General features: G+C 33.6%; 64 protein-coding genes and 1 pseudogene (1 of these 65 running past the window's edge). 9 read left to right on the top strand and 56 right to left on the bottom strand.

Annotation, left to right across the window (positions count from 1 at the left end):
• Nucleotides 1-1,069, top strand: the 3' end of a protein-coding gene (locus tag B2S90_RS02425) for a U32 family peptidase (protein WP_286696496.1). The gene continues 1,241 nt to the left of window position 1, outside the view; the window shows 1,069 of its 2,310 coding nt (coding positions 1,242-2,310); its start codon lies off the left edge, out of view; the stop codon is at nucleotides 1,067-1,069.
• Between the two features lie 99 nt (nucleotides 1,070-1,168).
• Nucleotides 1,169-1,495 carry a helix-turn-helix domain-containing protein gene (locus tag B2S90_RS02420; protein ID WP_006506644.1) on the top strand — a complete coding sequence of 109 codons (327 nt, stop codon included), beginning with the start codon at nucleotides 1,169-1,171 and terminating at the stop codon, nucleotides 1,493-1,495.
• 30 nt (nucleotides 1,496-1,525) lie between these two features.
• On the opposite strand, the gene B2S90_RS02415 is transcribed toward B2S90_RS02420, so the two are convergent.
• On the bottom strand, nucleotides 1,526-2,065 hold the full coding sequence (locus B2S90_RS02415) for a metallophosphoesterase family protein (RefSeq protein ID WP_278779953.1): 540 nt from the start codon (nucleotides 2,063-2,065) through the stop codon (nucleotides 1,526-1,528).
• 152 nt (nucleotides 2,066-2,217) lie between these two features.
• Here B2S90_RS02415 and B2S90_RS02410 point away from each other — a divergent pair, with 152 nt between their 5' ends.
• The 7 genes from B2S90_RS02410 to B2S90_RS02380 all read left to right on the top strand — a co-directional run bounded on the left by B2S90_RS02410 (nucleotide 2,218) and on the right by B2S90_RS02380 (nucleotide 9,373).
• A complete protein-coding gene (locus B2S90_RS02410) occupies nucleotides 2,218-2,535 on the top strand; it encodes a PTS sugar transporter subunit IIB (RefSeq protein ID WP_055234226.1) in 318 nt (105 codons plus the stop codon).
• A 180-nt stretch (nucleotides 2,536-2,715) separates the two neighbouring features.
• A complete protein-coding gene (locus B2S90_RS02405; RefSeq protein ID WP_279147464.1) occupies nucleotides 2,716-2,988 on the top strand; it encodes an ACT domain-containing protein in 273 nt (90 codons plus the stop codon).
• 12 nt (nucleotides 2,989-3,000) lie between these two features.
• The gene (locus tag B2S90_RS02400) at nucleotides 3,001-4,365 is read left to right on the top strand and encodes a PFL family protein (RefSeq protein WP_055289391.1); all 1,365 of its coding nucleotides are present in this window, start codon (nucleotides 3,001-3,003) and stop codon (nucleotides 4,363-4,365) included.
• Nucleotides 4,366-4,383: 18 nt separating this feature from the next.
• Nucleotides 4,384-5,607 (top strand): ATP-binding protein, encoded by a 1,224-nt coding sequence (locus B2S90_RS02395; protein ID WP_279147465.1) that lies wholly within the window; start codon nucleotides 4,384-4,386, stop codon nucleotides 5,605-5,607.
• Between the two features lies 1 nt (nucleotide 5,608).
• On the top strand, nucleotides 5,609-7,318 hold the full coding sequence (locus B2S90_RS02390; protein ID WP_278861093.1) for a GNAT family N-acetyltransferase: 1,710 nt from the start codon (nucleotides 5,609-5,611) through the stop codon (nucleotides 7,316-7,318).
• Between the two features lie 14 nt (nucleotides 7,319-7,332).
• Complete coding sequence (gene purF, locus B2S90_RS02385; RefSeq protein WP_286696495.1) at nucleotides 7,333-8,754, top strand: amidophosphoribosyltransferase; 1,422 nt, start codon at nucleotides 7,333-7,335, stop codon at nucleotides 8,752-8,754.
• Nucleotides 8,755-8,914: 160 nt separating this feature from the next.
• Nucleotides 8,915-9,373: a DUF6465 family protein gene (locus B2S90_RS02380; RefSeq protein WP_055235143.1), complete on the top strand. Its 459-nt coding sequence runs from the start codon at nucleotides 8,915-8,917 to the stop codon at nucleotides 9,371-9,373.
• An 84-nt stretch (nucleotides 9,374-9,457) separates the two neighbouring features.
• On the opposite strand, the gene B2S90_RS02375 is transcribed toward B2S90_RS02380, so the two are convergent.
• From B2S90_RS02375 to radC, 55 genes and pseudogenes are all read right to left on the bottom strand, one after another.
• Complete coding sequence (locus tag B2S90_RS02375; protein ID WP_055235145.1) at nucleotides 9,458-9,718, bottom strand: hypothetical protein; 261 nt, start codon at nucleotides 9,716-9,718, stop codon at nucleotides 9,458-9,460.
• A complete protein-coding gene (locus B2S90_RS02370) occupies nucleotides 9,718-10,917 on the bottom strand; it encodes a phosphopentomutase (protein WP_279068124.1) in 1,200 nt (399 codons plus the stop codon). The genes B2S90_RS02375 and B2S90_RS02370 overlap by 1 nt, the downstream gene beginning before the upstream one ends.
• The gene (gene xerA, locus B2S90_RS02365) at nucleotides 10,910-11,803 is read right to left on the bottom strand and encodes a site-specific tyrosine recombinase/integron integrase (protein WP_055235149.1); all 894 of its coding nucleotides are present in this window, start codon (nucleotides 11,801-11,803) and stop codon (nucleotides 10,910-10,912) included. Before xerA ends, B2S90_RS02370 begins: the two co-directional genes overlap by 8 nt.
• 34 nt (nucleotides 11,804-11,837) lie before the next feature.
• Nucleotides 11,838-13,028, bottom strand: coding sequence for a DNA polymerase IV (locus B2S90_RS02360; protein WP_278779171.1), 1,191 nt, complete (start codon nucleotides 13,026-13,028; stop codon nucleotides 11,838-11,840).
• Nucleotides 13,029-13,066: 38 nt separating this feature from the next.
• Nucleotides 13,067-14,710, bottom strand: a complete 1,644-nt coding sequence (recN, locus tag B2S90_RS02355) for a DNA repair protein RecN (RefSeq protein ID WP_278779169.1) — start codon at nucleotides 14,708-14,710, stop codon at nucleotides 13,067-13,069.
• A 6-nt stretch (nucleotides 14,711-14,716) separates the two neighbouring features.
• The gene (locus B2S90_RS02350; RefSeq protein WP_055234361.1) at nucleotides 14,717-15,526 is read right to left on the bottom strand and encodes a TlyA family RNA methyltransferase; all 810 of its coding nucleotides are present in this window, start codon (nucleotides 15,524-15,526) and stop codon (nucleotides 14,717-14,719) included.
• Entirely contained in the window at nucleotides 15,507-17,378 is a 1,872-nt protein-coding gene (gene dxs, locus B2S90_RS02345; protein ID WP_147556556.1) for a 1-deoxy-D-xylulose-5-phosphate synthase, read from the bottom strand. Before dxs ends, B2S90_RS02350 begins: the two co-directional genes overlap by 20 nt.
• Nucleotides 17,379-18,227: a polyprenyl synthetase family protein gene (locus B2S90_RS02340; RefSeq protein ID WP_279079016.1), complete on the bottom strand. Its 849-nt coding sequence runs from the start codon at nucleotides 18,225-18,227 to the stop codon at nucleotides 17,379-17,381. It abuts the gene before it with no gap.
• A complete protein-coding gene (xseB, locus tag B2S90_RS02335) occupies nucleotides 18,220-18,441 on the bottom strand; it encodes an exodeoxyribonuclease VII small subunit (protein ID WP_070101851.1) in 222 nt (73 codons plus the stop codon). Before xseB ends, B2S90_RS02340 begins: the two co-directional genes overlap by 8 nt.
• Before the next feature lie 9 nt (nucleotides 18,442-18,450).
• The gene (xseA, locus tag B2S90_RS02330; RefSeq protein ID WP_278860556.1) at nucleotides 18,451-19,773 is read right to left on the bottom strand and encodes an exodeoxyribonuclease VII large subunit; all 1,323 of its coding nucleotides are present in this window, start codon (nucleotides 19,771-19,773) and stop codon (nucleotides 18,451-18,453) included.
• The gene (gene nusB / locus B2S90_RS02325; RefSeq protein ID WP_055234356.1) at nucleotides 19,773-20,177 is read right to left on the bottom strand and encodes a transcription antitermination factor NusB; all 405 of its coding nucleotides are present in this window, start codon (nucleotides 20,175-20,177) and stop codon (nucleotides 19,773-19,775) included. The genes xseA and nusB overlap by 1 nt, the downstream gene beginning before the upstream one ends.
• A 110-nt stretch (nucleotides 20,178-20,287) precedes the next feature.
• Entirely contained in the window at nucleotides 20,288-20,632 is a 345-nt protein-coding gene (locus B2S90_RS02320) for an Asp23/Gls24 family envelope stress response protein (RefSeq protein WP_006506667.1), read from the bottom strand.
• A 104-nt stretch (nucleotides 20,633-20,736) separates the two neighbouring features.
• Nucleotides 20,737-20,844, bottom strand: a complete 108-nt coding sequence (locus tag B2S90_RS10875) for a helix-turn-helix domain-containing protein (protein WP_376814506.1) — start codon at nucleotides 20,842-20,844, stop codon at nucleotides 20,737-20,739.
• Nucleotides 20,828-21,267, bottom strand: a pseudogene (tnpA, locus tag B2S90_RS02315) (IS200/IS605 family transposase). Before tnpA ends, B2S90_RS10875 begins: the two are co-directional and overlap by 17 nt.
• A 157-nt stretch (nucleotides 21,268-21,424) precedes the next feature.
• Complete coding sequence (efp, locus tag B2S90_RS02310; protein ID WP_055289439.1) at nucleotides 21,425-21,982, bottom strand: elongation factor P; 558 nt, start codon at nucleotides 21,980-21,982, stop codon at nucleotides 21,425-21,427.
• Nucleotides 21,983-22,053: 71 nt separating this feature from the next.
• Nucleotides 22,054-22,422, bottom strand: coding sequence for a hypothetical protein (locus B2S90_RS02305; protein WP_286696494.1), 369 nt, complete (start codon nucleotides 22,420-22,422; stop codon nucleotides 22,054-22,056).
• Complete coding sequence (locus tag B2S90_RS02300; RefSeq protein WP_286696493.1) at nucleotides 22,409-22,759, bottom strand: ComGF family competence protein; 351 nt, start codon at nucleotides 22,757-22,759, stop codon at nucleotides 22,409-22,411. The genes B2S90_RS02305 and B2S90_RS02300 overlap by 14 nt, the downstream gene beginning before the upstream one ends.
• Before the next feature lie 41 nt (nucleotides 22,760-22,800).
• Nucleotides 22,801-23,016 (bottom strand): hypothetical protein, encoded by a 216-nt coding sequence (locus B2S90_RS02295; protein ID WP_147556411.1) that lies wholly within the window; start codon nucleotides 23,014-23,016, stop codon nucleotides 22,801-22,803.
• Nucleotides 23,006-23,398, bottom strand: a complete 393-nt coding sequence (gene comGD / locus B2S90_RS02290) for a competence type IV pilus minor pilin ComGD (RefSeq protein WP_055234353.1) — start codon at nucleotides 23,396-23,398, stop codon at nucleotides 23,006-23,008. Before comGD ends, B2S90_RS02295 begins: the two co-directional genes overlap by 11 nt.
• A complete protein-coding gene (gene comGC / locus B2S90_RS02285; RefSeq protein ID WP_055234352.1) occupies nucleotides 23,391-23,696 on the bottom strand; it encodes a competence type IV pilus major pilin ComGC in 306 nt (101 codons plus the stop codon). Before comGC ends, comGD begins: the two co-directional genes overlap by 8 nt.
• 8 nt (nucleotides 23,697-23,704) lie before the next feature.
• Nucleotides 23,705-24,703 (bottom strand): type II secretion system F family protein, encoded by a 999-nt coding sequence (locus B2S90_RS02280; protein ID WP_055289434.1) that lies wholly within the window; start codon nucleotides 24,701-24,703, stop codon nucleotides 23,705-23,707.
• On the bottom strand, nucleotides 24,693-25,682 hold the full coding sequence (locus B2S90_RS02275; RefSeq protein ID WP_055289433.1) for an ATPase, T2SS/T4P/T4SS family: 990 nt from the start codon (nucleotides 25,680-25,682) through the stop codon (nucleotides 24,693-24,695). Before B2S90_RS02275 ends, B2S90_RS02280 begins: the two co-directional genes overlap by 11 nt.
• Before the next feature lie 75 nt (nucleotides 25,683-25,757).
• Nucleotides 25,758-26,240: a peptidylprolyl isomerase gene (locus B2S90_RS02270; protein ID WP_238703641.1), complete on the bottom strand. Its 483-nt coding sequence runs from the start codon at nucleotides 26,238-26,240 to the stop codon at nucleotides 25,758-25,760.
• A 617-nt stretch (nucleotides 26,241-26,857) separates the two neighbouring features.
• Nucleotides 26,858-27,469 (bottom strand): MBL fold metallo-hydrolase, encoded by a 612-nt coding sequence (locus B2S90_RS02265; RefSeq protein ID WP_055233912.1) that lies wholly within the window; start codon nucleotides 27,467-27,469, stop codon nucleotides 26,858-26,860.
• Between the two features lie 35 nt (nucleotides 27,470-27,504).
• Nucleotides 27,505-27,654, bottom strand: a complete 150-nt coding sequence (rpmG, locus tag B2S90_RS02260; protein WP_006506678.1) for a 50S ribosomal protein L33 — start codon at nucleotides 27,652-27,654, stop codon at nucleotides 27,505-27,507.
• A gap of 68 nt (nucleotides 27,655-27,722) precedes the next feature.
• The gene (locus B2S90_RS02255; RefSeq protein WP_055289431.1) at nucleotides 27,723-29,795 is read right to left on the bottom strand and encodes a peptidoglycan D,D-transpeptidase FtsI family protein; all 2,073 of its coding nucleotides are present in this window, start codon (nucleotides 29,793-29,795) and stop codon (nucleotides 27,723-27,725) included.
• Nucleotides 29,796-29,905: 110 nt separating this feature from the next.
• The gene (gene lepA / locus B2S90_RS02250) at nucleotides 29,906-31,711 is read right to left on the bottom strand and encodes a translation elongation factor 4 (protein ID WP_055289429.1); all 1,806 of its coding nucleotides are present in this window, start codon (nucleotides 31,709-31,711) and stop codon (nucleotides 29,906-29,908) included.
• 12 nt (nucleotides 31,712-31,723) lie between these two features.
• A complete protein-coding gene (locus B2S90_RS02245; protein WP_055233913.1) occupies nucleotides 31,724-32,077 on the bottom strand; it encodes a single-stranded DNA-binding protein in 354 nt (117 codons plus the stop codon).
• 62 nt (nucleotides 32,078-32,139) lie between these two features.
• Entirely contained in the window at nucleotides 32,140-32,463 is a 324-nt protein-coding gene (gene acpS, locus B2S90_RS02240; protein WP_006506682.1) for a holo-ACP synthase, read from the bottom strand.
• Nucleotides 32,463-33,110: a hypothetical protein gene (locus B2S90_RS02235; protein WP_006506683.1), complete on the bottom strand. Its 648-nt coding sequence runs from the start codon at nucleotides 33,108-33,110 to the stop codon at nucleotides 32,463-32,465. The genes acpS and B2S90_RS02235 overlap by 1 nt, the downstream gene beginning before the upstream one ends.
• 22 nt (nucleotides 33,111-33,132) lie before the next feature.
• Nucleotides 33,133-33,450, bottom strand: a complete 318-nt coding sequence (locus B2S90_RS02230; protein WP_270398133.1) for a thioredoxin family protein — start codon at nucleotides 33,448-33,450, stop codon at nucleotides 33,133-33,135.
• A complete protein-coding gene (gene trmB, locus B2S90_RS02225; RefSeq protein WP_055233915.1) occupies nucleotides 33,443-34,096 on the bottom strand; it encodes a tRNA (guanosine(46)-N7)-methyltransferase TrmB in 654 nt (217 codons plus the stop codon). The genes B2S90_RS02230 and trmB overlap by 8 nt, the downstream gene beginning before the upstream one ends.
• A gap of 36 nt (nucleotides 34,097-34,132) precedes the next feature.
• The gene (locus B2S90_RS02220; protein ID WP_055233916.1) at nucleotides 34,133-34,828 is read right to left on the bottom strand and encodes a pseudouridine synthase; all 696 of its coding nucleotides are present in this window, start codon (nucleotides 34,826-34,828) and stop codon (nucleotides 34,133-34,135) included.
• Nucleotides 34,818-35,309 (bottom strand): hypothetical protein, encoded by a 492-nt coding sequence (locus tag B2S90_RS02215; protein WP_278779149.1) that lies wholly within the window; start codon nucleotides 35,307-35,309, stop codon nucleotides 34,818-34,820. Before B2S90_RS02215 ends, B2S90_RS02220 begins: the two co-directional genes overlap by 11 nt.
• Before the next feature lie 90 nt (nucleotides 35,310-35,399).
• Nucleotides 35,400-36,278 carry an aldose 1-epimerase family protein gene (locus B2S90_RS02210; RefSeq protein ID WP_055289423.1) on the bottom strand — a complete coding sequence of 293 codons (879 nt, stop codon included), beginning with the start codon at nucleotides 36,276-36,278 and terminating at the stop codon, nucleotides 35,400-35,402.
• 2 nt (nucleotides 36,279-36,280) lie between these two features.
• Nucleotides 36,281-37,420 (bottom strand): N-acetylglucosamine-6-phosphate deacetylase, encoded by a 1,140-nt coding sequence (gene nagA / locus B2S90_RS02205; RefSeq protein WP_286696492.1) that lies wholly within the window; start codon nucleotides 37,418-37,420, stop codon nucleotides 36,281-36,283.
• Between the two features lie 123 nt (nucleotides 37,421-37,543).
• On the bottom strand, nucleotides 37,544-37,873 hold the full coding sequence (gene rbfA / locus B2S90_RS02200) for a 30S ribosome-binding factor RbfA (protein WP_006506690.1): 330 nt from the start codon (nucleotides 37,871-37,873) through the stop codon (nucleotides 37,544-37,546).
• Between the two features lie 3 nt (nucleotides 37,874-37,876).
• Entirely contained in the window at nucleotides 37,877-39,721 is a 1,845-nt protein-coding gene (gene infB, locus B2S90_RS02195) for a translation initiation factor IF-2 (RefSeq protein WP_055289678.1), read from the bottom strand.
• 3 nt (nucleotides 39,722-39,724) lie between these two features.
• Nucleotides 39,725-40,027 (bottom strand): L7Ae/L30e/S12e/Gadd45 family ribosomal protein, encoded by a 303-nt coding sequence (locus B2S90_RS02190; RefSeq protein WP_055233921.1) that lies wholly within the window; start codon nucleotides 40,025-40,027, stop codon nucleotides 39,725-39,727.
• The gene (rnpM, locus tag B2S90_RS02185) at nucleotides 40,017-40,271 is read right to left on the bottom strand and encodes an RNase P modulator RnpM (protein WP_006506693.1); all 255 of its coding nucleotides are present in this window, start codon (nucleotides 40,269-40,271) and stop codon (nucleotides 40,017-40,019) included. The genes B2S90_RS02190 and rnpM overlap by 11 nt, the downstream gene beginning before the upstream one ends.
• Nucleotides 40,272-40,283: 12 nt before the next feature.
• Complete coding sequence (nusA, locus tag B2S90_RS02180; RefSeq protein WP_278861195.1) at nucleotides 40,284-41,591, bottom strand: transcription termination factor NusA; 1,308 nt, start codon at nucleotides 41,589-41,591, stop codon at nucleotides 40,284-40,286.
• 12 nt (nucleotides 41,592-41,603) lie between these two features.
• Entirely contained in the window at nucleotides 41,604-42,065 is a 462-nt protein-coding gene (rimP, locus tag B2S90_RS02175) for a ribosome maturation factor RimP (protein WP_055233922.1), read from the bottom strand.
• A 113-nt stretch (nucleotides 42,066-42,178) separates the two neighbouring features.
• Nucleotides 42,179-46,513, bottom strand: a complete 4,335-nt coding sequence (locus B2S90_RS02170; RefSeq protein ID WP_286696491.1) for a PolC-type DNA polymerase III — start codon at nucleotides 46,511-46,513, stop codon at nucleotides 42,179-42,181.
• A gap of 33 nt (nucleotides 46,514-46,546) precedes the next feature.
• The gene (locus B2S90_RS02165; protein ID WP_286696490.1) at nucleotides 46,547-47,638 is read right to left on the bottom strand and encodes a M50 family metallopeptidase; all 1,092 of its coding nucleotides are present in this window, start codon (nucleotides 47,636-47,638) and stop codon (nucleotides 46,547-46,549) included.
• A 1-nt stretch (nucleotide 47,639) separates the two neighbouring features.
• Nucleotides 47,640-48,788 carry a 1-deoxy-D-xylulose-5-phosphate reductoisomerase gene (locus B2S90_RS02160; protein WP_286696489.1) on the bottom strand — a complete coding sequence of 383 codons (1,149 nt, stop codon included), beginning with the start codon at nucleotides 48,786-48,788 and terminating at the stop codon, nucleotides 47,640-47,642.
• A 15-nt stretch (nucleotides 48,789-48,803) separates the two neighbouring features.
• The gene (locus B2S90_RS02155; RefSeq protein WP_278779140.1) at nucleotides 48,804-49,577 is read right to left on the bottom strand and encodes a phosphatidate cytidylyltransferase; all 774 of its coding nucleotides are present in this window, start codon (nucleotides 49,575-49,577) and stop codon (nucleotides 48,804-48,806) included.
• Nucleotides 49,577-50,317 carry an isoprenyl transferase gene (locus B2S90_RS02150; RefSeq protein ID WP_278779138.1) on the bottom strand — a complete coding sequence of 247 codons (741 nt, stop codon included), beginning with the start codon at nucleotides 50,315-50,317 and terminating at the stop codon, nucleotides 49,577-49,579. The genes B2S90_RS02155 and B2S90_RS02150 overlap by 1 nt, the downstream gene beginning before the upstream one ends.
• Nucleotides 50,318-50,410: 93 nt before the next feature.
• A complete protein-coding gene (frr, locus tag B2S90_RS02145) occupies nucleotides 50,411-50,956 on the bottom strand; it encodes a ribosome recycling factor (RefSeq protein WP_055235044.1) in 546 nt (181 codons plus the stop codon).
• 2 nt (nucleotides 50,957-50,958) lie between these two features.
• The gene (gene pyrH, locus B2S90_RS02140; RefSeq protein WP_006504335.1) at nucleotides 50,959-51,675 is read right to left on the bottom strand and encodes a UMP kinase; all 717 of its coding nucleotides are present in this window, start codon (nucleotides 51,673-51,675) and stop codon (nucleotides 50,959-50,961) included.
• A 134-nt stretch (nucleotides 51,676-51,809) separates the two neighbouring features.
• Nucleotides 51,810-53,141: a uracil-xanthine permease family protein gene (locus B2S90_RS02135; RefSeq protein WP_286696488.1), complete on the bottom strand. Its 1,332-nt coding sequence runs from the start codon at nucleotides 53,139-53,141 to the stop codon at nucleotides 51,810-51,812.
• A gap of 133 nt (nucleotides 53,142-53,274) precedes the next feature.
• Nucleotides 53,275-54,171 (bottom strand): translation elongation factor Ts, encoded by an 897-nt coding sequence (gene tsf, locus B2S90_RS02130; RefSeq protein ID WP_055235277.1) that lies wholly within the window; start codon nucleotides 54,169-54,171, stop codon nucleotides 53,275-53,277.
• 58 nt (nucleotides 54,172-54,229) lie between these two features.
• Nucleotides 54,230-55,069 (bottom strand): 30S ribosomal protein S2, encoded by an 840-nt coding sequence (gene rpsB / locus B2S90_RS02125; protein WP_055289668.1) that lies wholly within the window; start codon nucleotides 55,067-55,069, stop codon nucleotides 54,230-54,232.
• Nucleotides 55,070-55,234: 165 nt separating this feature from the next.
• Nucleotides 55,235-55,774, bottom strand: a complete 540-nt coding sequence (locus B2S90_RS02120) for a hypothetical protein (protein WP_055235190.1) — start codon at nucleotides 55,772-55,774, stop codon at nucleotides 55,235-55,237.
• Nucleotide 55,775: 1 nt separating this feature from the next.
• Nucleotides 55,776-56,627: a rod shape-determining protein MreC gene (gene mreC, locus B2S90_RS02115; protein ID WP_238703639.1), complete on the bottom strand. Its 852-nt coding sequence runs from the start codon at nucleotides 56,625-56,627 to the stop codon at nucleotides 55,776-55,778.
• A gap of 60 nt (nucleotides 56,628-56,687) precedes the next feature.
• A complete protein-coding gene (gene radC / locus B2S90_RS02110; RefSeq protein ID WP_055288722.1) occupies nucleotides 56,688-57,368 on the bottom strand; it encodes a RadC family protein in 681 nt (226 codons plus the stop codon).
• Nucleotides 57,369-57,671: the final 303 nt, after the last annotated feature.

Here is a 57,671-nt window from a genome sequence, read left to right as displayed (position 1 = left end):
TAAGCCATGTTCTCTTATCGTAAAGTGTGATGGAGAAGAGATTACTGTAGTTAGTGAACAGATTATTGAAGCCGCCTCTAAACGTGCAGCAACTAAAGAGAATATTACTGACCATTTAAATAAGCTGGGGCATACTGTATATGAAGCAAATTCTATTGATGTTTCTTTAGATGATGCATTATTTATACCTATCACTATTGTCAATAATATGCGTCGTGAGGCACTTTCTAAGCTCGATGAATTATTTGCCTTTAAGAAGTTACATAAAGCTCCTATAAAGGAATTTCAGCCTCTTAAAGTTATTCCACAGGTTGTATCAGAATATCATGTAGTAGTTTCTAATATAAAACAGTTAGAAATTGCTCTTAAATATTATGATCATGTTTATTATTACTATGATGACCATTTAAAAGAAGCATTATCTTGCTTTAATGAATATGGTAAAGTACCTAATCTTTATCTGCCTCGTATTATGCATGATAAAGATATAGATGAAGTCATTCACAATCCGTTATTGAAAGAATTCAATACCCTTATTGTCAATGACTTTGGTAGTTATAGATTATTAAAAGATCATCCTCTTATTATTGGTCAAGGATTTAATATTTATAACCATTATGATGCTTATGCATTTAAAGAACCTGTTATTGCATCATTTGAATGTACAAGAAAACAGATCAGACAGATGAAGGATTACAATGCAGATCTTATTTTACCTATTTATGGTAAAACTGAGAATATGATTAGTGAACACTGTGTTATTTCACAATCTTATTTCCATAAAAAAGTGCCTCATTGTGGTATGTGTAAAAAGCATAGTTATAAGATTGTAGATAGAAAAGGAATATCTTTTGATATTTTTACAGACTCATCATGTCGTAATCATATTCTTCATAATGAGCCGATCTATGTTGAAAATCATCAATCTATGAACATTTCATATTTTATTATGATAACTACAGAAACAGAAAATGAGACTGTAACCGTTTTAGAAGACATCAAAAAACGTACTTCTAAAGGGAAAAAAAGTAATTTAAAACAGTCTTATGTAATAGGATATTTCAAATAACATTTTAGATAAAATCTATATTTTTCATAATTCCTAAATTGCCACCACAATTTTTTTGTGTTATAATAAACCACAGATAGAAATGGGGAGGTAAACTTTATGGCATTAGATATGGATCTCGCTAAACGTCTAAAAACTTATAGAACTTTTAAAAACCTTACACAAAAAGAGGTAGCCGCACATCTTAATGTACCTCATTCTGCAATTTCAGATATTGAAAATGGCAAAAGAGATGTGACAGTTGGAGAATTAAAAGTTCTTTCACGCTTATATGGACGTAGTGTTGAAGAAATCATGAGTGGTAAGAAATATGACTACTATAATATTGCGAATATTGCACGATTATTATCTGAGTTACCAGATGAAGATCTTAAAGAAGTCATGTTCATCATTGAATATAAGAGAAAAAGATTAGAAGAAAAATAGTTTTAAAGGGAGATAGTGTACTATCTCCCTTTATTTCATATTCTTTACAAGCTTCTTAAATTCTTTTAGTAACTGCATACCTTCATCAAGTACTTCCTGATTACAAATATGATGATCTAGATTATCATAAAAAATAATATTAAAAGGTTGAGTATCAACAATTGCATAAGTCCCATAACCATAACTTCCACGATTGATCATAGCACTGCCTGGATTCACAAAAGTAATACCTTCATGAACCTGAATAGTAGGGACATGTGTATGTCCATGAAAGCATATATGACATTTATTTTCTTTACATGCTTCTATTAGTTCATCATAGCCACTATAAACGTGATAATCATTACCATGCGTCACAAATATATCTTCATAGACTACATAGTGAGGAAAAACCTCTTCATCATGATTTCCATGTACAACTATATTATAATCCTTAAGTAATGGATCATTAGGAAGTAATGATGAATCCCCACAATGTACCAATAAATCCACTTTATTTTTCCATCTTTTTGTAATATCATCCAATATATCGTTATACATATGCGAATCACTTACAACTAGTATTCTCATTTTAACCACCTCAAAAATATTATAAATTAAATTTATAGCCTTTTGAATATCCTTTTTTCTATTATGCCGAAAAAAACTTTTGGGTAAGTGTTTACATCATGTCTAAAAATTAGTATAATTAGCATATAGAAATTAGAAAAGGAGTAATGACAATGAAAACAATTTTATTAGTATGTTCTGCAGGTATGTCTACTAGCTTATTAGTAACTAAAATGGAAGCTGCAGCTAAGGAACAGGGAGTAGAAGCAAAGATCTTTGCTTTACCATTCTCTGATGCACCTAGAGTATTAGAAGAAGTTGACTGCATCTTACTTGGCCCACAGGTTAGATTCCAGAAGGCTGCAATCGAAAAGTTAGCTGCTTCAAGAAAAGCTGGTGCTATCCCTGTTGACGTTATCGATATGAGAGATTACGGAACAATGAACGGTAAGGCTGTTCTTGCTACTGCTCTTAAATTATTAGGTGAATAACATAAACACATAAAAGAGAAGGAGATATTCCTTCTCTTTTTTATTTCAAATATTATGTACAATTAAAATTACTTTTAAAGGCTATTATTTAGTCTAAGCATATTTTTTACACTTTTTATTTATCTTTTTACTTAGTTTTGCTATAATGTTTAAAAATTTATGAAAACGGAGGATTCGACTGTGAAAAAAGGGATTATTACTGTAGTTGGAAAGGACCAGGTAGGTATTATTGCAAAGGTATGTACTTATCTTGCTGAAAATGATGTGAATATTTTAGACATCTCTCAGACTATTGTACAAGGCTATTTCAATATGATGATGATTGTTAATCATGATGCTTCTACTAAACCTTTTAATGACTTATCAGATGAACTTGCTGCTTTAGGTCAGGAAATTGGTGTTGATATTAAAATTCAGCATGAAGAAATTTTTAATATGATGCATAGATTATAAGGAGATGTGGAGATGATTAATCAATTCGAAGTTATTGAAACAAACAAAATGATTGAAGAGGAAAATCTTGATGTAAGAACAATCACAATCGGTATTAGCTTATTTGAATGTATTGATTCTTCATTAGATGTTCTTTGTGACAATATTTACAACAAAATCATGTCTACTGCAAGAAATCTTGTACCAGTAGGACAGTCTATTGAAAAGAAATATGGTATTCCTATTGTGAATAAGCGTATCTCTGTTACGCCTATTGCAACAATCGGATCTTCAGCCTGCAAGAAGCCAGAAGACTATGTACAAATTGCCAAGACATTGGATAAATGTGCCAAAGAACTTGGTATCAACTTCATTGGTGGTTACACTGCTATCGTTTCTAAGGGTATGACCAAGGCAGAACGTATGCTTATTGAGTCTATTCCACAAGCTATGAAGGAAACTGAATTTGTATGTTCAAGTGTTAATGTTGGTTCTACTAAGACAGGTATTAACATGGATGCTGTCGCATTACTTGGACAGATTGTGAAAAAGACTGCATATGCAACTAAAGAAATTGAATCTATCGGTTGTGCTAAGCTTGTTATTTTCTGTAATGCCCCAGATGATAACCCATTTATGGCTGGTGCCTTCCATGGTATAAGTGAAACTGATGCTATTATTAATGTTGGTGTTAGTGGACCTGGTGTTATGCATAAAGCGATTAAAAATGCGAAAGGTAAAGACTTTGGTGAACTTTGCGAAATCATCAAGAAAACAGCATTTAAGATCACTCGTGTTGGTCAGTTAGTTGCTTTAGAAGCTTCTGAAGCATTAGGTATTCCATTTGGTATTATTGACTTATCTTTAGCACCTACACCAGCTATTGGTGACTCAATCGCAGACTGCTTACAGAGCATGGGTCTTGAAAGAGTAGGGGCTCCAGGTACAACTGCTGCACTTGCAATCTTAAATGACCAGGTTAAGAAGGGTGGCGTTATGGCATCTTCTTATGTAGGTGGCCTTTCAGGTGCCTTTATTCCAGTGAGTGAAGACCAGGGGATGATTGATGCCGTCAATGCAGGATCTTTAACTTTAGAAAAGCTAGAAGCAATGACTTGTGTATGTTCAGTAGGCCTAGATATGATTGCAATTCCTGGTGAAACAAAAGCTGAAACAATCTCTGGTATTATTGCAGATGAAATGGCTATCGGTATGATCAACCAGAAAACAACTGCTGTTAGACTTATTCCAGTTATTGGTAAGGATGTAGGAGATACAGTTGAATTCGGTGGATTATTAGGCTATGCTCCAATCATGCCAGTTAATTCATTCTCATGTGATGAATTCGTTAATCGTGGTGGACGTATTCCAGCACCTATCCATAGTTTCAAGAACTAATGAAAGAAGGTTTTATCCGTGTATTTAAATGATTTAACAGTATATTATCAGCTTACTGATGATGAAGATGTACTTTTCCTTTTAAAGAATGTTGACAAGCTAGATAACAAAGTTATTGAACATGATTTTATTGCGAAATTCCTACAGGTGGCTGAAAAATATGATCTTCATGATAACCTTATGCAGAGTCTTCTTACACATTTGCTTGCTATGCATGAAAATGCATTTTCACTCTCATTAGAACGTGTAGCAGACGTGAATGACACATTAAAGGCACTTGTTATGAGAGATCTTACTTATTTCTTTGATCTTTTTCATTCATCATTTGATGATTTAGAAGGATTAAACAGAGAAATTTTTTTCCACTTCTCTCATTCTAAACCAATTATCAACAAAGAGATTTATGAAGTCTTTAGCAAATTACAAATTAATCTTGCAAAAAGCACATCAGTTGAAGATTTTTATAACATCCTCTATAATCATTATCACAAGTATGGTGTTGGTAAATACGGTTTAAATAAGGCTTTTAGATATGTAGATGGAAATATCGTTTCTATTAATCATATAGAAGATAACACACTTGAACAGCTCATTGGCTATGAACGTCAAAAAGATCGTTTAATTGCAAATACAGAAGCATTCATCAAAGGTAAGAAAGCAAACAATGTCTTATTGTATGGTGATAATGGAACTGGTAAATCATCAAGTATTAAAGCTATTTTAAATCGTTATTATAAAGATGGTTTAAGAATGGTTGAAGTGTATAAGCATCAATTCATTCATCTTCCAGAAATCATTGGAGAATTACAGAATCGTAACTATAAGTTCATTATCTTTATGGATGATCTCTCTTTTGAAGAATATGAAACAGAATATAAGTACCTAAAAGCAGTGATTGAAGGTGGATTAGAGAAAAAGCCTGATAATGTACTTATTTACGCTACAAGTAATCGTAGACATCTGATCAAGGAAACTTGGAGTGAAAGAGATGATTCTGAAATCAATGTGAACGATGCAAAACAGGAAAAGTTATCACTTGTTGCCCGTTTTGGTGTTCAGATTCTTTATGTTCATCCAGATAAGCAGCACTATCTTGATATAGTGGATGGACTTGCAGATCAGTATCACCTAAATATTGATCGTGACGAACTCCATCGTTTAGCTATGGAATGGGAATTAAGAAACGGAGGCTATTCTGGGCGTGTAGCTAAACAATTTATACATATGATGCTTGGAAAATAAGATGAAACCCTTAAAATTATCTGATTTAAATATTATATTACCTTTTCTGGATAAAGCAGATTACGAAGGTTATAACTCAAATTTTGTTACAATGATGATGTGGAATCATGAATATCATATTGAATATGAAATTCATGACCACTTCTGCATCATGCTTCATAACTATAAAGGTCATCGCTTTTTTGCGATGCCTTTTGCGTCTCATGAATACTACAAAGAAGCTATTGAATATATGATTGACTATGCAAAAGAACATCAATTTCCTTTTATGATTGATTGTGCAGTTCCTTCTTTTGTAGAGAAATTAAAAAAGGTATGCCCTGGAAAGTTTGTTTATGAGCATACAAGAGATTTAGATGATTATGTCTATGATAAAGAGAAATTAATTACTTTATCGGGTAAAAAGATGCAGAAAATGAGAAATAACTATCATAACTTCATCTCACAATATCCTGATTATGAATATCGTACACTTAATGCGGATGAGGATATGCCAATGATTTTTACTGATCTTCTCAAATGGGAAAGGGGAGAAAATGAACAGAGTGAATCTTTAACATCTGAAGTGTATGGTATTATGTATCTTCTCTCTACGCAGGATCAGCTGCCAATTAAGATTGGTGGTATATTCATCAATGACGAATTAAAAGCATTTATGATTGGCTCTCCTTTAAAACATGAAACAATACAAATTCATATTGAAAAGGCAGATAAAACAATCAGAGGACTTTATGTCACTTTAAGAAAAGAATTCTTAGAACACGAATGTGCTGATTTTAAATATGTGAATAGAGAAGAAGATATGGGAATAGAAAATCTTCGTATCTCTAAGGAGCGTATGCATCCCTGTAAGATGGTCGAAAAGAGCCGTATCTATATCAATGATGCCATTGTTGAACAGGCGAATGATGAAGACATAGAAGACATTAAAGAAATCTGGATGGACCGCTTTGAAGATGAAGATGAAATCTCTACTGAATTTTACTTTAAATATCGATTCAAGATAGAAAATACTTATGTAATCCGCTTCAAGAATCAAATCATTTCTGCATTACAGATTGTTCCTTTTAAAGTAAAAGATTACGAAGACAGCTATTTTATTCTAGGTGTGTCTACTAGAAGAGATTATGAAGGACAGGGATTCATGAAATTATTAATGAATCATGTGTTAGAAGTTTATAAAGGCAAGCGTATTTATCTTCAAGCTTATCATCCTGAAATCTATGTGCCTTTTGGCTTTAAAGAATCTCATAGACATATTCTTTATAAACTTGACAAAGCAAAATATGCGCTTCCTAGTAGTATATGCCTATCACAGGATATAAATCATCTCCATGATGCATATAATCTCTATGTGAGAGATTTTAGCCATTATTTAATACGTGATGAAGACTATTTCAACAACTATTTAAGAAAAAGATGTGCTGCATTTAACGATTCTATCTTAACATTTAAAAATGAGTATGGACAACAGGGATATATGATTTATAATGATAGGGGGAAGTTTGTCTATATTTCAGAATTTATATACAATAAAGAATATTTAGATGACATCCTCAAAACAATTTCTGTTTATTTCTATAAAGACATTCGCATCGAAACAGATTGCATGGCGTCTATTCATGGTGAAAAAACAGATATGATCACAATGATGTGTAATCAGGAGGATAATACACCTCTTGAGAAGCGCTATATCAATGAAATCTATTAAACAGGGAGGCTATTATGATCAAGAATTATGATGAATTACATGAAGAGTGTGGAGTGGTTGCTATATGGGGAGATGACAATGCTGCTCAATTAACATATTATGGTCTACATTCTTTACAACATCGTGGACAGGAGGCTGCAGGTATTGTTGTCCGCAATAATAAAAGAAAGCTAAACATCCATAAGGGTGAAGGCTTAGTCAGTGAAGTATTCGATAAAGAAAAGATTAAAAAATTATCTGGTAATGCAGCTATTGGACATGTCCGCTATTCAACTGCAGGTGGGGGAGGAATCATGAATGTTCAGCCATTCTTATTCCGTACTCTCGATGGTATGATGGGTATTGCCCATAATGGTAATATTGTAAATGCTAACTCATTAAAGAAGGAACTTGAAGAAAATGGATCAATCTTTAATTCAACAAGTGATACAGAGGTTCTTGGTCATTTAATTAAGAGAGAAACAGGACGATTTGTAGATCGTATCTGTAAATCATTAGAAAAAATTGATGGAGCATTCGCATTTGTTATTCTTGTAGAGGATGCTCTATATGTTGCAAGAGATAGATATGGTTTAAGACCATTATCTATGGGTAGACTTCCAAGTGGAGGTTATATGTTCTCGTCTGAAACATGTGCTTTAGATATTGCTGGAGCAGAGTTTGTAAGAGATGTAGAACCAGGTGAAATTATCCGTGTTAAAGATGGTATTATTAAATCTAAGAAGTATACTGAAACATTACCAATCTGCAATAAGCTTTGTGCAATGGAATACATTTACTTCTCTAGACCTGATAGTAATCTAGATGGCATTAATGTTCATACAGCACGTAAGACTTGTGGTAAGACTTTATTTGAAGAAGCACCCGTTGAAGCAGATTTAGTAATTGGTGTACCTGATAGTTCTATTTCAGCTGCCATTGGTTATTCTGAAGCATCTGGTATTCCTTATGAAATGGGGCTCATCAAGAATAAATATGTAGGTAGAACATTTATTCAGCCAACACAGGAAATGCGTGAACGTGGTGTAAGAATGAAGCTTTCTGCGGTTTCTTCAATCGTTAAAGGTAAGAGAGTTATCATGATTGATGACTCAATCGTAAGAGGTACAACTTCTAAGCGTATTGTAAAATTATTAAAAGAAGCAGGAGCTACAGAAGTGCATGTAAGAATTGCTTCTCCAGCCATTAAGTTCCCATGTTTCTATGGTGTAGATATTTCTACTTTGGAAGAATTAATCTCACATCGTATGAATGTAGAAGAACTATGTCAATTCATTGAAGCTGATTCTTTAGCATTTATTTCAATGGAAGGATTAAAGAAATCTGTTAAGCATGATATTGATGGCAACTGTGATTTATGTATGTCTTGCTTTAGTGGTAATTATGTCACTAAGTTATATGATTCTATCGATCGTGCAAATAAAGACGAAAAATAGCACTACAAAACTCCCTTTATTGGGAGTTTCTTTCTTATATATATTACTTCGCATAATATGTATTATGTAATTTTTTAGTTATATCTGTTACATTTGAATTGTAAATTGAGTGTGCTATAATAAGAGTAAATAATTAGAGTATCAAAGGAGGATCTCCATTATGAAAAAGACTACAACTGCAGCAACTAAGAAAACAACTACTCAGACTGCTGCTGAAGCAAAGAAAGAAACTACAGCTAAAAAGACTACTACAGTGAAAGCTGCTGAACCTAAAAAAACTACAGTTAAAAAGACTACAGCAAAGGCATCTGAGCCTAAGAAAGCCACAGTTAAGAAAACAACTGTAGCAAAAAAAGAGACAGCACCAAAGAAAACTACTAAGGCTAAAACTACTTATAAGCCTGTCAAAATGAATATTCAGGTGCAATATAACTACCACGATGTATCTTTAACTGAAATTGAGGATATGGTTGTAAACCATCTTGTAGACGCTGGTTATAAAAAGACTTCAATTTTAACTTTGGATATCTATTATAAAGCTGAAACAAGTGAAGTGTTCTATATCGCAAAGACTAAAGATAAGGAAACTATCAAAAACGAAGAACCTTTATATATTTAATAAATGGCTCCCCTTTTTATTGGAAGGGGAGTTTTTTAATGACTTCCCTCCTCTATTAAAAAAAGAAGCAATAAAGCTTCTTTTCTATATGAGCAGTTTACCTATAAATAGTGCTTCTAATAATATGTTTATAATTATCAGATAAATAAATACTACCCTCTTATATTTTTTATAATTTTTGAATAATGATACAGCTGCACAAATGACTAGCAAAGATGCCATTACCAAATATATAGTTTCAATAATTATATTACCTTTTGCTAGTGTCATACCAAATACATAAAGTATGACAGCCATCAGGCTTGCTGCAAGAGATACAATGATTACTTTCTTCTGGTTTTCCATTAAGCATCCCTTTCAAGTTCTTTTAGTAGAGATTTTCCAATACCAGGATTTTCTACATTAAAGTTATCAGCAATAGTAGCACCAATCACAGCATAGCTTTCTAACAATCCAAGATTTTTTGGTTCATGAAGTGATTTGCTGTAAATAAGTAGTGGAACATGTTCTCTTGTATGATCAGTTCCTTTCCATGTAGGATCATTACCATGATCTGCTGTAATCATGATTAAATCATCATCATTGACCACAGCCATTAAATCAGATAATTGCGCATCGAATTCTTCAATAGCATCTCCATAGCCAATCGCATTTCTACGATGTCCATAAACTGCATCAAAGTCTACAAGATTCACAAAGATAAGTCCATGATGTTCTTTTTCTGCAAGTTCAATTGTTTTTTCCATACCATCTTTATTAGATACTGTATGAATGCCTTCAGTAATACCTTCATTTACGAAGATATCAGGAATCTTACCAACACCTACAACATCAAGTCCTGCATCCTTTAAACTATTAAGTACTGTTTTTCCAAATGGCTTTAATGCATAGTCATGTCTATTAGGTGTACGTTTAAATTCACCTTTTTTACGTCCAATAAAAGGTCTTGCTATAACACGTCCAACTTTCCATCTTTCATCCATGAGTAGTTCTCTTGCAATATGACATGCATCGTATAATTCTTCCAATGGAATAATATCTTCATTGGCTGCAATCTGGAATACAGAATCGGCTGATGTATAAACAATCCAGTCTCCTGTTTCTAACTGCTTTTCTCCAAGATCATCTAAAATTTTAGTACCACTTTCAGCATAGTTTCCTAAGCATTTTCTGCCTGTCTTTTCTTCAAAAATTTTGATAAACTCTTCTGGGAAGCCAGTATCTGTAAATGTTTTAAAAGGCTGAGTGACTTTAAGACCCATCATTTCCCAATGTCCTGTCATAGTATCCTTACCGTTAGATACTTCCTTTAGCGTAGCAGTTGTACCTAGAGGATGAGAAATTGGATGAATACCTTTAAAATCACCTAAGTTACCTAAACCTAATCCTTCCATATTAATAATATTCAGACCGTTTTTTGCTTCACAAATATGACCAATTGTATTAGCGCCTTCATCACCGAATAAAGCAGCATCTTCAGCATTTCCAATACCCATTGAATCACATACAATCACAAATATTCTTTTGTATAATTCCTTACTCATCTTTTTTCCTCCTTACATTGCCTGGATGATATTTATTATAGTCATCCAGTATCTGCTTATGTTTAACATGTGTATATATTGTTGTTGTAGAAATATCCTGATGTCCAAGCATTACCTGGATAGATCTTAAATCACAATGGTTTTCCAACAAAGTAGTCGCAAATGTATGTCTCAACATATGTGGTGTAAAATGATTTCTCACCCCTGCTTCTATTACAAGTTTTTGGAGAATGTTATAAAAATTTTCTCTTGTCATACGACGACCATCATTCATCATAAAAAGCCACTGATTATTCTTTTTATTAAAGAAAGAACGGTCATTTTGCATATAGCTATAAACATAAGAACATGTTTCCTCATCTAATGGAATTAATCGTTCTTTGTTTCCTTTTCCTACGACACTAACATTAGAAACAGAGTGATTGATATCATTAATTTCCAGATGAACAAGTTCGCTTATTCTCATACCTGTATTAATAAGAAGAAGCATCATTGCCTTATTTCTTTTGCCTGCTGGATTACTATCATCGATACTATTAATAACTTTGATGATTTCTTCTAGACTTAATACCTTAGGAAGTTTTTTATCTGTTTTTGGCAGATCATATTGCGTCATGATATCCTGCATACCTCTCGTCCTAGATAAAAATTCATTGTACTGCCTTAAAGAAGCGATTTTTCTTCTTATAGAAGTAACCTTATATCCATCATCCTTTAATTCACAGAAATAAGCGTCTATATGAGACAAATCAAACTTTTTTATATCATAATCGATATATTCATAAAAAGCCCTTATATCCCTTATATAACCCTGTACAGTATTCTCACTCAAGCCTCTCTCAAATAATAAATAGCTTTTAAAATCTTTTAAATCATATTCTTGCACGTGCTACACCTCTCATTTATTATAACAATTTTTCTTAACTGTTTCCATCATGACGCTTACTATCTGGACGATAGTCTTTGGCCTTGATTAGATGTGCACTTGTCATTTTATTAATATTTTCAATAAGACTATCTATAGGATCTGTCTTATTATTCTTTGTATCAAATATATTCATCTGCTGAATAATAGAATCTTTTCTTTTCACATTATTCAATGTTACACCGATGAGTCTTAATGGTTCATGAGTGTAATGCTTAGTAAAAAGCATCATGACATAACTATATATCTTTTCATAATCATTAATATAATCCTGTACCAGCATTTGTCTTGTCACACTGTGAAAACGCGTGTATTTTAATGTGATTACAATGCAATTAGAATACATATCATGTTTTGAAGCACGCTCAGAAACCGTTAAACAAACTTTTTTAAATTCTTCTTTTAAACTGTCTTCGTCACTTATATCACTCTCAAAAGTTGTAGAGTGCCCAATTGATTTCATATCAGTATCTTCATAAATAACAGGCGAAAGATCCCTGCCATTCGCACGATTGTAATAAATTAGTGTATTCTTTCCTAAAAATTGTCTTATAGTCTGATAATTATCATAATTGGCAATATCTCCAATTGTCTTGATTCCTGCTTCTTCTAGTTTAGGTGCTGTCTTTTTTCCAATGCCATACATATCCCCTACTTTAACAGGCCAAAGAACTTCTTTAAGATTCTTTTGGGTGATAATAGTAATTCCTAAAGGTTTCTTCATATCAGAAGCCATTTTAGAAAGAAACTTATTAGGAGAAATGCCAATAGAGCAAGGAAGAGATAAGGCAGATAAAATCCTATCCTGAATTTCCTTAGCGACAACATAAGGCTGTGCATGCGTCACTGTAAAATAATCACTCATATCTACATAACATTCATCAATACTCGCTATCTCGACTTTTTTACTGTAAGTATACACAATATCGAAAAATTTCTGGGATAGTTCATGATAAAGATTAAAATGCGGTTCTACCACAATTAAATCAGAACATTTCTCTTTAGCCATAAATAAAGGCATTGCAGAACTAATACCAAATTGTCTTGCTTCATAAGAAGCAGTAGATACAACACTTCTTTTAGAGTTATGACATATGACAATGGGCTTTCCTCTTAATTCTGGATGCTGTGAAATTTCACAATTGGCATAAAAAGCATTCATATCAATATGAAATATAATACGCATACTCATCCTCCTGAAAAAAGAGCATATAAGTTATATGCTCATCCTTGTAATAGCCTTTTAGCATTTTCAATCGCTTCTGGAGTAATCACATCTCCTGAAAGCATCTTTGCAATTTCTTCTATTCTTTCATCTTCATTTAATACTGCAAGTGATGAATAAGTCTCTTCATCCTGTGTTAGTTTCTTGATTGCATAATGATGATCAGCATGAATAGCCACCTGTGGTAAATGAGTGATACATAATACCTGATTGTTTAAGGCTATAGAATGCATTTTCTGACCAATTGCATCCGCAACTTTACCGCTTACTCCAGTATCAATTTCATCAAATACAAGAGTATTGATATCTGTCTTAGACATTGTAATTGTCTTAATCGCAAGCATTAAACGAGATATTTCACCACCACTTGCAGTTTCATTTAATGGCGTAAATGCCTGTCCTTTATTCATAGAAACCACAAATGTAATATCGTCTTTTCCCATATCATTAAGGTTGCATTCTTGAATGTCCACCTTTAACTTTGCATTTGGTAAATACAAATCCTGTAATTCTTTTTCTAATGCATCAACAAATATAATTCCCTGTTCATTTCTTAATGCAGTCAGCTTTTCCGCAATCATATAAGCGTCCTGATAAGCATGCTCTTTCTGATCATTCAAATCTGCAAGAACATCTTCACGATTAAGTGAGGCATCTAGCTTTTCTTTTAAATCTGCCTGAGCCTGATAGATATCATCACATGAATAGCCATATTTTCTTTGTAGACGATGAATTGTGAATAATTCTTCCTGTAATTCATTAAAGCGATATTCATCAAAATCAATTGAATCATATGCTGTTTCAATACGATCTACAATATCCTGCATACTATAATACTCATTATAGAATTCATCATACAATGAAGAAAATGTTTCATTATCACTCATATGACCAAGAGCACTTAATGCATCATTAATTCGACTTAATGCACCCTGACGCTCTGACATAGCTTCATTAAAAGCAGTCATATAGCCATGCATAGATTCATAATTCTTCATCATCCTGAGTTCATCTTCAAGACTATCAATGATTTCATCTGTGTACTCAAAATCTTTTAGTTCATCATATTGCTTCTGATAATATTCTATTCTTTCATCACTTAAATCTTCCTGTTCAAGTTTCTTGATTTTCTGTGATATTTTCTTATATTCAAAGTAATGCTTTTGATATTCAGCCAAAAGTGCACCATCCTGATGATTCATAAATGACTGCAATATCTTTAAATGATTTTTTACATTAAAAATTTCCTGCGTCTGGTATTGAGAATGAATATCTAATAAGCAGGGCGCAATCTGCTTTAAAGCACTGTTGGTAACAGTACGATAATTGATTTTAATTGTTGAACGTCCATTATCCATTATTTCTTTTGTAACAATTAAATCATCATCACTTTCTATATTGAGTTTATCCAAGATGAGACCAATATGATCATTCATATCAAACACACCTTCAATAACTGCTTTCTTAGCACCTTTCCTTACAAGTGAAGAAGATGCTCTTGCGCCACATAGCTGTTCAAGTGCATTGATAATAATAGATTTACCTGCACCTGTTTCCCCAGTCAAGGCTGTCATGCCTTCTTCAAAGTCTACTTGTGTTTGATCAATAATGACAAAAGAAGAGATAAAAAGACTTTTCAACATTTAAAATCACCTGCTTTCATTAAAGTGTTTATGTGCTTCTGTGACAACATCATCAATACAATAATCGCTATTTTCTTGATGATCGTTCACAAAATAGCCAAGGAATTCAATATTACCTTCCCCTCCAGTTATTGGAGAGAATGTCAAACCTTTTAAAGAAAAACCATTATCATTTGCATAGCCGATAACTTCTTTAATGACTCTTTTATGGACCTTGGGATCCTTTACAATACCATGTTTTCCAACATCATCTTTTCCTGCTTCAAACTGAGGCTTGATTAAAGAAACAATCACACCATCTGGTGCAATCACGTTCTTTAATGCATTGAACATATGTCTTAAAGAAATAAAAGAAACATCAATAGAGGCAAATGTAGGCATACCATATTTGAAATCTTCTAACTGTGCATAACGGAAATTATACTGCTCCATTACTTCTACACGTTCATCATTACGAAGTTTCCATACTAACTGATTCGTTCCTACATCAACTGCATAAACCTTTTGAGCACCATGCTGTAAAGCACAATCTGTAAAACCGCCCGTAGAAGATCCAATATCAATCATAATGACATCTGTAAGATCTAAATGATAAAGATCAATGGCTTTTTCAAGCTTTAAACCACCACGAGATACATATCTTAACTTTTCACCCTTAACAAAAAGTTTTGTATCAACCGGAATCTTTGTTCCTGGTTTATCAATATAATCATTTTCATCTCTTACAATGCCTGCCATAATAGCTCTTTGTGCCTGATTTCTAGACTCAAATAAGCCCTTCTGGACACATAAAATATCAATTCTTTCTTTTTTCATGTTCTATTTCCTCAATTTTATTTTTCAAATCATTCAACGAAATATGTTCCTTTTTATATAAGGACTCGTTATCTCCAAAAGTGACATAATGATCATCAATACCAATAAATGACATATCAACATTAATATGATTTTTTTCATAATATAAACTCATAATACTGCCTAAAGAACCATTCATAAGATCAGTTTCATAAACAATAATTGGTTTATCACTCATTCTTTCCAACATATCTTTATCTATTGGTTTGATGAATCTTGCATTAATAATATTAATAGGAAGATGATCAGTCTCAGCCATCTTTAAAACAGCTAGTACATTATCACCATAAGTAACAACATTTATAGCCGCATCTTCCATTTCTTTAATAAGTTCCCATTGACCTACTTTTATAGTCTCATCAGTATGTTGATGTGTATCGATAACTTTGTTTTTTGAATAACGCATCACATATGGATGGTCTTTATTTTGATATGCAGTATTAATCATTTTTTGTGCTTCTTCTTCATCTTTAGGTGCCATAATAATAACACCTGGAATAGGTGCAATAAGACCAATATCAAAAACACCATGATGTGTTGCACCATCTCCACCTACTAAGCCTGCGCGATCAATACCAATAAGGCATGGAAGATTCATTCTAGCAATATCATGATTAAGCTGATCATATGCACGCTGAAAAAAAGAAGAATAAACACTTAAGAATGGGAATTCTTTTCCCTGAGAAAGACCTGCTGCAAGAGTCATCGCATGTTCTTCTGCAATACCAACATCGAACGAACGATCTGGATAATTTTTAAAGATTCTCTGTAAACAGCTGCCTGTAATCATAGCTGGAGTAATTACACATATATCATCATGCTTATTCATCAAGTATTCTACATGATCACTCACCGATTGACTCCATGAATGTTTTTCTTGATCTAAGACAGGATGAATACCTTTAACTATATCAAAAGCTCCAACACTGTGATAAATACCTGAGCGATCCTTTTCTGCAGGCTCATAGCCTTTTCCTTTCTTTGTTAGAACATGAAGGACAACACTATGATCTAAGTTCTTTACTGTTTCCAAAGCACGTATCAACTCTTCTATATTATGCCCATCAACAGGACCTATATAATCTAAATCAAACTGAGAAAATGGTGTATCCTGTAAGATTTTTCTTTTTACTTTATCTTTTACTCGCTTTGTCACATCAAATATTTTCTGCCCAAAAGCAGATTGTGAAAGTATTTCAGTATAATTACTTTTTGCCTGATTATACTTATATGACATTCTTACATCTGATAAGAAGTTTGACAACCCCCCTACATTGCGAGAAATAGACATATTGTTATCATTCAATATAACAATGACCTTAGTATCAATTCCACCAAGAAAATTCAAGGCTTCTAGAGATTCACCACTCATTAATGCAGCATCTCCAATAATGCTAATTACTTCAAAGTTTTCTTTTTTAAGATCACGCGCAATAGCTAAACCTGTCGCACCAGATATAGTAGTAGAAGAATGTCCTGCTTCCCAAGGATCATGAATACTTTCATGACGATTCTGGAAGCCACACATTCCACCATATTTCTTTAGTTTATTAAACATAGGTGCACGACCAGTCAAGATTTTATGAACATAAGCCTGATGTCCCACATCAAAAAGGAATTTATCCTTTGGCGAATCAAATACATAATGAAGGGCAACAGTAAGTTCTACTATACCTAAATTACTGGAAAAGTGGCCTCCTGTTTTAGAAATATTTTCGATTAGAAAATCCCTTATATCCTGTGATAACTGATTTAGTTCGTCAATATTCAATTGTTTCAAGAATCGAGGATTCTCAATCTTCTTAATTTCCATTTAATTCACTCTTTTCATAATAATCTGGAATAATTCAATCATCAATCCATGATTAAGTTGTAAATCATAAACATCAGCCAAACATTCTTCAAATAATTCTTCTACACGTTTTTGAGATGTTTCTAAACCAATCAATGATACATATGTAGACTTATGATTTTCAATATCACTGCCCACTTTCTTACCTAATGTTTCAGTTGTACTTGTCACATCTAAAATATCATCCTGAATCTGAAATGCTAGACCTAGCTTAAAGCCGATGTTTTCTAACTTATCAGCATCTTCTTTTTTCGCAATTAATCCTGCAATCTTCATAGGAACTGAAATAAGGGCACCTGTCTTATCGTGATGGATAGCCTGTAATTCATCAAGTGTTACTGTATGTGTTTCATAATACATATCCTGCTGCTGACCGTAAATCATACCACCTAGTCCAGAAGCATTATATAAAGTACGTAATACTTCCACTTTAAGTGCATCGTCAAGATTCATTCTAATGATCACATTCATTGATTCATTTAATAAGGCATCACCTGCTAAAATCGCAGTTGCTTCATCAAATTGTTTGTGACATGTTGGTTTCCCACGTCTTAAATCATCGTTGTCCATTCCAGGAAGATCATCATGAATTAAAGAATATGTATGAATCATTTCAATAGCACATGCAATATCAAGATATTCATGATAATCGACACTATATGCACGTAATGTCTGAATAAATAAAAGAGGTCTTAATCTTTTACCACCTGCCATCACAGAATATATCATGGCTTCCTTTACTAATCCTGGACGATATGAAGATAAGATTTCTTTTAATCTCTCATTTACTTCTTCAATAATTTTATTCATCATCATCACCTAGATAATCTTTTAATTGATTTTCCTCAAATATTTTAGTTACTTCCTGATCAATATCTTTTAACTTCTGATCACAAAAAGCAGCAAGTGACACACCTTCCTTGTAAAGGTCAAGGCTTTCATCTAAAGATGCTTCATTGTTTTCTAATAAATCAATAATCTCATCAAGACGTGTCATTGCTTCTTCATATGTCTTTTCTGCCATCAATATCACCTACTTCACTATTGCTTCTTTTTCACCATCCACATAAACAAGTGTGACTGTATCATTATGTGATAATTCTTTTACACTTTTAATGACATGATCATCTTTTTTAGAGATAATATAACCTCTCTGCATTGTTTTTAGAGGACTAAGTAAATCAAGTTTTTCAACTGAATAAATAAAAGAAGTCTTTTTATTTTTCAAATAATTTATAAACTGAGATTCCAGTAACTCTTGGTTATTACTAATACTTTTTCTCTCAATCAATTGTTTCTGTTTCATCAACGTATTGAGTTGAATTAGTTTTTTGTGCATTTCGTAACGAGATTGCTGTTTAATTCTAATTTTAAAGTTGTTTAGTTTTAATTGAATATTATCTAATTTCATGAATTTCGTTTCGAATATTCTAGAAGGATCAGTAAAAACATAAGATTGCTGATACTTTTCTAATTTCTGTCTTTCCAGATAAATAGTTTTTCTCATCACATTTGATAATCTAACTATTTTATTCTCGAGATGATTCAACAGATCTTTTTGTGAAGGAACTGCAGCCACTGCCGCAGCTGTAGGAGTAGGTGCACGTAAATCACTGACATAATCTACCAGCGTATAATCTGTTTCATGTCCTACACCAGTAATAATAGGTGTCTTCAAATCATAAATACAACGTGCCAAAGCCTCTTCATTAAAGTTCCATAAATCTTCAATAGAACCGCCACCTCTTACAAGAAGAATTGTAGAGTAGCCCATCTCATCCACTTTTTTTAATGTATCAACAATCACCTGATAAGCATCTCTTCCTTGAACAGGAACTGGATAAATATCTCTTGCCACTAAAGGATAACGCTGATGAAGTGTGCGTAACACATCCTGCAAAGCAGCTCCTTGTTTGGCTGAAAGAATAGCCAGACGTTCAGGCATAGATGGAATTTCTTTCTTATGTATAGCATTAAAGAGGCCTTCTCTTTCCAAGGCCTGCTTTAACTCATTAAAACGAAGATAGAGATTTCCTAAGCCATCTTCCTGCATACTTCTGACATAAAGCTGATATCTTCCTGCTCTTTCAAATACAGAAACCTGCGCTGTAATAAATACCTTCATTCCATCTTTTAATCTAAACTTTAAATAACGTGCCTGCGATGCAAACATAATTGCACTAATTGATGATTCCGTTTGATCATCCTTTAGAGTAAAGTACATATGACCTGAAGGATGTGGACGATAATTAGATATCTCGCCACGAATATATACATTCTGAAGCTGCATGTCATTATCTAGTTTTGCTTTAATATAGCGATTTAAAGCATGTACGCTTACGTATTGTCTTTCCATTATTCAATTGCAGTTAAAACACCATTAATGAATTTATAAGAATCTTCATCACAATACTGTTTTGCATTGATAACAGCTTCATTAATAACAATGCTCTTATCTAATTCTGATTCTAGTAACTCACATGTTGCCACAAGAAGAATAGCCTGTTCCATCTTATTTAAACGTTCAAAAGACCATCCTTTTTTTAATTTAGTATTTAATAAAGCTTCATAAGAACCTTTGTTTTCCATAACTGTATCAATCAACCAGTAACAGAACTGTTCTGCTGATCTACCTTCAATTAATGCTTCATCAGCATGAACATATTCTTTAAGTTCTTCTTTAGATGCATCAACTGTTAACCATTGGTATACTGCAATTACAGCTTTTTCTCTAGCGATTTGTCTAATTGTTTTTTCCATTATTAAAGGACCTCCATAATACTCACTTATTTTAACACATCGACTCTTTTTATAAAAGATTTTGCATCTCTTTGCCTGTTCAAAAAAATAAAAGCAAGTCAGACTTGCTTTTAGAAATCAATAGCTTCTACTACAACATCAACACTCTTAACTGTTACAGCAGCCATTTCTTTAATTCCAGAAGCAATCTTCTTCTGTAATTCTTTTGTCTTAGCTGTAATATTTGTACCATATTTAATACGAACATGAACTGTGATATAAACTTCATTATCTTTAATAGTGCAGTTTACAAGATTCTTTGTACCTGTAACAGAAAAACCTTTTGAAGTATCAAGCTTAATATCCTTATCTTCAGCAGCAACCTGCTTAGTAATAATATCAAAAACCTGAACACTCATCATAATATCACCATTAATTGGGCTTCCCTTATATGTATAATATTCATTACGTGCCATAAAATTACCTCTTCTTTCTTTACCTTATATTCTATAAGAAAACAGGGACAATTACAAGTGTTGATATAATAACACCATGTGAACTTCCCCGACTTTCACTTTGCTTAGAAGTCTAAGCTTCCTGCTTCAACCACCGCTGCCTGGCAGGTAACCTTACGGCAGCAGCTGAAGGTCTTCGCAAACATAATTTTCTGATCAGCGTTTGGATACAGTCTGTACCTTATTGCTTTGTTTGCTATCCTTACCTCCCTGGGATTGTATGTACTGCTGGATGATTTCTACCGCTATACCACCTGTAGTCAATAGACAGAAGCTGGGTGACCAGAACATCTCCTTCCAGAGGGATTTGCGTATCTCTGGAAACTCCTTCTTGATGAGCCTGCTGCTTGCAGATTTATAAGCGTTGATGAACTTGCTTATCTCTGAATTAGGCTGTCCTCGAAAAAGAATATGAACATGGTCGGCATCGTGATTCCATTCATCCAATGAGATATTATATTTGATAGACAAATCTCAAACATCTCCCTGAGACGATTTGAGATCACATCATCTATCACCTTATTACGATGTTTAGTGCACATTATAAGCTGATAATTCAGCAAGAACACTGAATGATTATTATTATCTAATTTCATAGTATTTATGCCCTTTTTTTGATTTATATCTGATTACATGTATATTATACTGCTACCAGATAATAAAGGCAAAACAAACGCCGTGTTTACCGCAATTCATCCCGCCTCCTATAAGATAGGGGAATTCTTGCTCACGGCGTGTTAAAAAAGGAAGAGATTAAGCTCTTCCTGAATATTTTCCTTCAACTGTATTAACAACAACAACTTCGCCTTCTTCAATAAATAGAGGCACTTTAATCTGATAACCTGTTTCAATAGTAGCAAACTTAGTTGCACCTGTTGCAGTATCACCTTTAACTGCTGCTTCAGTTTCAATAACCTTAAATGGTACATTGACTGGTAAAGCAACACCAAGGATTTCACCTTCATAGCTTGTTACTTCTACATTATCAGAAGGTTTCATGAAATTGATTTCCCATTCCAAACGATCTGCAGGAATTTCAACCTGGTCATATGTTTCATTATCCATAAATACTAACATACCACCATTGTCATATAAATACTGCATCTTGTTCTTTTCTACCTGAGCCTTCTTTACCTTTGCGTTACTACCAAATGTCATTTCGGTAGTAGTTCCTGTTCTCATATTTTTCATTTTAACACGAATGTTAGCTGCAGCACGTGCTGTCTTGTTGTGGCTATAATCTAAACAAACATATAGATTGCCATCATATTCAAATGTTACTCCTGGTCTTAAATCAGTTGCATTAATCATAACTTTACTTCATCCTTTCTAATCGGACATCATTATAGCAAAATTCCTCTATAAAGTAAAGTATCCTTGCATTAATGCCCATATGTACACGCATGCATATCTAAACTATCCATATTTATTTTTGCCTGCATTGTATAATGATATGACTTCGTTGTGATCTCACAATCAATAATATAGTCAGTTCCATCATCATCTACATTATAGCTAATTACACTATCTTCCATTTCAAAAGTATCCCCTAATAAAATATCCTGATCAATAGTATAACGCCAATAACGCCTTAACAATATTTCTATACGCCTCTGCTGATTCATCATTTTTTGATAACGTGTTAATTCATATTGTCTTGTCATCAGCGCGCAATAGCTAAAGAGACTAGTAAATAATATGAGAAAAATGACTAATACTACCTGTAATACACTTCCTCTATTCTTCGACATAAGTTTCCTGCTTTCTATACAAATCACAAATCATATATGTATATTTCTGGTTTTTTCTTGTAACTGTCATATACATATAGTCATCCTTCTCAAAAAATAGTACATCATCTATATCGGTAATAAGGATTTCATAGCCAGGTGTTTTCACCAGTCTTCTTTTTTCAAAAATGATTGTATTTTCTTCACCTTTATCATCATAATAGCCAATATCTTCACTATATGTCTTGATTTTAGATACAAGAAGATAATCTGCAAGTTGTTTCGCACCTACTGCAATATCCTGATTGTTATTGACTACAGGCACTCTTAACAAGCGCACAAGAGAAGGGACATTCATCACAATCAGCAGACAAATAGATAAAGAAAACAGTATTTCAATTAGCGTAAAGCCCTTTTGAGTTTTGATTGGATATCATCTCCTTCTTCTGCAATCTTAAGTTCTTGTTGATTACAATAATCCTGATTATGTTTAAATTGCAGCTGTGCTTTATTTAAAACAGCCCAAGATCCAACAAAATAAACAACAATCATCAAATAAATAGATAAGGCAAACAGTGATTCAATAAGTGTATTTCCCTTTTGGTTAAGCAACATGATAAGCTCCACTTCCTAACTGAAAAATAAATTTCTTAATATGATGTGGTGTTTTTAATACAAGAGTTTTTGCAATCTTAATATGACCATGATCATTAAAAGTAAATGTATGATTCGTAAGAAAAGTATACCCTTGCTCTAAATTCAATGTCTTATTTTCCTTACCAACCAAGTCTACTCTATGATTAGATACAGACACCTTTACTGTATCTTTTTCCACTATAGCCATTGCCCTTGCTTCATCAAACATAGCTTTAATAAGTGCTATTTCTTCCTCTTCTTTAATCGTACGTGTATGAGGTGTCATACATAACGAGGACAAAAAGATAGTAATAGATAAAACAAACAACATTTCAATCACTGTAAATCCCTTTCTATACATATGCCTGTCCATTTGATATATAAATTGATTTTCCATTAGGACATGTTGCTTGTTTTTTAGTGAGATAAGGATTTGAACCAGATGTTAATTGCGAAATGCTGGTAGGCAGTTCATCATGTTCAATCTGATACAAGATAATTTGTGAATTAACAACTTCTACCTGTGCTTCACATCCCTTTCCTTTCACAACATCGTTCTTACGTGTTACATTAGGAATAACGAGTAATAAGATGACTAGAATAACAGAAATACAAAATATCATCTCTATAAGAGTAAAGCCTGCTTTATTATTTTTCATAGAACCTCCTAAATATCTCCAATAACATTCATCATCGGGATAATAACTGCAATATATATTGTGATGACGAAAAATGCGACAAACCCATAAACAATTGGTACAAAAAACTTTGTAAACTTATTAACAGCATATGTAATCTGTTCCTGAGAAATATCTAAATACCCTCTCATTGATCCTATTTCATCAGGATTCTTTAGAAACATCTTATACATAGAGACAAAGAGATGATCAAAATAAGGAAAACCATCTATAATATTTTCTAGCTGCTCACCTTCTTTTAAACGAATATAGATTTCATAAAGTACAATCTTAATATCACTTTGACTCATACTCTCATTCAACATTGTAATAATAGTATTAGAATCAATATGATCTTCTAGCAACTCGTTGAAATAGAGACAGAACTTAAATGTGAAATATTTCTGAATATACTTCTTTAAGAGAGGTACTTTCAGATAACGTTCAATTATCCAGAACTTCTTTTTCTTTAAAGAGATAAGAAAATAAACACAGGATGTAATTAATGCAGATAATAAACCAATAATCAAAATAGGAATTAGGCGAATAATAAAGAATAAGATAGTGAAGCTTAAAGATGGATTCATCCCAAATGAACTGAACAAAGTAGTAACTTTAGGAAAGAGAATAAAAGTTGCAAACAAAGAGAAAAAGAGTAAAAATACAATCAAAATAAGAGGATATGTCATCTGGGCAACTAATTTCTTTTTCATTGAATATATTTCATTATATATTTTTAAGCTATTCTTAATCGCATTTGAAATGGTGGAACGCATAGAAAAGAAAGTAAAAAACTCAATAAATAAAGGTGGAAGATGAGGATCTAGTAATGCATCAGTTAAATTCTCTCCATCATATATTTTCTGCAATATTGTATCAATGCTTGGATGATCATTAATATCTTTACAAATAAGTAATGTTTCTTCTATCCCATAACCTTGTTCGAGAAGATTAGATAAGTTTTCAAGAAATAAAAGATCATTGTCCATTCAACTCATCCTTAAACAAATACTGGTCACAGTGCTTTTCTTTAATAAGCATTAAGGCATTGTCTTTGAATGATGGATAACTAACTGTATGATCTACAAAATATTGTTTAATCTGCGTCTTATTCATTATTTCAGGAAGTATGATGACTCTTCTATTCCTTCTATCATATTTAATACGTTGTGTAACTACACCAATCAATACGTCCTCTAAATCCGTTTCATTAATCCCTAAATTCAACATTCTCTTTATTACCAGCAATGAGTTACTAGCATGAATGGTAGATAATACCAGATGCCCTGTTAAAGCACATGTAATCGCAAGTTTTGCAGTCTTTTCGTCTCTAATTTCACCTATCATGATTACATCTGGATCATGTCTTAAAATCTGTTTCAATGAATTATAATAATCAATACCTAAACTTTCATTCATTTCTATCTGCAGACAATGTTCCTTGACTATCTCTATTGGATCCTCTAATGTAACAACATTTCTTCCTCCCATTTCAATAATCTTATCAAGTATGGCATATAAAGTAGTTGATTTACCTGAACCTGTAGCACCTGCTACCAAAAAGAGTCCTGCCTTTTGATAACAGATTTCATTAAGAAAGAAAGTAAAGTCATCAATCTCTGATATCTCATTAATAGTGATATTCTCATGATTATTTAATATTCTTATGACTATACTTTCAAAATCCATTCCAGGTAAATAAGAAACACGAAGGAAATAAATATGTTCATTGATGTAGTAGTGAAAAGCACCTGTCTGAGGAACCATCTTATAATTCACATTAATGAAAGACTTATATTTCAGATAATTCATGATCTTAGCACCTACTGAACTTTCATAATCCTGATAATGTTGTAACTCTCCAAACACTCTAAATTGAATACTCAAATAGTCCGTCAATTTGAAATGGATGTCTGTAGAATCTGCTTTAAGTGCTTTGAAAAAAATAGTTTCAAATAGTTCATCCATAAAATAACCTCCTACTATTACATACAAGATACAAAACCATTTTTCTCATAGAACTTAAAAAAGATTCAGTAAAATTTACTGAACCTTTGTACATATAATACTTTCAATAACTGGCTGATTCTTTTTTAGTACTGTTCCATTGCTGTCTTCTGTCTTTGCATCATTACAGATCTTATCAACAATATCCATTCCTGAATAAGCACATCCAAATGCTGCATACTCACCATCTAATGAAGGTGCATCTTCATGCATAATGAAGAATTGACTGCTGGCACTATCATTGGACTGACTTCTTGCCATTGAAATAACGCCTCTTGTATGCTTCAAAGGATTATCCACACCATTACTAGAAAATTCACCCTTAATAGTATCTTTAGAACCTCCTGTTCCATCTCCATTAGGATCTCCACCCTGGATCATAAATCCTTTAATAATACGATGGAATGTTAAGCCATTATAGAAACCATCATTTGCAAGTCCGACAAAATTGCTTACGGTAATAGGTGCTGTATTCGCATCAAGCTTTAATTTAATTGAACCATAATTTTTAATCTTGATTTCACAATCATAATAACCTGTTAATAAATCTTTTAACCCAGATACCTTGACCTTCTTAGTAGGATTCTTAATAGTAAGCCTTAAATCTTCAGCCTGTGATTTAGAATATTTAGCCTTAATAGTAATTTCATCACCATTAGAGAGTGCACCATTTTCACCGTTTTCTAACGTATATTCTACATTACTTACAAAATCTCTAATGTCAGAATTGGTTTTATCATACTTTGTATTATTATCGACATAAACCTCTCCCTTACCATTATAGCCTTTGATTGTTACTTTGATATTACTTGTCAAGTCAATCGTTCCTCCAGGCTTAGAAGAACATCCTATAAGTGTAGAACTTATAACCATAGCAAGTATTAAACGTATTATCTTTTTCATTTCATAAACCTCCATTTCTCATTATAATTGAAAGCGCATTATTTTCATACACAAAAAAATAAAAAAAGTCCTCTATTCAGGGGTTAGAGGACAGATTGAAATGGATAATGAGAATGTATAACTCCTATACATAAAGGAAAAACCAAATATAAGTATTAAAATCCACTTCTTTACCATTATATACCTAAAATTATATATCTTTAGATTTTTGCACTAAACAGCAACTTTTTTACTCAAAAGGATAAATACGGGTTATTTCTCTTTTCTACAGAGATTTTGGATTGTGGACCATGTCCTGGATAGACATCGGCATCAAATATAAATTGTTTTATTTTACTTAAAGACTTCATCATAGCCGACTGACTTCCTGTAGGGAAATCAATTCTTCCACAGCCGCCTCTAAATAATGTGTCACCAGTAAATAATGCATTTTCCTGTTCATAATAATAAAGACAGCTTCCTTTTGCATGACCTGGTGTCTCATAAACTTTGAAGTTCATGCCTTCAAGCATAATTGTATCATTAATGATTTGTACATCTTCTACAATATACTTTTCCCCACCAATCATAACTGAGAGATTTTCATCCCAGTTAAGCATCATATCTTTAGAATCCTTCGTGGCATATACATCTGTATGATAATATGCTTTTAGTTCATTCACAGCACCAATATGATCAAAATGACCATGTGTCACAAGAATGCCTTTTACTTCTAAATGATCAGTCTCTATTTCCTGTATAATATGATTTGCTTCATCTCCTGGATCAATAATAACACAGGTATGACCACAACTCACTATATAACAATTCTCCTGTAAAGGACCTACTACTAATCTTTTAATCATATAAATCCTCCTATAAAAAAAATAAGCCTTGAGGCTTATTTCTTTTCCTTATGAACAGTTTTCTTGTTACATCTTGGACAATATTTTTTAAATTCAACCCTTTCAGGATGACTCTTTTTATTCTTTGTGTTGATATAGTTTTCTTCACCACATTCTGTACACTTTAAGATAATATTATCTCTCATGAATTACACCTCCAAATAAGTTTGCTTCAATATATTATCATATAAATTTATAAATTACTAGTAATTTTTTAATTATTATAGCCATATTTTTCAAAATAGAGACTAAACGCTTTTTTTGCGATAGTAGGCGCATCATTAGAACCCTTTAATCTCTCTTCTAGAACAGCTACAACAACCTGTGGATTTTTACTTGGACCATAAGCAATAAACAAATGGTTAGGATGGTCGATATTACCTGTATGTGTATAGTCTTCGGCAGTACCTGATTTACCTGAAATATCATATGGGAAACCAGAAAATGAACCTGCAGCAGTACCATAAGTAACTACGGCTTTCATACCAGCCTGAATCTGATTGAACGCATCTTCATTACCTTCAGATACATCATCCATAACCTTCTTCTTATGCGTATTAAGAGTTACAATTTCACCGGACGTATCTGTCTTAAACGAACTCTTATAAAGATGAGGCTGTACTTTAACACCTTTATTAGCCAATGTAGAAGCATATACAGCAAGTTGTAATGGTGTATACGTATCATACTGACCAATTGAGAAGTCAAGAAGCTTACCCGCTGTATCTTCTTCCTCACGAGGCCCAGTTGCTGCCTCATAAGGTAAATCAATACCAGTCTTGACACCTAATCCTAATTCACCCGCTGCATTTCTCAATTTAGTAAATGCACTCTTATTGATATGAATTGGTCGATCATACTGATAATGACCACCAGCAAGTTTAATAATAATCTTCATCATATAAATGTTTGAAGAATAAGCCAATGCCTGTACTTCATTAATATTACCGAAACCACTCTTGTTCCAAGAATGCTTTGCTTTTGTACCAGCAATCTTCAAACCTTCAGAAGTATCAGTTTCATAATGGTTCGCTTTAATAATGTTATTCTTGAAGCAGGCGTAAATAACAGCCCCCTTCATAGTAGAACCAATACGATATGCACCCGTATAAGCTAGATAAGTCGCATCTTTCATTTCATAAGGTGTCTTCTCTTTATTAAATTCCTTACCAACTAAGGCAACCACATCACCTGTCTTAGGCTCCATCACAACACAATAAATATGCTGCTGATACCTTTCAGATGTATGACTATAAAGACATTGCTCAACCATCTGAGTCAATTGTGTCTGAATATCCCAGTCAATGGTCAACTGAATGTTTTCACCACTGCTACCCTGTTTCTTTGTTTTGACAATAGGTGTTCCATCACTCATATAGTTCAAAGTCATAACTGACTTATTCCCACTAAGAATGTCTTCATATTGTCTTTCTAATCCAGACGTACCAACACGTGAGTCATTACTATAATCTAACGCAAGAAGTTCATCTTTTAAAGTTGCAGGAAGCCCCTGTTTCTTTGTAGTAACTTTACCAAGTGTACTCTTTAGCATAGACTCATCTGTATAAGCACGCTTCCAGTCACTTGTTACCTGAATACCTCTTAATAAATCATTATTTTCACCAATGATACTTGCTTCCTGATAACTGATATTCTCAAGAAGTACTGCAGAACCACTCTTACAATTCTTGATTGTATAATAGAGCTTATAATAGCGGATATCATCATCAGTTAAATGTTTTTCTAATATTTTCTTTGTAATTCTTTTTAACTGTAAATTATAATACTCCGTATCTCCATCATCATTTGCAGCAAGAGCCTTCTTTTCAGATTCTGTAACGAGAGATTTTGCAAATTTCTTATCCTTCATAAGAAGGTAATCTTTTTTCTCTCTTTCAGTTACACTTGAAATATCAACATTACAATTCTTAGTGATAAAATTAACCATAGATTTAATTTCATCATCCTTAATTCCTCTAACCGCATAATAAGTTGCACAAACAACATTTTCGTTATAAACAAGCTTATTATAATTTCTATCAACTATTTCACCACGTAATGCATCTACTTCAAATGTATTTGTGCTGTATTGTTCTAGCTTAGCTGAATAGAAATCAGACTTATTAATCTGCATATAGAACAATCTCAATGCAAATATTGTTGCTATCACAATAACAACGCCAATAATAATATAAAAACGACGTGCAACTACATTATCTAGCTGGTTACGCTGCTGTTCCTGGGCTTCTTTTCGCCCTATAAACTTTATCGGTCTATTACTAAACAATCAAATCCCACCTTTTTTCTCTCATATTATATATGTATATTCCTATCATTTCAATTAATTAGAGAAAATGAAATGTGTGAAAAAATAAAGAAAGGCAGAAATCATTCTGCCTATTCATCATCCACAGATAAAATAGCCATGAATGCCTCCTGTGGTATTTCAACACTTCCCACAGCCTTCATACGCTTTTTACCTTCTTTCTGTTTTTCAAGAAGCTTCTTCTTACGTGAAATATCCCCACCATAACACTTTGCAAGGACATTCTTTCTAATTGCCTTAATATTAGTACGTGCGATAATACGTCCCTGAATAGCGGCCTGAACAGGAATTTCAAACTGTTGTCTTGGAATGATAGTCTTTAACTTCTCACAGATGATTCTTCCACGATCATATGCAAAATCCTTATGAACAATAGAAGATAACGCATCAACTACTTCTCCATTTAAGAGAATATCCATCTTAGTCAAGTTACTTGTACGATAACCATGTAATTCATAGTCAAATGATGCATAACCACGTGTACATGATTTTAGTTTATCAAAGAAATCGTAAACAATTTCTGATAGAGGAATATAGTAGATAACATTTCTTCTTGTATCATCAAGATATTCAATATCTACATATTCTCCACGCTTATTCTGACATAATTCCATAATAGGCCCAATAAATTCATCAGGTGTCATAATTGCAGCACGTACATAAGGCTCTTCTATACGTGTAATTGTTGTTGGATCTGGCAGTAAAGCTGGGTTATCTATTTCAATCATAGAACCATCACTTAAATAAACGTTATAGATTACAGATGGTGCTGTTGCAATCAGATCAAGGCCAAATTCTCTTTCTAATCTTTCTTCTATAACATCCATATGTAATAAGCCAAGGAAGCCACAACGGAAACCAAATCCTAAAGCCTGAGATGTTTCAGGTTCATAAACAAGTGAAGAGTCACTTAATGCAATCTTTTCAAGTGCTTCACGCAAATCTTTATATTTCGCATTGTCAATTGGATAAAGACCACAATAAACCATTGGATTCATACGACGATAACCTGGTAATGGCTCGGTCGCTTTATTTTCAAGAGTTGTAACTGTATCACCAACATGAACATCAGAAATAGACTTAATACTTGCAGCAATCCATCCTACTTCACCTGTTACTAACTCATCTTTCTTCACTTCACGAGGTGTATGAACACCACATTCCACAACTTCATAATCTGCGTTGCTCGCCATAAAATGAATATGATCACCTACTCTGATCTTACCTTCCTTGACACAAACAAGAATAATAACGCCTCTATAAGCATCATAGAAAGAATCAAAGATTAAAGCCTGAGTCGGTGCATTAATATCACCACTAGGTGCAGGTACTTTATTAACAATCTCCTCTAATACCGCTTCAACATTTAAACCTGTCTTAGCTGAAATACGAGGTGCATCATCTGCTGGAAGACCAATTAATTCTTCCACTTCTGCAGCAACTCTATCTGGATCAGCGCTAGGTAGATCTATTTTATTAATAACAGGAAGAATTTCCAAATTGTTATCTAATGCAAGATAAACATTTGCAAGAGTCTGCGCTTCAACACCCTGAGCGGCATCTACTACTAAAATAGCGCCTTCACAAGCCGCAAGTGAACGTGAGACTTCATAAGAAAAGTCAACATGGCCAGGTGTATCTATAAGATGTAAAAGATAAGTTTTTCCATCTTTTGCTTTATATGTTAAAGAGACAGCATTTAACTTAATTGTAATACCACGCTCTCTTTCAAGTTCCATATCGTCAAGCAGCTGATCTTTCATATCTCGATCTGCTACAGTACCAGTTAATTGTAAAATTCTATCAGCAAGAGTACTCTTACCATGGTCAATATGTGCAATAATTGAAAAGTTTCTAATAAGTGACTGATCAACCATAAATAAACCTCCTTATTTCTCAATAGTCAGCGGTTTTTGAAGTTCTTTGAGCTTCTCATCAAGAAGTTCGAAAGACTCTGCACGTACAGTCATGACACGATACCCTTTATATTGGGGCTTATCTTCAAGATTACTCAGTCTTCCTCTTATTGCAATGACACTGCCAGCATGACAAGTATCATTAATCATTTCCGCTAAACCTTTCCATAAGATTATAGGAATCAGATCATAATCCCTACATCCTTTTATCTCATCAAAAGGACGATACACCTGAAGATGGATTAAAGCATCCTTTCGATAATTATTGATAATTTCATAATCAGGCATCTGAGCAATTCTGCCCACTAGAAATACATGATTATACATATAAAAATCACCTCCTCCAAAAGACTTGTTTTAAGAAGAAGGTGAATACGGGTTAAATAGAATTATTTCTTATATACAAAAGCGATAGCAATGCCACCATCGTGTGCAATAGAAATGTCTGCATCCTCATCATTCAGATAAGGGCTTCCGTCTTCATGATTCAAAATGACAATATCGTGAAATGAAATACCACCGATGCCTAGATGATTGGCTTTTAAATAAGCTTCCTTTGCCGCAAAGCGACCACCGAGATATTCTCTCTTACGTTTTTCAGTTGGAAATGATTGAAATATTTCATATTCTGCATCTGCTAAAATATGACGTACAAAACGTTCATTGTCAACATCTAAACGAGAAAGTTCAACAATATCAACACCAATTCCCATTAATCTTCAAACTTCTTTTCATAAAGATTCATGAGTTCATCATAGCTCATATCATCATTGATTTCATCAATCAAAGAGTCTTCATTCTCCATGTCATGTTTGAACTTACCTGTTCTCTCTTCAACAATTTTGAGGTTTTCTTGTGATTCAAGTGTCAAAGTAGATAAATTCTTCAAGCGGTTTTCCACAGAATCAATGACTTCACCGCTTTCTTTCTTGACTGTCTTTTCTACTTTCTTTGCCTTTTTCACTACAGGTTTTTCTTCTTCAATTCCCTGAGCACCATAAAAAGGACTTAGTACAGGTACCACATCATCCTCACGTCTTTTTATTTTTTTCTTAATTAATGGCTTTTTTTGTGGTGCAGGATTGTTAGATTCCTGCACTCCGTTCATTGGAGAGATGATCTGACTCATGACATATTCTTGCTTTTTTGGCTTCTTAGGTTCTGCTGTTTTCTTAACAACAGGTGCCTTTTCTTCTACTTTCTTTTCTTCGACTTTCTTTTCTTCGCTATAGATCATAGGCTCACTGAATTTTTCTTTACGACGCTGTTCAATCACAGGATCCACATGAGGTGGTTCCTCTTTCTTTACAGTATCATCAAGATCCATATCCTTGCCCATAAACCAATCTGTAATTTTCATATTCAACCCACACTTTCTTTTTTTAAATTGAATCAATAAAAGACTGAACTTCCTCCTCTGTCTTTCTTAATTTCGATACAAATCGACCTAATTCCTCACCCTTGTCATATGCAACAAAAGAAGGAATACCTAAGATTTTTAATTCAATACATAAATCAAGCATATCATCTCGATTTATATAATAGAATCGATATGTTGAATTATTTTCAACAATATGTTCTATATAAGTTTTCATATAAAGACAATCTGGACACCAATCTGTAGAAAATACGATAATACTTCTATTTTGGATAGCTTCTTCAAATTCCTTTAAAGAATGCAGTTTGATGAGTTTATCCATTCTTTTCTCCAAAATCAATATCAATTCTATAGATTGGTCCAAATGGTGAGAATTTCTTTTCATACTCAGTCATCACGTTGTCCTCATATCCTTCACTATGATGAAGATCTAAACATACATCATGAAAACAAACACCATAATTATTCATAGAAACAAGTGAATATTCAAAGAATGGACGATTGTCTGTCTTAAAGATTAAATGTCCTTTTTCCTTAAGAATATTCTTATAGACATCAAGGAATGAAGCATAAGTTAATCTTCTCTTTAAATGTCTCTTTTTAGGCCAAGGATCACTGAAATTTAAATAAACTGTATCAATTTCATTTTCCGCAAACACTTCACCAAGTACTGCAGCATCTTCCTTCATAAAACGGAGATTTGGCAAAGCCTCCATTTCAAGATATTTCTTAACTGCGATAGTTAAAACTGTAGAATATTTTTCAATACCAATATAGTTGATATCTGGATTTCTTCTCGCATTTTCGATAATGAAATCACCTTTTCCCATTCCAATTTCAATTGCAATAGGATTGTTATTTCCAAACACCTCGTGCCACTTACCTAAGTGATCACGTGGATTAATAAAAACTAAATCTGCCTGCTCTTCTAAAAAAGGCATGGCATCAGGATTATTTCTTAATCTCATAAAACCTCCATATCAATGTTATTATATCATAAAACGTTATAGTATGCTATTAATTTCCTCATCTGTAAGTGGTCTGTAATGACCTAATTTTAAGTTCTCATCTAATTTCAATTCACCCATGCTAATACGTTTCAAATAGACAACTTCTTTACCACATGCCTGAAACATTCTTTTAACCTGATGGAACTTACCTTCATAAATGGTAACTTCACACTCACTTATTTCATCACTATTGATGATATTTAAATAGGATGGCATACATGTAAAATCTTCTAAAGGAATACCTTTAGTAAATGCATTAACATCTCCTATTCCAAGTCTGCCTTTGACCTTGACATAATAAGTCTTAGGGACATGTGTTCTAGGAGAAAGAAGACGATGTGCCAATTGTCCATCATTGGTAATTAATAACAGACCTTCAGTGTCTACGTCTAATCTTCCTACTGGAAACAATCCTGGATGATATTCTTTAATCAAATCAATAACTGTAGGGTAAACATTATCTTCTGTCGCACTTACATAGCCATCAGGCTTATTTAGCATATAATAAACATACTTAGAATAATTGATTTTTTCATCACCTACATAGATTTCATCCTTTTCAGGATCTACATGTGCACCTGATGATCTTATTTTTTTACCATTTGAAGTAACCAGGCCATCTTTTAAAAGCTGCTTAACATCTTTTCTTGATCCATATCCACAATGAGCTAGTAATTTATCAATTCTCATTTTTCACCTCAAAACAATAACTATATGACTCACCAGACTGAGATTTTTTTGTATCAAATTCGATTAAAACTTTTAGAGTTTCTTTTTTCTTCACTCTGCCTGATAAAGTAATACCTTTATAAATATTCTTCTTTTTATCAACAATTCCAGGAATCATAGAATATGTTTCCTTATCAAAATAGCCAATAGTCGGCTGATAATCATCTAAACATGATGGACTATATGAAATAGCTTTAATATTATACATATTTTGTTTTGGCTCATCTATAAGCATTTCATAGCGATAGCCTTCATTAATTTCTGTATAATACAATTTTATATTCATTTTATCAGAATAATTATCGATTTTCTTAGTTTTTTTGGTATATAACAAATCTTCTTTGTATTTTTTTAATACATCATCTGAAATATCAGAATCTTTTGTCTTTGTTCCACATGCTGTCATCAACAAACATAGTATAACCAATAACAACTTTTTCATTGCAATACCTCCTATCGTTAAAAAATTATAACATTCTCATCTATATTCCGTAAACAATAAATAAAAAAAAGAAGGCAAATTTTTGCCTTCTTACTGAAATATTTCAACTGCAAATTCGCAAGTGAATGTTTCATCCTTCTTTAATTCTACAGCACTTTCTTTATCCTTGAATTCTCCATCAAAATCAACATAATCTGTATGTCCAACCCATGGTTCAATTGCAAGTAAGCCGCCTACATGAGAACTTGTCCATAATCCTAAATGGTCAAATCCCTTCATATAGAAATTCAAACTCTTATTATTTGTAAGAGATTTTAGAGATACATAATGAGATTTAAAATGAGGGACAACAACAGCATCATTATTAAACATTGCTTGACGTACAAAGAAATGACGTTCATGATCAAATAATGGTCTTGTTTCATGAGACATACCTTTTCTTGCTACATCAATTACTTTCTGTTCCACTGTTTCTGGCTGTTCAAATTCAATGTAATAATCATTTGCATCCTCTCCTTCAATAAACGGACATGCAAAGGCTGGATGTCCACCAATCTGGAAATAGATAACTTCTTCATTATGGTTCTCTACTCTAAATTCTGCTTTAAGCTTATTATCTACTAAAGTATAAGTCACATATAAATCAAACTCATAAGGATACATCTTCTTAATTTCATCACTAGAAGATAAATGGAAAACAACATGTGTTTCATCATGTTCATAAACTTCATATTCTGTGTTTCTAGAGAAGCCATGCTGATTCATATGATATTCTTTACCATCAATACGACAAGTTCCATTCTTTAATGCCCCAACAATTGGAAATAGAACAGGTGCACTATGTCCCCATAAACAAGGATCCTGCTTCCACATATAGTTGATGCCATCCTGCATGCCAATAATTTTTGAAATTTCAGCTCCTTTAGGGTCAAACTGGGCTTCTAAATATTCATTTTTAATTGTAATCATAACTATCCTCCGATTTTAGTTTCACCATTTAAGATAACTCTATGAATATTGATATCATCATCAATAAAGATCATATCAGCAACGCATCCTTCTTTAATACGTCCATAATCATTAAGTCCTAAATGATCCGCTGCATTCTTTGTTGCATATCCAACAGCTTCATATAATGGTAAATCAAGATGTTTATATGCATTTCTTACACACTGATTTAAATTTGCTGTAGAACCAGCAAGATTTCCTGACTTTAAGCGCGCTTGACCATCTTTTACATATACTTTCTGATTACCTAATTCATAAATTCCATCAGGAAGCATTGCAGCTTCTAATGAGTCAGTAATAAGAATCAATTTATCTGCACCCTTCATTTTTGAAAGAATTTTAGCAGCTGGGAATGAAACATGAATACCATCAAGAATTAATTCAGCATATACTTCATCATGAAGCATAACAGCACCTACAACCCCTGGATCTCTATGTTTTAATGGAGTCATCGCATTATATGTATGTGTTCCTGAAGTGGCTCCAGCTTCAATACCTTTTACTGCTTCTTCATAAGTCGCATCAGTATGTCCCATAGAAACAACAACATTCTGCTCTCTTAAATATTTAATCAAATCAAGAGCGCCATCAATTTCAGGTGCTAAAGAAATCTTTTTAATAAAATCAGGATGATCACCTGCAAAAGATAAATAATTTTCTACTGTAGGGGCAATCATACACTCTTCTGGCTGCGCACCTTTATATTTCACACTAAAGAAAGGACCTTCTAGGTGCATACCTAAAATTTTAGCACCTTCTACCTTATCCTTATTATCATATCCTGCCGCAATAGCCTTTTTGATATCCTCTGCTGGCATGGTCATAGTTGTAGGCAGGAAGCTGGTAACACCTGTCTTAAGTTCTGAAACAGAAATATTGTTTAAATCCTTGAAAGTAGCATACATTGTATCACTGCCATTACGTCCATGAGTATGAACATCAATCATACCCGGTGCTACGTATAAACCTTCTGCATCAATCACATTTTCATCAGTAGGTATACGATCACTTACCTCTGTAATCTTTCCGTCTTCAAAAAATACATTTAATTCCTTTATAGAATTTTCTAAAATCACTTTACCATTTATAATTACGTTTTTCATATAGAAATCCTCCTTTACATATTATAGCACAGTTTTATCGTATATTGAAATTATACAGATTTTTATGAGTATATATTATTATATTTCAGTAAAAAAAAGAGAACCTCTTAAAGAGGCTCAATCTTAGTGTAAGTTCTTGATCAATTCTTCAATACGATTACCATATTCAAGAGATTCATCTACCTTGAAAATAAGTTCAGGACATTTTCTGATTTTTAATCTTCTTGCAAGCTGTGAACGAATAAAACCTTTACATCTATCTAATGCCTGTAGACCTTTACCCTGGTTCTTCATGAATGTCACATAAACCTTAGCCACTGACATATCATTAGAGCAGCTTACTGAAGTGACAGTACACATACGTAAAGCTGGATCTTTTACTTCATCACGAAGAATTAATGATAATTCCTTCATGATATAATGATTCATTTTATCAATCTTTAATGAAGCCATAAATTAACCTTCAACTTCCTGCATAACGTATCCTTCGACAATATCGCCTTCTTTGATATCGTTATAGTTTTCAATTGTAAGACCACATTCATAGCCCTGATTGACTTCCTTCGCATCATCCTTGAAACGCTTTAATGAAGCAAGTTTACCTTCATATACAATAATACCTTCACGAATCAATCTGATACCACAATCTCGCTTAATAGAACCATCTGTTACATAACATCCAGCAATATTACCAACCTTAGAAACCTTATAAATTTGTCTTATTTCTGCCTGGCCAGTAACAACTTCTTCCATCTCAGGAGCAAGCATACCTTTCATAGCTGCTTCAATTTCTTCAACCATCTTATAGATAACCTGATGTAAACGGATTTCTACACCTTCTTCATCTGCTTTACGACGAACATTAGCATCTGGTCTAACATTGAAACCATAAATAATAGCCTTTGATGCACTTGCTAGAAGAATATCTGATTCAGAAATAGCACCAACAGTAGAACGGATAACATTTACTCTAGCGCCTTCTACATTAATCTTTTCTAATGAACTCTTAACTGCCTCTGCAGTACCATTTACGTCAGCCTTAACAATAATATTTAAGTCAACAACTTCACCAGATTTCATCTGAGAGAACAAATCATCAAGACTCATAGCTGAAGTAGAATTTCTTTCTTCTTCAATCTTCTTCTGAGCACGTTCTTCACCAACATGTCTTGCTTCTCTTTCAGTTTCAAATACCATGAACTTGTCACCTGCTTCAGGCACATCATTTAAACCAGTAATTTCTACTGGAGTAGCAGGACCTGCCGCCTTGATTTCACGTCCACGATCATCAACTAACTGTCTAACACGACCATAAGTTGCACCAACTACAATTGGGTTACCACTTCTTAAAGTACCATTCTGAATTAATAAAGTCGCAACTGGACCTCTACCTTTATCTAGACGACCTTCAATAACACTACCATAAGCCATACGCTTTGGATTTGCTTTTAATTCAGCAAGTTCAGCTACAACTGTAACAGTTTCTAATAATTCATCAATACCAATACCCTGTTTAGCTGAAATGTTAACGTAAGGAACATCTCCACCCCATTCTTCAGGCATTAATCCAAGTTCAGAAACTTCTGTCATAATACGCTGAGGGTCTGCACCTGGTTTATCAATCTTGTTAATAGCAACAATAATAGGAACACCAGCTGCAAGAGCATGATCCACTGCTTCTCTAGTCTGAGGCATAACACCATCATCTGCAGCAACCACAATAATAACAATATCAGTAATCATTGCACCACGTGCACGCATAGCAGTAAACGCTTCATGACCTGGAGTATCAAGGAAAGTAATCTTCTTACCCTTAACTGACACCTGGTAAGCACCGATATGCTGTGTAATACCACCAAATTCACCTTCAGCAACTCTTGACTTTCTAATGTGGTCAAGTAATGTTGTTTTACCATGGTCAACGTGACCCATGATAGTAATAACTGGAGGTCTTGGCTCAAGATCCTTAGGATCATCAACAACTTCTAAATCTTCAAAATTAACTTCACTTACAGGAACAATCTTTTTACATTCAAGACCATATTCCATACAAATAAGTTCAACCTGTTCATCATCTAGTGATGAATTGATTGTTACCATTGTACCTAACATGAATAAAACCTTGATAACATTTGCTGGTGTCTGTCCGATTTTCTGAGAAAGTTCATCAACAGTGATGCCTTCTTCATATTCAACTACACCATCAACAATGGCCTTTTCTTCTTTCTTGCTAGGAAAGTTTGAGATCATCTTCTTTTTGTTATTCCCCTTGTTTTTTATGTTTTTCTTCTTTTTTGCCATAAATTACCCTCCTAACTTCGATTTCATACTTTTCGCAAAACCAGCATCAAGGACCACAATCGCCATTCTATTGACTTTACCAACAGAATTAGATAACTCTTCACTTGTGCCAGCAATATAATAATCTACTTGATAATATGTACACTTATCAATATATTTCTTCTTCGTATTGTCACTTGCATCACTCGCAATGAGGACAAGATGTGCTTTACCTGACTGAATAGACTTTAAAGCACTCTCGCCAGTTGCAAGTTTTCTTCCACGCATTGCAAGACCTAACAAAGAGGCAACCTGCTTATTGAGCATAAGTCTTTAGTTCCTCATAGATTTCTTCAGGGATTTCAGCCTCAAGCACTCTATTTAAAATCTTTTTCTTTTTTGCTAGTTCAATAGCATCTAAAGAACGCTTTAAATAAGCGCCACGTCCGTTTTTCTTACCTGTTGGATCTACAGAAACTTCTCCTTCTTTATTTCTAACAATACGAATAAGTTCTTTCTTAGGCAGCTGCTCACCAGTTGCCACACATTTTCTTAAAGGCACTTTCTTCATAAAAGTTCACCTCTAGTCTTTATAATATTCATCATACTGATCATAATCAATATCTTCATCATATTTAGGATCATGATCTGGTTCATCAAAATCATCGTCATAATCAAATGATTCATCATCACCTAAGTCTTCTTCTACCTTATCCTCTACTTCATCCTCTTCAAGAGTTAAAGTAATAGTTTCTTTTTCTTCATCTGCTTCATGTTCTTCCATAGATTTCTTCATCTTTTCAAGAAGTTCCATATCTACTTCAGGCGCATCTAAATCAATACCTTCTTCTAAGATTTCAGATACTGACTTAATATCAATCTTCCAGTTAGTCAACTTAACTGCAAGTCTTGCGTTCTGACCACGCTTACCGATTGCTAAAGATAATTGATCATCAGGTACAACAACTAAAGCAGAATTCTTCGCATGATTTAACTTTACTCTTTCAACCTTAGCTGGAGAAAGAGCATGTGAAATAAATGTAACTGGATCATCAGACCATTCAATAATATCAATCATTTCACCATTTAATTCTTCAACAACATTTCTGACACGATTTCCCTTAGGACCAACGCATGCACCAATAGGATCGATATCAGGATTTGCTGTATAAACCGCAATCTTAGAACGTTCACCTGCTTCTCTGGAAACTGATTTGATTTCTACAGTTCCTTCGAAAATTTCAGGTACTTCCATTTCAAATAAACGTTTAACTAATCCTTCATGAGTACGAGATACACTAATATGAGTACCCTTTGTAGTACGTTCTACTTCACTCACATAAACCTTGACATGTTCACCTTCAACTAAAGTTTCACCAGGAATCTGATCTTTAGATGAAAGGAGAGCACCTGTCTTACCAATGTTGATAATCGCAAATCTTTCTTCTACACGATCAACAGTACCATTGATGATTTCATCAAGCTTATTGATATATTCGTTGTATAACGCTTCTTTTTCAGCTTCTCTGATTTTCTGTCTTAACAACTGTTTTGTCTGAATAGCAGCTAAACGACCAAATTCAGAAATATCAGCTTCTTCAACAACTTCATCCCCAACCTGATACTTAGGATCAATTTCCTGTGCTTCTTCAATAGAATATTCATAATCTTCATCATTTACATCATCTACAACATGATGAGTGATAAAAATTCTAATCTGTCCATCACCATCAATTTTACAATCAACGATTGATTCTGTACCACAATAGTTTTTCTTATATGACTTAGCAAGTGCTTCAGTCAATGCTTCAATTACAATAGCGCTATCAAGCCCTTTATCTTCGATAAGATTTTCAAGAGCTGATTTGTAACCTTTTTCCTTTTTCGCCACGTTTTTTACCTCCTAGAACTTTACAGCGAGTCTGATGAATTTAATATCATCATAATTTATAGTCATTTTCTTTTTTACAGCTTTCACCATATACTGGATCAATAATTCTTTGCCATCAATAGAGGCCAATGTTCCTTCTAGAGAATCGATTCCATTCTGTGGATTCTTCAAATCAATGTGAACATATGAGCCAACATGAGCTTCAACCTGCTCAAAAGTTTTTAATGGCTTTTCAATTCCTGGAGAAGATACTTCAAGATAATACTCGTCCTTGATCAAATCAAGTTCATCTAACTTTTCGCTTACAGCTTCACTGACTGCAACACAAGTATCCATGTCCAGATTTCCATCATTCTTTTCAATGAAAACACGCAAATACCATTCTCCTTTTTCCTTTACATATTCCATGGAATCAAGATGACATTCAAATGAAGCAATAATAGGCAATAAGCCTTCTTTAATTTTCTCTAGCATAGAACCTCCTATTCAATAAATAACGAGAGGGTCTCCCCTCTCGTCTTTTGCTAAATCGAGTATAGCACAGTTAAATGTGTAAGTCAAATAATGTTGAAAAACACGTAAAAAAATTATAGATCAAAGATTGTTAACTGATCACTTTCAGAAAAACCATTTAATACACCCATCTTCTGTAATGTCTCAATATGCGTTCCTGAAAGACGTGTTCTCTTTTTAATATCTTCAATAGAAGTGAAAGGTCTCTCTTTTCTTGCTTCTACAACTGAATCTCCTACTGCATCACCTAGTCCATCAATAGATGTAAATGGAGGAATAATAGCAGTCGGATCATCAGGATTACAAATAAACTTTCTTGAATCAGATTGTTCAAGAGAAATCTTGCTGAACTTCAATCCTCTTTCAAACATTTCTAGTGCAACTTCAAAGACAGTAATCAAGCCTTCTTCTTTGTTAGATGCTTTATGTTCTGCCTTTAATTTCAGACATTCCTGATATTTATCAAAAACAGCTTCTTTTCCTGCAATCAATGTTTCGATATCATAGAAATCACATCGTGTTGTAAAATAAACAGCATAGTATTCTCTTGGGTAATACAATTTCCACCATGCCACACGTATGGCACTTAATACATAAGCAACGGCATGGGCTTTAGGGAACATGTACTTGATTTTCAAGCATGAATCAATATACCACTGTGGCACATTATGCTTCTTCATTAATTCAACATAACCCTTTTGAGGGAATACTTTTGGTGATTTCCCTTTACGTACACATTCCATAATATCAAAGGCATCCTTGTTAGGAAGTCCTTTTTCAATTAAATACACCATGATATCATCACGACATCCAATAACTTCCTGTAATGTACAAGTTCCAGACTTGATCAATGTTTCTGCATTACCTAGATAAACATCGGTTCCATGAGACAAGCCTGAAATGATGACAAGTTCATTAAAGCTAGTTGGGTGCGTCTGTTCAAGCATGCCACGGACAAACTTCGTACCAAACTCTGGTAATCCTAAAGCACCTGTCTTGCAGTTAAGGAATGATAAATCACAGCCCAATGCTTTTGAACTATTAAATAAGCTCATAACCTTCTGATCATTTGTAGGAATAGACTTTGGATCTACACCTGTCATATCCTGAAGCATACGAATAACAGTTGGATCGACATGTCCCAAGATATCAAATTTTAATACGTTATCATGAATCTTATGGAAATCGAAGTGAGTTGTACGCCATTCCGCATTCACATCATCAGCTGGATACTGATAAGGTGTAAAGTCAAATACTTCCATATCATTTGGGATAACGATAATACCACCTGGATGCTGACCAGTTGTACGTTTAACACCTGTACATCCGTTGGCTAATCTTTGTAACTCAGCACTACGAATATTATCTTCTAAACCTAAATTCTCCGCATATGCCTTTGCATATCCATAGGCTGTCTTTTCTGCAACAGTAGAGATAGTACCTGCTCTAAAGACATGGTCTTCACCAAAAATCGTCTTTGTATAAGCATGCGCCTTAGGCTGATACTCACCAGAGAAGTTTAAGTCAATATCTGGGACCTTGTCGGCATTGAATCCTAAGAATGTTTCGAATGGAATGTTATGTCCTTCACCCTTCATCTTATGTCCACATACTGGGCAGTTCTTATCAGGTAAATCATAACCATCTGCAATAACACCTTCATCTAAGAATTCATTGTGTTTACAATGTGGACAGATATAATGAGGCGCCAATGGATTAACTTCTGAAATTCCCGCCATAGTGGCCACGAATGATGATCCTACAGAGCCTCGAGACCCTACAAGGTAACCTGCTTCATTAGATACTCTTACAAGTTCTGAAGCGATAAAATAAATAACGGCGAATCCGTGCTTGATGATATTGGACAACTCTTTTTCAAGTCTTGCTGACACAATTTCAGGTAAGACTTCACCATAAGTTGCATGTGCATTCTTATTACATAATTCTCTTAACTTCACATCTACATTTTCAATAGAAGGAGGATATAGTCCTTCTCTAGTGACAATAATATCGTCGCCAATCATATCAGCTACCTTATTAGTATTCGTGACAACATATTCATATGTTTCTTCATCACTTAAATAAGGGAAGCATTCCAACATTTCATCTGTCGTTCTTAAATAAACATCTGGTGTTAAAGCACGTGGATTATTTCTCACAAAAAGCGGATGAGGCTTACCATTAATCTGAATCTTAGAGTTAGTAATGAAAACTTCACGATAGACCTTATCTCTCTTATCTAGAAAGTGAACATCACCTGTTGCACAGATAAGTTTCTTTTCTTCCTTCGCAATTTTGATAATACGCTTATATATTCTTTCTATATCATCAATGGAATCATATTTACCACGATCGACAAGATACATAGCATCTTCTAAAGGCTGTATTTCAATATAATCATAGAATTTAATTTCTTCTCTTAATTCTTCTTCATCTCTTGTAGAAGCTATTTCAAATACTTTTGAATTGACACAGCCACTACCAAAAAGAAGTCCCTCACGATAAAATTCAAGTTCACTTCTTGGAATACGATCACATTGATGGAAATACTTTGTATTCGCAATAGAAACAAGTCTAAACATGTTTTTTAATCCCTCTGGTGTTTTCGCAAGAACACACATATGATAAGGGAAAGCATGTTTATAGCTTTCTTCAATTTCTATATCATTGATTTCATCTATTGTTTTAAATCCCTTTTTAATCAAATCCTGAAGCATGACATTAAAAGAATGGCTTAATACTTCAGCATCATAGTCCGCACGATGGGCTGCTTCTGTATCATAAGGAATATGATAAAAACGACAGACAGCACCTAGTCGATAAGAACGCTGTAATGGAATCAAACGTCTAGAAAGAGGTAATGTATCAATCCAAGGATTACTAATAGGACTTTTTCCCATACGTTCCAAAGCTTTATCAAGCATACCAATATCAAAACGTCCATTATGTGCAATTAATAGATCATCTCCAAAGAACTCCATCAAACGAGGCATGAACTCTTCAATTGTAGGAGCATTTCTAATATCTTCATTAGTAATAGATGTTAGTTCTGTAATCTTCTTAGAAATAGGTTTAGGAGATTTAATAAATGTCTGTAATCTTCCTACCTCTAAACCATTCTTTATCTTAACAGCACCTATTTCAGTAATATAGTCATCAATCTGAGATAAACCTGTAGTTTCTAAGTCGAAAGAAACATAAGTCAAATCATTGAGCTTTAAACCATTAGCATTGAATACACAATCAAAATGTGTATCAATCATATTCATTTCAACACCATAGATCATCTTTAATTTGTCTCCCGCAGCTGCCTGGGCATCAGGGAATGATTGTACATTACCATGATCAGTAACAGCAATAGCTTTCATACCCCATTCACTGGCTCTTTTTATATAGGAGCCTACACTTGCAATACCATCCATGGTAGACATATTAGAATGACAATGAAGTTCTACACGCTTCTTCTCTGCTTTATCCATGCGTGCTTTAGGAGCTGGAATAATTTCTATCTCAGTCGCAATAATAACCTGTTCTCGTGCAAAGCTATCATATTCAAAAGTACCTTTAGCACGAATCCATTTATCACCTTTTTTCAATTGCTGCATTTCTTCTAGTGTATTACGATTCTTATTTTCAAATCTCTTAATCATAATACTATCAGAATAGTCAGTCACAAGAAGTGTCTGGATGTGTTTACCGCTTTTCACCTGTGTTGTTTCTTCCTGGAAACAATATCCCTGTACAGTCACTTCACGCATGGTGTTATCTAACTGACTGATCTGAGTCATTACATATTCTTTCTTATAACGTTTATAGTTACCTGCTGGCTTAGAATATGAAGGTGCAGGTGCTTCATTCATTGCTTCATTGTATTTTTCTAAAGCACTTGAATCAATATGCACCCCTTTGTTTTCTTCCATCTTTGCAATCGTCTGCTGATAATCATGATTGTCTTTATCTACTTCAGCTCTTAGATCAATATCAATACCAAATCCTGATAGTAAAGAACGCATTTCAGGAAGCTGTGTCTTAATTGAATCACATTGAATATGATTAACAGTATGCAAAGTTAAAACATCACCCTTTAAATCTAAATCTTCTTTAGTCATCCCCTGCATTTCTGGTACATTTCCTAGTAGTGAATGCATAATATACTCACTATATTCAATTACATCTTCCTTTTTAAAATGATTTAATGTTGTTTCAAAGAGAAATTCACATGGATAAGGAAATAAGTGCTGTGCTTCTTTTAAAGCCTTTACATTACTAAGAGGCATTAATTCAGGTGAGCTAATATAAAAGGTATAACGGCTATCATTATGGACTACAACTCTTGTAATATCAGCATGAGAAAAAGCCTGATTCATTTCTATATGTAATTGTTGTAATAAAATACTTAATTTGTTCATAAAATCACCTTTAAAAAAGGAACCGAAGTTCCTTTACTGGAATAATCGCAGCAGATCCTGATAAGTTACTGCAATCATGAGACCAAATACAAGTGCGAGACCAAGCACCTGCAATGCATATTTCACTTTCACAGGAACTTCCCTATGAATAATACCTTCAATAAGTGAAAGAATGGCTTGATATCCATCTAAACCTGGAATAGGCAATAGGTTGAAGATACCAATATTCACAGATAACATAGCCACTAAATAAAGAAGTGTCGTAATTGAACCAGATTCTCTCACTTGTGAAGTCACTTTATAAATACCAACTGGCCCAGACATCTGCTTAATAGTAGCTGCAAAGTTAACTACAAGCTGTCCAAGCGCATTGAAAATTGCAGTAGACATCTCACATAATTGTTTAGATGTATAACTTAATGCCTCAGTCACACTCATTCTTCGAGTTACCTGCATGAAGCCAAGTACATAGCGTCCTTGTTCTTCATTATAAGGTGTTACAGTTTTAATAACGATACTATCTTTGCCTCGTCTAACAGTAATATCCAATGTCGCATTTTTAGATTCTATCTTTAATGCCTTCTTAGTCATATCATTATGAAGGTCTTCATAACTTGCCACTGCATAAGAAACACCTGTCTGTTTACATTCAATATTAGTGATGACATCACCTTTTTTAAAGCCATACTTCGTTGCAGAACCATTTTCTACAAGTGAACCTACTTCACAGCGATTTACGTTGATCTGTCCGCCTGTGAGATTTGCAGATAACATGATAACAAGCGCAAGCATAAAGTTCATGAAGACACCTGCAAGCATAATAATAATCTTCTGATAAGTCTTCTTGCCCTTTAATGTACGATCCAATGGAACATCCTTAAATTCTTCATTATCTTCCTGATCTGCTTCTCCTGCCATAGATACAAATCCACCTACTGGCAAAGCACGAATCTGAAATTCTGTTTCTTTTCCTTTTTTACCAAAAATTTTTGGACCCATACCAATGCTAAATGCACCACAATAAACCTTAAAGAATTTAGCTGCAATAAGGTGTCCTAATTCATGTATTACTATAATTCCTGTAAGAATAAGCAGGAATACTAATATATTAATTAAAGTCTGCATCTTATAAACCTACTCTCTTTCTTACAAAAGCTCTTGCATCTGCATCTATCTTAATTAATTCATCAAGAGTTGGATTTTCTACAACATTATGTGCATTCATTGCATCTTCAATCAAATCTACAATTTCTAAGAACTTAATCTTTCCATTGCGGAATAACTGATTGGCTTCTTCGTTGGCACCATTGAATACACAAGGCATACTTCCACCCTCTCTTCCTGCACGATAGGCAAGAGGTAATGCTTTAAATCTTTCAGTATCAGGCTTATAAAAATGAAGTGTTCCTATATCTGACAAAGAAAGTCTTTTACTATTCATTAAAGGTATTCTATGAGGATATGTCAGTGCATATTGAATAGGTAGACGCATATCTGGCGTTCCTAACTGACCAATTACAGCTGTATCTGTACATTCAATCATAGAATGAACCACACTTTCAGGATGAATTAAAACTTCAATATCATCATAATCTACATCAAAAAGCCATTTTGCTTCCATGACTTCTAATCCTTTATTAACTAAAGTCGCACTATCAATGGTAATTTTAGCACCCATACTCCAGTTAGGATGATTTAAAGCCTGTTCAACAGTAGCATCTTTCAGTTCACTTAAAGACTTATCTCTAAAACTTCCACCACTGCATGTTAAAAGAATTTTAGAAATCTCTCTTGGGTATTCTCCATGCATTGACTGGAAAATAGCACTATGTTCACTATCTACTGGTAATAATTGAATATTATATTCTTTTGCAAGAGGAATAATAATATGACCTGCAACAACTAAAGTTTCTTTATTAGCAAGTGCTATATCTTTACCCGCCTTAATTGCCTCAATAGTTGGTAATAGTCCAGCAAATCCAACAATCGCATTAAGAACGATTTCAGATTCTTCTAATGTGCTGATTTGAATTAATCCTTCCTGTCCTAGATAGAAATGACGGTCTGGATATTTTTCAGTTAGATAATCGAAATCTGCCTGTTCTAGTACGCAGATATGTGCAACAGGAAGCTGACTCATGATTTCTTCTAATTTCTTGATATTATGACCCGCTGACATGGCCACAATCTTGAATTCATCTGGATGTCCCAATACAACATCTAGTGTCTGTGTTCCAATAGAACCAGTAACACCAAGTACTGTAATATTTTTCATAAACTACCTCCTAAATTAGAGTAATGTAAGTAGAAATCCAAGAATCATGGAGTTAAAGATAATTGAATCAAAACGATCCAATACCCCACCATGACCAGGGAAAATCTGGGAATAGTCTTTTACTTCAAAAGTTCTCTTGATAGAGCTGAATGTTAAATCGCCAATCTGCCCAGTTGTTGCAAGCACAAAGCTCATTAAAGCAAGATGAGTCAATGGGTAAGGAATATGCATAAAATAAGCATAAGCAAGAGCTAATAATCCACCACATACAATACCACCAATAGAACCCTCAATAGTTTTCTTAGGTGAAAGACGTGGATTTAATTTATGTTTACCAATCGCACGGCCAACAAAATAAGCAAATGTATCAGCTCCAAGAGTTGCAAGTGCTAAGAAGATAACATATCTTAGATCAAGAGCTGTTCTAAAATAATAAACAGCATGAAGACCAAGGGCAACTAAAGTAGCACTTGTGAAATAATAGGAAATTCTTAAAAAAGGCATACCTGCATCAAAAATTCCACAAGTTAATAAAACAACCATATAGATTACAATAAACATATTAGAAACAAGTAATCCTTTTGAAAAGAATAATGATCCTAAAATATAAGCACCTAATACAATGTATAAATAAAAATGAGGTTTAGGTTCTTTTGTAATAGATAGTAATTCATATGTGGCCATTACTCCAATAAAAGCCATGAGAATTTTAAAAGGTATACCACTTACAATAACGCATGGTAAAAAAAGTACAACTAATACAATCGCTGTTATGATTCTTTGTTTCATTATTTTACGCCTCCATAACGACGGTCTCTATTCTGATACTTCCAGATGCATTCATGTAGTTTTTCCGCATTAAAATCAGGCCAATATGCTTCATCAAAAATAAATTCAGCATAACTAAGCTGCCATAATAAGAAGTTAGATAAACGGCACTCACCACTTGAACGAATCATTAAATCAACAGGTGGTAATTCTTTAGTCATTAAATGTGACTCAAAATAATCTTCTGTAATATTATCCAGGCTCACTTTTCCTTCTTTATATTCTTCACAAATTGTTTTAGTAGCTTCAACAATTTCATCACGACCACCATAGATGAATGCAAAGACAAGTTTTAAACCTGTATTATCTTTAGTCTTTGTGATTGCATCATTAATAATATCCTGCGTTTCCTTTGGAGCTAGTTCTAAATGACCTATTGTCATAATACGAACATTATTATCCATTAATTCCTGAAAATAAAGAGAAAAGAATTCTTTAGGCAACTTAAAGATATAATCTACTTCACTCTGTTCTCTCTTGAAGTTTTCAGTAGAAAAAGCATAAACAGTCATGGCTTTTACACCTAAGTTATTCGCTTCTAAAGCAAGATTTCTTATTGTTTTAGTTCCTTCATGATGGCCATATGTTCTAGGCATTTTTCTCTTTTTAGCCCATCTTCCATTTCCATCCATAATAAATGCGATATGTGCTGGGATGCGATCCATATCTAATGTATATTTTTCTTTTCTTTTAAAAAGCATTATAATCACCTCATAAACCGTATTATAGCATAGTGCACTACATTTTCAAACAATCAAAAAAGGAGGACTTTATGAATCCTCCTTTAAATGGCATTAAACTGTCATTAAATCCTTTTCCTTTTCTTTAGCAATCTGGTCAATCTTCTTAACAAATTCATTTGTTAAATCCTGAACATCTTCCTTACCTGCTTTTACTTCATCTTCAGTTTCGCCAGTTTTTTCAACATCAGTATTTGCATTTCTTCTGATATTTCTTAAAGCAACCTTAGCTTCTTCAGCAAGTTTATTCACCTGCTTAACCATTTCTTTTCTTCTTTCTTCAGTTAGAGGTGGAATAACGATACGAATTACAGTTCCATCGTTCTGTGGAGTTAAACCTAAATCAGACTGATAAATACCATGTTCAATATCCTTCATAGAATTCTTATCATAAGGCTTGATTACTAACTGACGACCTTCTACAACTGAGATACCTGCTACCTGATTTAAAGGAGTTGGTGAACCATAATATTCAACCATAACTCTATCAAGCATGCTTGGGTTAGCACGTCCTGTTCTAATATTAACTAATTCATTAGAGAAAGCTTCTACAGATTTCTCCATCTTTTCTTTTGCTTCTTCAAGTACTAATTCTACCATTATTATTCTCCCTTTGAAATAATTGTACCCGCTACTTCCTGTTTACATGCAAGCGCAATATTTCCTTCTTTCTGCATATTAAATACACTTAAATCAATATTATTGTCTTTACATAAAGTAATAGCTGTCTGATCCATGATTTTTAAATCTTTATTAAGAACATCTAAATAAGTTAACTTATCAAACTTAACAGCATTTGGATCTAACTTAGGGTCAGCTGAATAAACACCATCTACACCATTTTTAGCCATCAAGATAACATCTGCATGAATTTCAGCAGCTCTTAATGCAGCTGTTGTATCAGTTGTGAAATATGGGCTACCAGTTCCAGCTGAGAAAATAACAATACGACCTTTTTCAAGATGACGTACAGCTCTTCTTCTGATATATGGTTCAGCAACTTCCTTCATATCAATTGCAGTCATAACACGTGTTTCAAGACCAATTGATTCTAAGGCATTCTGCAATGCAAGACCATTCATAACAGTTGCAAGCATACCCATGTAATCAGCGCTTGCTCTTTCCATACCCATATCAGCACCAGTCTTACCTCTCCAGATATTACCGCCGCCACAAACAATCGCAATTTCAACACCAAGATCTTTTGCATCCTTGATCTGTTCTGCGATATCTTTAACTACAATAGGATTAATGCCAAAGCCCTGATCACCAGCCAGAGCTTCACCACTTATTTTTAATAAAACTCTTTTATAATTCATATGAATCTCCTTCTGTAAAATCTACAAATTAATTATAAATAGAATTAACTTTATAGTCAACAGTGAACTAATGAGACAAAAAATACTCTTTAAGAAAAAACTTCCTGTTCAAATGTTCAGGAAGTCATTTATATCTATGAATTACTATTCTTTGGTAAGATTAAATTTAATATAATTGCAGTAATAGTCGCAAGTACAACTGGAGATTTACCAAAGATAGTTGTAACCCAAGATGGGAATGTAGCAAGTGCTGCGTTCGCTTGAGTAACACCCATACCTAAAGCAACAGCTAAGCCAACAACTGTTGTGTTTCTGAAATCCATAGGATGAGATGCAATAAGTTTAATACCTGTCATTGCAATAGAAGCGAATACAGATACAGTCGCACCACCAAGTACACAATAAGGAATTGTAGTTAGAAGTGATGAGAACTTAGGAATAAGGCCAGCAACTAAAATAATACATGCAGCAAGTCCAAATACCTTCTTAGAAACAACTTTTGTAGAACCAACGATACCAACGTTCTGACTATAAGTAGCAGTTGGTAACCCACCAAATAAAGCACAGAAGATATTAGTTAAACCATAAGCAACAATACCACCATTTAATTCTTCATCTGTAGGCATACGATCCATACCACCTGTAGTAGTAGCAGAGAAATCACCAATAGCCTGAATAGAGTTAATAGCGAATAATACTCCTATAGCAACACAGGCTGCTGGATTAAATTTAACACCAAAATGCATAAATTGTGGTAAAGCGAACCAAGACGCATTGGCAACAGCTGAGAAATCCACCATATGAAAGCATAAAGCAATAATATAGCCAACAATAATGCCAATTAAGATAGATGCAAGTTTGAAAATCCCTTTACCATAATGGTTCAAGAAAGTAACAACAGCTAATGTTATAAACGCAATAAGCCAGTTCTGCCAAGAACCATAAGATTTAGAAGCTGCACCACCAGCCATATAATTAATAGCTGTAGGATACAATGATAATCCGATTGAGAATACAACTGTACCAGTAATAAGTGGTGGGAAGAATTTTCTAATCTTTTTTACAAATATACCTACAATAACCGCAACAATACCACCAGCAATCTGTGCACCTAAGATAGTGGCAATATCAAATTCACCAGCAATAGCCTGCATAGTAGGCAAATAAGCAAAACTAATTCCCATAATAACAGGTAAACCTGATCCAATAGAAAACTTCTTTCCTCTTAATAGTGGAAAAACCTGAAATAATGTAGAGATTGCAGACATAGTTAATGCAGCCTGAATCAGAATAACTGAATCACTTGCTGAAAGTCCAGCAACTCCTGAAATAATAATAGCAGGTGCAACACATCCGACAACCATTGCCACAACGTGCTGAAGTGCCAAAGGTAAAGCTTGTAATGTAGAAGGCTTTCCATCAATTTTGAAAAGTTCTTCAGACATACTAGTTTGATCTTTACTCATATTTCCTCCTCGTTTGTATACAAAAAATACAATTCAGATGATAACACGTAAATCTCTAATATGCAATGTATTTATCATTATAAGAAAATAGTAAAAAAAGAAGTACATATTGTACTTCTTCTAAAACCCATAATTATTTTTTAGCAGCAGCCATCTGAGCAGCTACTTCAGCGGCGAAGTCTTCTTCTTTGTGTTCCATGCCTTCACCAACCATGAATCTAGCCATTTCAACAATTTTACCATTTCCTAAGAACTGAGCAACTGTTAAATCAGGGTTCTTAACGAATTCCTGATCAACTAAGCAGATAGCTTTTAATTCTTTATTTAAACGTCCAGCAATCATCTTTTCTACGATGTTTTCTGGTTTAGGTTTAGCTGACTTAGCATTTTCTTCTAAAGCCTGTTTCTTTAATACTTCAGTTTCCTTAGCAATATGTTCTGCTGGGATAGCTGATCTATCGATGAACTGAGGAGCACTTGCAGCTACGTGCATAGCAACGTCTCTAGCCTTTTCTTCATCGCTATCAGCGATCTTAACTAAAGCAGTGATCTTACCACCCATATGAGAGTAAGCACCGAATACTTCGTTATCAGCCTTAGTCATAACAACAAATCTTCTTAAAGATAATTTTTCACCAATCTTACCTGATTTTTCAGCGATTGCAGTAGCAAGGTCTTTACCATCTAATTCAATCTTTAAAGCTGAATCTAAATCAGCTGGTTCATTTGTAACGATAGTCTTTGCAACATTGTTTACTAATTCCTGGAATTCAGCATTCTTAGCTACGAAGTCAGTTTCTGAGTTAACTTCTACTAAAGCCGCCTTATTACCATCAATTACAAATGCAGATAAACCTTCAGCTGCAATTCTATCAGCCTTCTTAGCTGCCTTTGCGATACCTTTTTCTCTTAACCAGTCAAAAGCTTCTTCGATATTACCGTTAGTTGCATCTAAAGCCTTTTTACAGTCCATCATACCTGCACCAGTTTTTTCACGTAATTCTTTTACTAATTTTGCACTAATTGCCATTTGTTTTTCCTCCGTATTTTTATTAAAAAGGAGAAAGCATAATGCTTTCTCCTTTTGATTATGCTTCAGTCTTGTCAGTTCTTGGAGCTTTATTTCTTCTAGGGCCGTTTTTATATCTTGGTCCTTTGTTGTTTTTATTTTCTTCAACGCTTGCAACAGCATCGTTCATTGTTACTTCTTTTTCTTCTTCATCTTTAATGAATGCTACAGTAGTAGGTTCACCCTTAGCTTCGCAGATAGCATCAGCCATAGCAGCAACGATTAACTTAACAGCTCTGATTGCATCATCGTTTGCAGGGATAACATGATCTACTTCATCAGGATCACAGTTAGTATCAACGATACCGAATACTGGGATACCTAAAATCTTAGCTTCAGCAACAGCATTGTGTTCAACCTTTGGATCAACAACGAATAAAGCATTTGGTAACTTCTTCATTTCTTTGATACCGCCAAGATTTCTTTCTAACTTAGCCTTTTCTTTCATAAGAAGAACTGCTTCTTTCTTAGTATACTGTTCTAAGCTTCCGTCTTCTTCCATCTTTTCAAGTTCAATAAGTCTCTTAATTCTCTTCTGGATAGTCTTGAAGTTTGTTAAAGTTCCACCTAACCATCTAGAATTTACGAAATAAGAACCTGATCTTTCAGCTTCAGTCTGAACAGCTTCCTGAGCCTGCTTCTTAGTACCAACAAATAAAACCTTACCGCCCTTTTCAGCGATTTCTTTCATTGCCTGATAAGCTTCATCTAATTTGTCTGAAGACTTCTTTAAGTCAATGATATAGATTCCATTTCTTGATGTAAAGATGTATGGAGCCATTTTTGGGTTCCATCTCTTTGTCTGATGTCCGAAATGAACACCAACTTCTAATAATTTTTTCATTGAAATTACTGGCATGTGTAATTTCCTCCTTTTTGTTTTTTCCTCCACTATTTCTAACATAGCTCACCTGTTAGGCACTCGAACCATGAATCCATAGTGTGTGTATTTCAAACACCATGACATATTACCATAAAATTTAATGAAATACAATAAAAAAAGAGAAGAAATTGAATTCTTCTCTTAAATATCTTTTAAGTCAAAATCATTTGGTTCGATATGGATATCAAATTGTTTATATACGAGATATACTATTGATGCAAATATGAGATTCATAACTAATGTAGGAATAAATCTCATTGTTGTAAACTGAATGATACCAATATAAGTTGAACGCGAAATAAGCATCAACCAATATATTACAAATTCCTTAAACGTAATGATAAGACCTGCATATACTACTGATTCAAAGCATGTAATGTTGTCATTTCTATAAATATATGTTCTTACAAAAGTAATTGCACAATAAATAAGAATATAGACCATTAATGAATTTGAGTAACATACACTATAATAAAGACCGCATGCTGCTCCAAAGAAAAATCTTTCAGATTTATCATGAATCGTAACAGTTAATAATGAAAACATCAACAGCCCAATACAGGGAACAAATGTAAGACCAGAACGATTGATATTAGTTGGAATAAAGAAATTAATCACACTATCAATCAAATAACATACAAACATAATCAGGAAATTCTTGATGATCTGATTATTCTTCATATTAATTAACCCTCTGCACAACTGCTACATAATTTAATGTATCATAGTTAACAGATGGCTTTACAGTAACATATTTACCACTCGCATCATTGCCAGCATTAAATCCTTCCACTTTGCCTACTAAGATACCTCTTGGAGACTTTCCTTTTCCACCCAACCCACTAGTAGTTACATTTAATCCCTTTTGAATCTTATCCACTGTAGATAATAAAGAGACTTTATAAGTTCCAGATTTTACATTATAGCCATTTAATAAACCATAATATATATTATTACCATCCACAATCATCACAGGAAGCTGAACACTGTTATTTTCTGAACAAAGCAATGTCACAGTAGAAGAAATAGTGCCTACTTTAGTAACTGTTCCAATCATTCCTTTAGACGTAATAACAGCCATGCCTTTCTTGATCTGAGAATTAGTTCCCATATCAATCTTCACTTGGTTACTCCATGATTCAGCATCTCTTTCAATAATTGTTGTATATTTTACTTTATAGTCAGTAGGTAAAGATTCAATATTTGTAATTTTCTTCATTTCTGACAATTCATTTGATAATACTTCATTCATCGCAAGTTCACTTGCATAATTATCAAGTGAACGCTTTAATTTCTTATTTTCACGATAAACAAGTTTTAGATCATGATACTCAGTAAAGACATTCTTTACATATTTTACTGGCGCCTTAATAATATAATATTCAGCATTCGCAACTGTATCCTGAAATACACTTGAAAATGGTAGTTCAGTAATACCTGAAACAAGAGCATAAACAGATGTAATAATCAATACTATAGTAATGATAATCATTCTTCTCGTATGCTTGTTTTTCTTCTTTTTATACAATGACATCACCTCGGTGAATACATTATAATATCTCTTTTTGAAAAATGCAATCATAAGGAAAAACAGTTATAAGATTGAAGAATATACCTTCTCTGCTTTAAAGCTATAATATTGATTTCTACCTATTATGATATGGTCTACAATATCCACATTCATCATCTTTCCTAAATCTACTAGTTTCTGTGTCATACTAATATCCTCGCTTGATGGATGCGCATCACCTGAAGGATGATTATGAACACAGATGATACTGACACCATTAAAAGCGAGAGCTTCTCTAAAAATTTCTCTTGCTGATACTATGGACATATTGACACTACCGATAAATAATGTTTTTTCAGCAATTAAACGATTATGATTATCTAAAATCATAATCAAAAAATGTTCCTGTGATAAATAAGACATTTTCGTCTCTAAGTGATAAAAGACTTTTGTAGGACTATCATACACTTCATTTATATTTGTATGATTATTAATTCTCTTAGAGAATTCTAATGCTGCCATAATTCCTATAGCCTTGGCTTTATTAATTCCTTTAAAAGATAATAATTTCGCAAACGTAATAGTATGAAACCCATTCATACCATGTATTTCTCTTAGTATCGTAGAAGATAAATCTAAAACCGACTGCTCTTTATTGCCAGTTCTTAATAATAACGCAAGAAGTTCTTCGTCGGTCAATGATTCTATACCATTCAAGAGTGCTTTTTCTCTAGGCTGAGAAGACTGTTCAAGTCCCTTGATCATAAATATCTGCCACTCAAAATATGATAAAATATACTCACATCGAGATAATGTAAGTTCTCACGAACATTACTTACTATTTCTTCGTGTATGCTTTGGATTGACCGAAATCATATCTATTCACAAGTTCTTGCATACTCCATAGTCATAAATTCCCAAAATAGCCTTCGGTACATACCTACGTTTGCGTTTGTTTATGCAACTTCGTAAGTTTTAGCATCTCTCAGGTTAGTAGAAGCATTAAAATCTCTGTTTTCGATATAACCATAGTCACATTTGAAAATTCTGCAAAGCAACTGCCTTTGA

Origin of the sequence: Catenibacterium sp. UBA627, assembly GCF_002299355.1 — a bacterium.
GTDB lineage: Bacteria > Bacillota_I > Bacilli_A > Erysipelotrichales > Coprobacillaceae > Catenibacterium > Catenibacterium mitsuoka.
Note: the sequence above shows the minus strand (reverse complement) of the source record. Positions and strands in the feature narration are given on the sequence as shown.

Bases quoted from the DNA above. Each gene is read 5' to 3' on its own strand.
- B2S90_RS02380 (WP_055235143.1), top strand. From the start codon at position 8,915: ATGAAAAAGACTACAACTGCAGCAACTAAGAAAACAACTACTCAGACT.
- xseA (WP_278860556.1), bottom strand. From the start codon at position 19,773: ATGGAAAGACAATACGTAAGCGTACATGCTTTAAATCGCTATATTAAA.
- B2S90_RS02400 (WP_055289391.1), top strand. From the start codon at position 3,001: ATGATTAATCAATTCGAAGTTATTGAAACAAACAAAATGATTGAAGAG.
- nusB (WP_055234356.1), bottom strand. From the start codon at position 20,177: ATGGAAAAAACAATTAGACAAATCGCTAGAGAAAAAGCTGTAATTGCA.
- infB (WP_055289678.1), bottom strand. From the start codon at position 39,721: ATGGCAAAAAAGAAGAAAAACATAAAAAACAAGGGGAATAACAAAAAG.
- rpmG (WP_006506678.1), bottom strand. From the start codon at position 27,654: ATGAGAGATAATATTATCTTAAAGTGTACAGAATGTGGTGAAGAAAAC.
- B2S90_RS02300 (WP_286696493.1), bottom strand. From the start codon at position 22,759: ATGAATGTCCCTTCTCTTGTGCGCTTGTTAAGAGTGCCTGTAGTCAAT.
- B2S90_RS02170 (WP_286696491.1), bottom strand. From the start codon at position 46,513: ATGAACAAATTAAGTATTTTATTACAACAATTACATATAGAAATGAAT.
- recN (WP_278779169.1), bottom strand. From the start codon at position 14,710: ATGTTGAAAAGTCTTTTTATCTCTTCTTTTGTCATTATTGATCAAACA.
- B2S90_RS02390 (WP_278861093.1), top strand. From the start codon at position 5,609: ATGAAACCCTTAAAATTATCTGATTTAAATATTATATTACCTTTTCTG.
- B2S90_RS02420 (WP_006506644.1), top strand. From the start codon at position 1,169: ATGGCATTAGATATGGATCTCGCTAAACGTCTAAAAACTTATAGAACT.
- B2S90_RS02280 (WP_055289434.1), bottom strand. From the start codon at position 24,703: ATGGACAATGATCTTTTATTTCTTGAAAACTTATCTAATCTTCTCGAA.
- B2S90_RS02295 (WP_147556411.1), bottom strand. From the start codon at position 23,016: ATGTTGCTTAACCAAAAGGGAAATACACTTATTGAATCACTGTTTGCC.
- mreC (WP_238703639.1), bottom strand. From the start codon at position 56,627: ATGTCATTGTATAAAAAGAAGAAAAACAAGCATACGAGAAGAATGATT.
- B2S90_RS02360 (WP_278779171.1), bottom strand. From the start codon at position 13,028: ATGCGTATTATATTTCATATTGATATGAATGCTTTTTATGCCAATTGT.
- B2S90_RS02245 (WP_055233913.1), bottom strand. From the start codon at position 32,077: ATGTATAATCATGTATTTCTAGTGGGCAGAATTGCTCAGATGCCTGAT.
- rpsB (WP_055289668.1), bottom strand. From the start codon at position 55,069: ATGCCAGTAATTTCAATGAAAAAATTATTAGAAGTTGGTGTTCATTTC.
- trmB (WP_055233915.1), bottom strand. From the start codon at position 34,096: ATGAGATTAAGAAATAATCCTGATGCCATGCCTTTTTTAGAAGAGCAG.
- acpS (WP_006506682.1), bottom strand. From the start codon at position 32,463: ATGGGAATTGGTGTTGATATTGTTGAACTTTCTCGTTTAGATGTTGAC.
- pyrH (WP_006504335.1), bottom strand. From the start codon at position 51,675: ATGAATTATAAAAGAGTTTTATTAAAAATAAGTGGTGAAGCTCTGGCT.
- comGC (WP_055234352.1), bottom strand. From the start codon at position 23,696: ATGAAAAATAATAAAGCAGGCTTTACTCTTATAGAGATGATATTTTGT.
- B2S90_RS02215 (WP_278779149.1), bottom strand. From the start codon at position 35,309: ATGAAAAAGTTGTTATTGGTTATACTATGTTTGTTGATGACAGCATGT.
- B2S90_RS02220 (WP_055233916.1), bottom strand. From the start codon at position 34,828: ATGAGAATTGATAAATTACTAGCTCATTGTGGATATGGATCAAGAAAA.
- B2S90_RS02370 (WP_279068124.1), bottom strand. From the start codon at position 10,917: ATGAGTAAGGAATTATACAAAAGAATATTTGTGATTGTATGTGATTCA.
- rnpM (WP_006506693.1), bottom strand. From the start codon at position 40,271: ATGAAGAAAGTGCCTTTAAGAAAATGTGTGGCAACTGGTGAGCAGCTG.
- B2S90_RS02230 (WP_270398133.1), bottom strand. From the start codon at position 33,450: ATGGATAAACTCATCAAACTGCATTCTTTAAAGGAATTTGAAGAAGCT.
- B2S90_RS02320 (WP_006506667.1), bottom strand. From the start codon at position 20,632: ATGGCACGTAATGAATATTATACATATAAGGGAAGCCCAATTAATGGT.
- purF (WP_286696495.1), top strand. From the start codon at position 7,333: ATGATCAAGAATTATGATGAATTACATGAAGAGTGTGGAGTGGTTGCT.
- comGD (WP_055234353.1), bottom strand. From the start codon at position 23,398: ATGTATAGAAAGGGATTTACAGTGATTGAAATGTTGTTTGTTTTATCT.
- lepA (WP_055289429.1), bottom strand. From the start codon at position 31,711: ATGGTTGATCAGTCACTTATTAGAAACTTTTCAATTATTGCACATATT.
- dxs (WP_147556556.1), bottom strand. From the start codon at position 17,378: ATGGAAATTAAGAAGATTGAGAATCCTCGATTCTTGAAACAATTGAAT.
- efp (WP_055289439.1), bottom strand. From the start codon at position 21,982: ATGATTAATGCAACTGATTTAAGACCAGGAGTAACATTTGAATATGAT.
- B2S90_RS02210 (WP_055289423.1), bottom strand. From the start codon at position 36,278: ATGATTACAATTAAAAATGAATATTTAGAAGCCCAGTTTGACCCTAAA.
- rbfA (WP_006506690.1), bottom strand. From the start codon at position 37,873: ATGGCTTCATTAAAGATTGATAAAATGAATCATTATATCATGAAGGAA.
- B2S90_RS02265 (WP_055233912.1), bottom strand. From the start codon at position 27,469: ATGATTAAAAGATTAGTAGTAGGTCCTTTACAGGAGAATTGTTATATA.
- B2S90_RS02410 (WP_055234226.1), top strand. From the start codon at position 2,218: ATGAAAACAATTTTATTAGTATGTTCTGCAGGTATGTCTACTAGCTTA.
- tsf (WP_055235277.1), bottom strand. From the start codon at position 54,171: ATGGCAATTAGTGCAAAATTAGTAAAAGAATTACGTGAAAAAACTGGT.
- B2S90_RS02160 (WP_286696489.1), bottom strand. From the start codon at position 48,788: ATGAAAAATATTACAGTACTTGGTGTTACTGGTTCTATTGGAACACAG.
- B2S90_RS02375 (WP_055235145.1), bottom strand. From the start codon at position 9,718: ATGGAAAACCAGAAGAAAGTAATCATTGTATCTCTTGCAGCAAGCCTG.
- B2S90_RS02190 (WP_055233921.1), bottom strand. From the start codon at position 40,027: ATGCTCAATAAGCAGGTTGCCTCTTTGTTAGGTCTTGCAATGCGTGGA.
- B2S90_RS02235 (WP_006506683.1), bottom strand. From the start codon at position 33,110: ATGAAAATTACAGATTGGTTTATGGGCAAGGATATGGATCTTGATGAT.
- B2S90_RS02415 (WP_278779953.1), bottom strand. From the start codon at position 2,065: ATGAGAATACTAGTTGTAAGTGATTCGCATATGTATAACGATATATTG.
- B2S90_RS02155 (WP_278779140.1), bottom strand. From the start codon at position 49,577: ATGAAACAAAGAATCATAACAGCGATTGTATTAGTTGTACTTTTTTTA.
- radC (WP_055288722.1), bottom strand. From the start codon at position 57,368: ATGATCAAGGGACTTGAACAGTCTTCTCAGCCTAGAGAAAAAGCACTC.
- frr (WP_055235044.1), bottom strand. From the start codon at position 50,956: ATGGTAGAATTAGTACTTGAAGAAGCAAAAGAAAAGATGGAGAAATCT.
- B2S90_RS02350 (WP_055234361.1), bottom strand. From the start codon at position 15,526: ATGAAAAAAGAAAGAATTGATATTTTATGTGTCCAGAAGGGCTTATTT.
- B2S90_RS02150 (WP_278779138.1), bottom strand. From the start codon at position 50,317: ATGCTTTTTAAAAGAAAAGAAAAATATACATTAGATATGGATCGCATC.
- xseB (WP_070101851.1), bottom strand. From the start codon at position 18,441: ATGGCAGAAAAGACATATGAAGAAGCAATGACACGTCTTGATGAGATT.
- rimP (WP_055233922.1), bottom strand. From the start codon at position 42,065: ATGCTAGAGAAAATTAAAGAAGGCTTATTGCCTATTATTGCTTCATTT.
- B2S90_RS02305 (WP_286696494.1), bottom strand. From the start codon at position 22,422: ATGTCGAAGAATAGAGGAAGTGTATTACAGGTAGTATTAGTCATTTTT.
- B2S90_RS02165 (WP_286696490.1), bottom strand. From the start codon at position 47,638: ATGCAGACTTTAATTAATATATTAGTATTCCTGCTTATTCTTACAGGA.
- B2S90_RS02275 (WP_055289433.1), bottom strand. From the start codon at position 25,682: ATGGATGAACTATTTGAAACTATTTTTTTCAAAGCACTTAAAGCAGAT.
- nagA (WP_286696492.1), bottom strand. From the start codon at position 37,420: ATGAAAAACGTAATTATAAATGGTAAAGTGATTTTAGAAAATTCTATA.
- B2S90_RS02340 (WP_279079016.1), bottom strand. From the start codon at position 18,227: ATGAATAAAATTATTGAAGAAGTAAATGAGAGATTAAAAGAAATCTTA.
- B2S90_RS02135 (WP_286696488.1), bottom strand. From the start codon at position 53,141: ATGAGTAAAGATCAAACTAGTATGTCTGAAGAACTTTTCAAAATTGAT.
- B2S90_RS02120 (WP_055235190.1), bottom strand. From the start codon at position 55,774: ATGAAGAATAATCAGATCATCAAGAATTTCCTGATTATGTTTGTATGT.